Origin of the sequence: Pseudomonas sp. AU12215 (assembly GCF_001675465.2) — a bacterium.
Lineage (GTDB): Bacteria > Pseudomonadota > Gammaproteobacteria > Pseudomonadales > Pseudomonadaceae > Pseudomonas > Pseudomonas nitroreducens.
Genome location: NZ_MACM02000176.1, coordinates 57,672 through 113,235 on the forward strand (window position 1 = coordinate 57,672; position 55,564 = coordinate 113,235).

Consider the following 55,564-nt stretch of genomic DNA (forward strand, 5'->3'; position numbering starts at 1 on the left):
AAAACTACGAGTCGGTGTCGGTGCTTTACGGCTCCTCCTCGATCAACGCCCCGACCCTTACCGCCAGTGGCGGCAGCGTGCTGATCAAGTCCGTCGCGCCGACCAGGGAAAGCGGTTTGCTGGTGAAGCAGAACGTCGGCAGCGACAGCCTGTTCCGCACCTTCGCGCGGGTCAATACCGGCGAGGTGAACGGCTTCTCCGCCTGGCTCTCGGCCTCGCGCACCACCGCCGACCTGTGGGACAACAGCGGCGGCGAGCTGTCCTCCAACCGTTACGAAGGCAACCTGCAGTACGAGTGGGACGGCAACCGCATCAACGGCATCTTCTCCAGCTTCCTGATGCGCACCAACAGCTACAACCACCCGACGCTCGCCGAGTACCGCGCCAACAAGTACGACCAGGGCTACCCGCGCGACATCTACCCCACCAAGGGCAACGGCACCAACGGCGTGCCCGACGTCACCGTGCCGGGCCAGAGCGCGGCGGCCTCGCGCGCGGACTTCAAGATCCAGACGTATGCGCTCAATGGCCTGTTCAACCTCTCCGACAAGGTCCAGCTGAAGGTCGACCCGTACTTCGTCCGCGTCACCGACGGCACCGCCGCCGTGGCTGTGGTGCCGGTCAATGAGAACAAGGTCAACGCCGATCTCAACGGCGACGGCGACCGCATCGATCCCCTGGTGACCGGCGCGCTGAGCGTCTACCCGACGCAGTACCGCATCGGCTCCACCAACACCCTGGACTTCCTGGTCAACGACGATCACACCCTGCAACTGGGCCTGTGGACCGACTACACCCACGCGCGCAACCAGTTCCCGGTGGTCGAGATCAAGGGTAACGGCAAACCCGCCGGCATCGACGGCAGCCACAAGCTGCGTGACGGCAATGGCAATGCCATCTACTTCACCGACCAGCGCAACGAGATCACCACGCAGAAGCTCTGGGTGCAGGACACCTGGGACATCACCTCGCAGCTCGTCCTCACCGGCGGCCTGGCCTGGCAACACACACAGAACAAGGGCGACAACCGCCTCAGCGGCTTCAGCGACAGCGCCGACTACTACCGCTTCCTCCCAAGCCTGAGCCTGGCCTACCAGCTCGACCCGCAACAGCAGCTCTACTACAACACCACCTCGAACATGCGCACCCCGGCGGTGGCGGCGGTGTACGGCCAGGCTAACGGCGGCGACAAGCAGAAACCGGAAGTCACCTGGAACCAGGAGATCGGCTGGCGCTACAGCACCGATGACGTGCTGCTCAGCGCGGCGCTGTTCTACGACAAGTTCAAGGATCGCCAGGCGGCGTTCGAGGAAGTCTCCGGCGTCACCTCCTACTTCAACGCCGGCGACGTCACCACCAAGGGCCTGGAGCTGTCGCTCAACGGCCTGCTGCCGGCGAACTTCAACTACTTCGCCTCCTGGAGCTACCTGCGTTCCACCCAGGGCGACGACTACAGCGCCGGCGGCACCAGCCTCGACACCCAGGGCAACCAGCTCTACGACACCCCGCGCAACCTGTTCAGCGCCGGCATCGGCTACGACAACCAGACCTTCTACGCCAACTTCCTCGGTCGCCACACCGGCAGCTTCTACGGCGACCTGGCGAACAACGAGAAGATCGGCGGCTACACCGTGTTCGACGCCAACCTGGGCTACCGCCTCAAGGACCTGGGCAGCGCGCTGAAGGAAACCACCCTGACGCTCAACCTCAACAATGTCTTCGACAAGCACTACCTGTCGGGCGTGAACTCGGGGACGGTCTCTGCCGACCCGGCCGACGGCGACTTCTATGGCGCGCCGAAGTACTACAAGGGCGCCCCGCGCGCTCTGGTCGCCGGCATCTCCGTCGGCTTCTGATCACCCTGCACGCGCCCGGTGCGGGAGCGCCGGGCCGGGAGGCGACATGACCACTCCTCGCTACGACCACATCATCGTCGGCGGCGGCAGCGCCGGCAGCGTGCTTGCCAGCCGCCTCAGCGCCGACCCGCAACGCCACGTCCTGCTCATCGAAGCCGGCCCGGACACCCCACCCCACGCCACGCCGGCGGAAATCCTCGACGGCCATAACCCCTTCCGCCTGCGCCTGGAACTGCGCGATCGCTATTTCTGGCCGGACCTGAGCGTCCGCCACGGTGCGCAGCCCGAAGGCATCGAGCGCCCCGAGCGCTATCTCGAGCAGGCCCGCGTGCTCGGCGGCGGCTCCAGCGTCAACGTGCTGGTGGCCAACCGCGGTCTGCCGCGCGACTACGACCAGTGGGCAGCGCTGGGTGCCGAAGGCTGGGGCTGGGACGACGTGCTGCCGTACTTCCGCAAGCTCGAACGCGACACCGACTACGCCGGCCCGCTGCACGGGCATGACGGGCCGATCCCGATCAGCCGCGTCTCCACCCGCGACTGGACGCCCTTCACCCGCTCCGTGGTCTCGGCGCTGCAAGCCGAAGGCCTGCGCGACATCGGCGACCAGAACGGCGTGTTCGACGACGGCTACTTCGCCCCCGCGGTAAACCTGGAGCATGGCCAGCGCGTGTCCGCCGCCCGCGGCTACCTCGATGAAGCAGTGCGCGCACGGCCCAACCTGACGCTGTGGACCGACAGCCAGGTACTCGGCCTGCAACGCGACGGCACGCGCATCACCGGCGTCGAACTGCAACGTAACGGTGAGCACGTCACCGTGGGGGCTGGCGAAGTCATCCTCGCCGCCGGAGCGCTGCAATCGCCGGCCTTCCTGCTGCGTAGCGGCATCGGCCCGGCCAGCCAGTTGCAGGAACTGGGCATCGAGGTGATCGCCGACCGCCCCGGCGTCGGCGGCAACCTGTGGGAGCACAGCTCGCTGGGCACCCTCGCCACCCTGGGCGATGCCGCCCGCTCGGACGCCGTGCTGGCACGGCCCGGCACCTCGCATCAACTGGGTATCCGGGTCTCCTCGGGCGTCGATCCGGACACGCCCTCGGACCTCTACCTGGCCATCGGCGCGGACGCCGAGCGCGGCGTGGCCCACGCGCTGTTCTGGATCAACAAACCCAGCTCCAGTGGCCGCCTGACCTTGCGCGATCGCGACCCGGCAAGCCCGCCGCACGTCGATTTCAACCTGCTCTCCGACCCTCGCGATCTGCAACGCGCCCGTGTGGCGCTGCGCACCATCCAGCGCCTGTTCAAGCACCCGGTCCTGGCGCGCTACGAACTGCAATTGGCGCTTACCCCCTTCGCCGTGCCGCAACCGGGTGGGCCGAAGCTGGAAACCCTGCTGGCCGACGACACGGCGCTGGAAGCCTACCTGCGCTGGCACATAGGCGGCGTCTGGCACCCCAGCGGTACCTGCCGCATCGGCACCGCCGATGACCCGCAGGCCGTGGTCGACAGCGCCGGTCGCGTCCATGGCGTGGAAGGTCTGCGTGTCGCCGACGCCTCGATCATCCCGGTGATCCCCACCGCCAACACCAACCTGCCGACCCTGATGCTCGCCGAGAAAATCGCCGACGCCATCCTGGGCGGTGCCTGAGGAACTCGCCATGTCACGCTATGAACTGCTGATCGATGGTCGCCTGCAGGCGGCCGAGCACTACGACCGGGTGATCGACCCGGCCAGCGAAGAAATCGTTGGCGAAGCCGCCCGCGCCAGCCTGGAGCAGGTCGACGCGGCGGTGGATGCCGCACACCGCGCCTTCCCGGCCTGGGCCACCGATCTCGACGTCCGCCGCCAGAGCCTGGCCCGAGCCGCCGAACGAGTACGCGAGTATGCCCAGGCGCTGGCCGAGCTGATCACCCGCGAACAGGGTCGCCCACTGCGCTCGACCCTGGAGGAAGTGGCTGGCGTCGCCGCCACTTTCGAGCACCACGCGCAGCTGGAGCTACCCGCCGACACCCAGTTGCGCGACGACGGCGAGCGCCTGGTGCGCATCACCCGCAAACCGCTGGGGGTGGTCGCCGCGATCACCCCGTGGAACGTCCCGCTGATCCTGCTGGTATTGAAGATCGCGCCTGCCCTGCACGCCGGCAACACCGTGGTGGCCAAGCCCTCGGAGCACACGCCGCTGTCTACCCTGCTGCTGGCGCGACTGCTGGGCGATGTGTTCCCCGCTGGCGTGTTCAACGTGGTTGCCGGTGCGGGCGAGGTTGGCGAACACCTGGTACGTCATCCGCGGGTGCGCCACGTGACCTTCACCGGCAGCGTCGCCACCGGCAAGCGCCTGTATGCCGGCGCGGGGGACGACCTCAAGCGTCTTACCCTGGAACTGGGCGGCAACGACGCCGCGCTGGTACTGGAAGACGCCGACCTCGACGCCATCGTCGAACCGCTGTTCTGGGGCGCCTTCTGGAACAGCGGCCAGGTGTGCTTTGCGATCAAGCGCCTGTACGTGCATGACAGCCTGTTCGAACCGTTACTGGCGAAACTCGCCGAGCGCGCCCAGCGCACCCGCCTCGGTCATGGGCTCGACCCGCAGACGGAACTGGGGCCGCTGACCAACGCACAGCAACTGGAACGGGTCATCGCCCTGGTGGAAGACGCCAAGGCTCACGGAGCGCGCATCCGCAGCGGCGGCACGCGGCCCGACGGTCCCGGCTACTTCTACCCGCCGACCCTGGTCAGCGGCGTGGCGGCCGGCGTCGCGCTGGTGGACGAGGAACAGTTCGGCCCGGTGTTGCCGGTGATCTCCTTCCGCAACGAAGAGGACGCCATTACCCAGGCCAACGCCAGCCGCTACGGCCTCGGCGCCTCGGTGTGGACCCGCGACCTGGCGCGCGGCGAAGCCATCGCCGGGCGGCTGGAGGCGGGCCTGGCCTGGGTCAACCAACACGGCCACATCCAGCCCGGCGCGCCCAAGGGCGGGCACAAGTGGAGCGGGCTCGGCTACGAAGGCGGGCAGCGCGGCTATGAGGCCTTCAGCGAGCTGCAGGTGCTGAACATTTCGCGGCGCTGAGGCGCGGCTTATCCAGATCAAAGCCTCCTCACCCTGCCCCCTGGCTACGCGCCCCGCTCCTCAAGCGGGAAAGGGCACCGTTCGGCGCCGGATGGAACCACCGCATCAGCCGGCGCGGACTGCCCCCTCTTCTTGAGGGAGAGGGCTGGGGTGAGGGGGAAAGCGCCGGCACAGGCTTTCCCGGAAAACAGACAGCCATTCCAACCCAACTCTCAAAGAGGATTCCCCGATGCGTACCGGAAGCTGGCCCTCGATCCTGCTCACCCTGGCCTTCGCCGTGATCATTGCGGCGTGCCACGGCAAGACCATCCTGCTGGTCGCCGACATCGCCAACGCCTTCTCGGTCAGCCCCTCGCGGGCCAGCTGGGTCGTGTCGGCGGTGGCGGTGGTCGCCGCCCTCGCCTCGCCGCTGGTCAACTGGATCGTCGCGCGGGTCGGCGAACGCCGTGCCATCGTCTTCGGCCTGTTGCTGGCGGCGGCGTGCAGCTACCTGGCGAGCCGCACTGAAGATTTCACCACGCTGATCACCCTGCGTGTCATCGAAGGCGCCGGCTACATCAGCGTGGTGCTCGCCGCACTCGCCCTGCTGGTGCACACCACCGAAGGCCATCGCCGCACCACCGCGCTGGCGTTCTGGTCGGTAGCCTCGCCCCTGGGCGGCGCCATCGCCATCTTCGCCGTGGCACCCTATGTCGGCGGCCAGCATGGCGAATGGCGCAACGCCTTCAGCGGCCACGCGCTGGTGTTGCTGGTCCTGCTGCTGGCGACGCCGCTGCTGCCATCGGTGAACCTGGCGACCCGCAGTGAGCGCCACTCCCTGCGCCAGACCTTCCGCCTGTATGCCGATCCCTCCGTGCTGCGCCTGGCCCTGGCCGTGGGCGCACCACTGACCGTGGCGCTGGGCCTGGTGACCATCACCCCCGACTATTTCATCCACAGCCTGGGCGTTGCGCCGTCGACCATCGGCGTGATCTCCACCATCGGCATCCTCTCCAGCGTGCTGGCCGGGCTGCTCGCCGGCTTCGTGCTCAACCTGCGCGTCTTCGGCCCGCTGGCCGTGGTCGGCGGCGCGTTGATCGGGGTGGTGCTGGAGGTGCTGGTGTTCATCCCCGGCATCGCGGCATCCACCGCCATCGTGGCGAAGATCGTCCAGGGCTTCGTTGGCAGCTTCGTCGTCGCCTGGGTGTTCACCAGCATCCCGCGCATGAGCCGTGGCGGCGACGTGATGGGAGCCGGCGGCGTGGCCGAGCAGGCGCTGTACCTGTCGATGTTCCTCGGCCCGGTGCTGCTGTTCCCGCTGTTCAGCCTGCCCTCGCGCCTGCCGTTCTTCGCCGTGCTGATCGTCGCCAGCCTGCTGCCGCTGTTCCTGCTCCCGCTGGGGCTGCGTTGGCGCCCTGCGGAACCGCCGGTAGCCGCCTGACCGAATCGACATCGACAGGACGCTTCCTCTCGCGCTTTCCGTAGGATGGGTGGAGCTTGCGATACCCACCAGCCATGGTCGGGCGAACGCGATGGGTATCGCTTCGCTACACGCCATCCTACAAAGGCGCGCCGGAAAGCCGCGAATGTGAGCTCGCTCCTACAAAAGACGCGCAATGCGCGCAGCACCCGGAAGAATCCAGGCCAAAAGAAAAGCCCTCGCAAGAGGGCTTTTTCAGTTCAGGCGAATACTCAGGCCGCCGCGCCCAGCAGCTTCTGGCGCTGCTCCCAGAGGCCGGTCATTTTCCATTGCTGCTCCAGCACGCCGGGGCCGAATTCCTGGGAGCCGCCGAGGCCTTCGGCGAGGCCCTGGAAGTAGGCGCCTTCCTCGATCAGCAGGATCAGCTTGGACGCCTTGATCAGGTCGTCGCTCCAGAAGGTCGCGCCGCCGTTGGCTTCGAGGATGGCCGGGGTGTGCGGGTTCTCGGCGATACGGTCGAGGATGAACAGTGGTTCGGGCTGGCGGCGGTCGATGTAGATCGGCAGCTCGCGGGCCAGGGTCACACGCTGGGAAGCGGCGTAGCGGATCGGCAGCACGCGATGGGCGCTGGCCCAGCCGCCGAGGTACGGCGTGTGGACGTGGATCACCACATTGATTTCCGGGCGTGCCTGAAAGATCGCCGCATAGCGTTTGCCGTTGCCACCAGCACCACGGCCACTGAGCGGAGTCGCGCCGGGGATGCTTTCGTCGAGGATCACTTCGCCGTCATAGGTCGCAACCACCGCGCGGATTTCCTGGTCGTCGGCCCAGGGGGTCGGCGCGTGGACGGCGATCACCTGATCGCTGTCCGGCACGCGCACATAGGCCTGGTAGGTGTTGGTGGCGGTGAGGGTGCGGCTCTCCTTGAGCACGCGGAAGGCCTTGGCGAAGTCGCGGCGGACCTGTTCGAGCTGGCTGGCGAGTTGCGGATCGAGAGTGGACATGGAATGCCTCCTGGCAGTCGGGGATGGATGAACCGCGTGGCGGTGTTGCAGAGACTGAGCAGGACTTGTGCCACTTAAAAATATCCATATTAATCAGGTAGTTAAGAAATAAATTCGATCACACCAGCACACTAGCCACGGCTGAGCGGGCGAAATTGCTGCCCCCCCAGCATCCCCTGCTGACCCACTGCTGCTGTACAGACAAACGCCCTGCTGCCGTAGCAGCACACCACCCTGAAAGCCTCGCCCTGCCTGGCCTGCAGCCTTTGGGCACAGCCCTTGCTGAAGACCTTGCACGAGCAGCACGACGCTGCCCCCGCAACGTAAAGGAGCAAGGCCATGAGCACCGAATTCTTCTGGCGACTGCCGCTGGGCAGCGACGGTCCCTATCTCGCCTCGGACAAGAACAACCGCGGCAGCCACATCGATCGCCCCGGCAACATCGCCCCGGGCCGCCTGCCCAACGGCGAACCGGACGGTTTCACCTACATCGACTACATCGCCCAGGTCGCCAAGGCCGCCGAGATCGCCGGCTTCGAAGGGGCGCTGTTGCCCACCGGACCGGAGCCGTGGATCGCTGCCGCCGCGCTGGCCCGCGAGACCCGCCGGATCAAGTTCCTCATTGCCTTCCAGGCCGCCTGGACCTTGCCGGCCTACGCTGCGCAGCAGGCCGCGATCCTCCAGCACCTGTCCCGCGACCGCCTGGAGTGGAACATCATCACCGGCGGCAACCCCGCCAGCCAGCGCGCCAATGGCGACTTCCTCGAGCACGACAAGCGCTACCAGCGCACCGGCGAGTTCCTCGACATCATCGACGGCCTGTGGAAGAACGAGCAGTTCTCCTACCAGGGCGATATCTACCAGCTGGAGAACGGATCACTGCCCATCGCGCTGCGCAACGTGCGCAAACCGGGCGTGTACTTCTCCGGTTTCTCCGACCCGGCACTGGACGTCGCGGCGAAGCACGCCGACGTCTACCTGAACTGGGCCGAACCCATCGACAAGCTCAAGCCGCACCTGGAGCGCGTGCGCGAGCTGGCCGACAAGCAGGGCCGCGAAATCCGCTTCGGCATCCGCATCGACCTGTTCGCCCGCGAAACCGAAGAGGCCGCCTGGAGCGAGCTGCGCCGCCAGTACGAGCGCATCGACGCGCGCACCAGCGCCTTCATCAAGAACTTCGCCACCGGCTCGGATTCCGTCGGCGCCGCGCGGCAGACCGCCTACCACCAGAACGTCGAGCGCTTCGACGACCTGATCCTGGGCCCCAACCTCTGGGCCGGCTTCGGCAAGGCCAAGCCGGGGCCGACCATCGGCCTGGTGGGCAGCCACGAGAACGTCGCCGAGCGTCTCGCCGAATACCGCGACGCCGGTTTCTCCACCTTCATCCTCGCCGGCAATCCGCACCTCGAAGAAGCCCTGCGCATCGGCCAGGAAGTGCTGCCGCTGGTGCAGGGCAAACGGGCCGACGTCCACGAACTCAAGGCCCGCGCCTGACCCACAAGGAGCTGCACATGTCCCGTCCCCTCGATACCCTCTGGTACACCCGTTGCCCGGTGCCCACCGGCCTTGGCATCGCCGTGCAGAAAGGCTGGCTGGAAGAAGCCCTTGCCGAGCAGGGCACGCAGATCAAGTCGCTGCGCGAGTCCGCCGACCAGGCAGTGCGAGAGTCGCACTTCGACCACACGCTGCAGAACTCGGTACGCCATGGCGGCAACATCCCGGCCATCTGGGCCCGCGCCAGCGGCCGCGAGACCCGAGTGATCGGCCTGTCCTGGGCCGATGAAGCGCAGCTGATCCTGACCACCGCCGAGAGCGGCATCCGTACCGTGCGCGACCTCAAGGGCCGGCGCTTCGGCCTGCCCGACTGGAGCGGCGCGCAGATCGACTTCACCCGCGCCCAGGCGATCCGCGGCCTGGAAAACGCCTTGCGCCTGGAAGGCCTGGAAGTGCGTGACCTGGAGCTGGTGGACTTCGGCCTGAAGGGCACCTTCAGCGACGAGGCGCCGAGCAACATCGTCGGCATCACCGGCCATGGCGGCAGCCGTCGGCGCAGCCAGAACCCGGAACTGGTCGGCCTGCTGCGTGGCGAAGTCGACGCGATCTTCCTCAAGGGCGCCCATGCCGTGCAGCTGGCACAGCAGTTCGGCCTGCACACGGTGATCGACACCGGCGCGCATCCGGAGCCGCTGATCCGCGCCAACAACGGCACGCCGCGCACCCTGAGCGTCGACCTCAACCTGCTGGAGCAACACCCCGACGCCGCCACCGCGATCCTCGCCTCGGTGCTGCGCGCCGAGGATTGGGCCCACCAGCACCCGGATGACACCCGCCGCTACCTGGCGCGAGAAACCAACAGCAGCGAATTCTGGGTCGCCACTGCCTACGGCGAGGACGCCCACCTGCGCCTGCGCACCAACCTGGACGAAGGCTCGATCCTCGCCCTGCAGGACTTCACCGACTTCCTGCAACGCTGGAACTTCATCCCGGCAAGCGTCGACGTGCGCGCGTGGATCGACCCTCGCCCGCTCGAAGCCCTGCGCAGTCGCCTGGCACAGAAGACCGGCTGATCAACGTCACGAGGGCGACTCCCTCTGTTTCTCGACCTGGGCCCCCGCGCGACGGCGCGGGGGCTTTCTTACCCCGACGGACACCCATGAGCACACCGCTGGAAACCCTCTGGTACACCCACAGCCCCGTTCCCACGGGACTCGGCATCGCCGTCGAATCCGGGCGTCTGGCCCAGGCCTTCCGCCCGTTCGGCACACGCATCCAGTCGCTGCGCGAATCCTCCGAGCGTGAGGTGCGCGAGGCGCATTTCGATCACCACCTGCCCTACTCGGTACGCCAGGGCGGCAACATCCCGGCCATCTGGGCTCGCGCCAGCGGCGCGAGCACGCGGGTGATCGGGCTGTCGTGGAGCGACGAGGTGCAGCTCATCGTCAGCGCGCCGGACAGCGGCGTACGCAGCATCCGCGACCTGCGCCACCGGCGCTTCGGCCTGCCGAAGTGGGCCAACGTGCAGATCGACTTCACCCGTGCCCAGTCCCTGCGCGGCCTGGAAAACGCCCTGCGTCTGGAAGGCCTGGAAGTGCGCGACGTCGAGTTGGTGGACTACCCCTACGGCGGCACCTACAGCGACGACCCGGTGCGCCATGTGTTCGGCGCCCAGGTGGCGCTCAAGGGCAACCGTGTGGTGCAGCGCAACAACGAGCTGATCGGCCTGCTGCGCGGCGACATCGATGCCATCTTCCTCAAGGGTGCGCATGGCCTGCAGCTGGCCCATGAGTTCGGCCTGCACGTGGTGCTGGATGTCGGCTCGCACCCCGAGCCGCTGGTACGCTCGAACATCGGCACGCCACGCACCCTGACCGTCGACCAACGGTTGCTGGACGAGCATTTCGACGCCGCCGTGCGGGTGCTCGACACCATCCTGCGCGCCGAACAATGGGCCTGGGCGCACCCGGAGGAGACCCGCCGCTTCCTCGCTCGCGAGCTGAACACCAGCGAATTCTGGGTGGCCAGCGCCTATGGCGAGGACGCCCACCTGCGCCTGCAGACCAACCTTGCCGAGCGCTCGATCAACTCGCTGCGCGATCTCACCGGCTTCCTGCAACGCTGGGATTTCATCGCCCGCGACTTCTCCGTGGACGACTGGATCGACCCGCGCCCGCTGGAAGCCCTGCTGGGGAAGATCGATGTCGCCATCTGACCCGCATGGGAAGCCCGGGGCCTTCCTGCTCAACTTCATGCTGCTGGCGGCCTTCAGCGGCGCGACCATCGGCATGGCGAAGATCGTCACCACGCTCTACGCCATCAGCATCGGCGCCAACGCCATGCAGATCGGCATCATCTCGGCCATGGAAGCCCTCGGCATGGTGATCCTCACCCTGCCGGCCGGCTTCGTCATCGCCCGCTTCGGTGCGCGCCGGGTGTACTTCCTCGCCAGCCTCGGGCCGATGCTGCTGAACCTGGCCATTCCGCTGTTCGGCGGCTGGCTGTGGCTGGCCTTCGCGCGGCTGCTGATCGGCCTGTGCATCCCGTTCCGCATCGTCGCCATGAACAGTGCCTTCCTGCGCCAGCTCAAGCGCATCGGCAACGACAAGGCCGGCTGGTACCGCGGTTCGCTGACCCTGGGCATGGGCCTGCTCGGCCCGCTGCTGGGCAACTGGCTGAGCGGCGCGACGAGCTTCAGCTGGGGCTTCGCCGCCATCGGCCTGTGCTTCGGCCTGATGGCCTTCTACAGCCTCGGCTTCTGGGAAGGCGAAGCCCCCAGCGAAGACGTGCCCGTCGCGGCCGCCACCGGCGGCTTGCTGCAACAGGTCGGCACCATGCTGGCCAATGTCGAGATCGCCGAGAGCTGCCTGATCGAACTGCTCAGCGCCGCCACCAGCGCGCTGTTCGGCACCTTCATCCTGCTGCTGGCGATGGACGTCGCTGGTCTCTCGCAAGGCCAGGCCGTGAGCCTGGTGATGATCCAGGGCCTGGCCTCGGTGCTCGGCCTGTTCGGCTTCGGCTACCTGATCGAGCGCAGCGGCCGGCGCCTTGCCTACATCGGCAGCCTCAGTGCGGCACTGCTCGCCCTGCTGCTGCTCGGCAGCGCGCACAACTATTGGCTGCTGGCCCTGGGCGGCGTGCTGCTCAGCGCCGCGGCGGCGCTCATCCACCTGGTGAACATGGCCCAGTTGGGCGAGCACGCCATGGACAAGAGCAAGATTTCCGGCCTGTTCAACCTCGCCTCGATGTCCGGCAGCTTTTCCGGCGCGCTGCTGGGCGGGGCGATCAGCCACTTCGTCGGGCTGGGCAACCTGTTCCTCTGCTGGATTCCCCTGGTGCTGCTGGCTGCGCTGTTCTGCTGGCAACGCAAGCTGCGCCGGCAAACCACCGAGCCGCTGCTCGGGCAGGAGGGCTGAATGGCCACGCGTACCCTGGATCGCCTGAGCTGGTTTGTCTCGCCGCTGCTCCTGCTGCTCGCCTGGTTCATGGCCGCGCGCGCGGGCTGGTTCCCCCCGCAACTGCTGGTGCCGCCGGCGGAAGTCTGGGCCAGCTTCACGGACCTGCTGGCCAGCGGCGAGCTGCGCGAGCACGTGGTCAACAGCCTGTCGCGCCTGGCCATCGGCTTCAGCATCGGCGCGCTGGGCGGCCTGGTCTTCGGCACCGCCATGGCGCTGTCGAAAACCGTTGAAGCCTACTGCGCACCGTTGTTCCACACGCTGCGCCAGGTGCCGTCGATCGCGCTGATCCCGATGTTCATCCTGTTCTTCGGCGTGGAAGAAACCTTCAAGATCCTGATCGTCACCAAGGCCGCCTTCTTCCCCGTGGCGCTGGCCGCCAGCGAGGGGGTGAAGGGCATCCCGCGCGGCTACTTCGAGGTCGCCAGCGTGTACCGCCTGCCGCTGTGGAGCCTGCTGCGCGACGTCGCCTTCCCCGCCGCCGCGCCACCCATCGTCACCGGCCTGCGCATCAGCCTGAGCCGCGCCTGGATGGTACTGGTGGCCGCCGAGCTGCTCGCCGCCGACAGCGGCCTGGGGCAGATGATCGAGCTGAGCCGGCAGATGCTGCGCATCGACATCGTGATGGTCGGGGTGATCGTCACCGGCGCCATCGGCTTCATGCTCGATTTCGCCTTCCGCCTGCTGGAGAGGCACCTGCTGCGCTGGAGACCGACGCCATGACCCGCACGCTCAAATCACTGCGTGGCCTGGTGCTGCCGGCGCTGCTGATCGCCGCCTGGCACTGGCAATCGCAACAGGGCGCCAGCGCCGCCTATGCCTTCGTGCCGCTGGAGCGCATCGGCGCCGGTTTTGCCGAGCTGATCCGCACCGGCGAGCTGTGGCTGAGTGTCGCCGCCAGCCTGCAACGCACCTGCCTCGGCCTGCTGATCGGCGCGCTCGCCGGGTTCGCACTGGGCGCCGGGATGGCCTTGTCGCGCCCCGTGGAGCGGCTGTTCGCACCGCTGTACCACACGATCCGCCAGGTGCCGATCCTCGGCCTGATCCCGCTGATCGCCCTGTGGTTCGGCAGTGGCGAGCCGTCCAAGGTGCTGATCGTCAGCCTCGCCGCGTTCTACCCGATGACGCTGAACGCCTTCGAGGGCTTCCGCGACGTGGAAAAGCGCTACCGCGAGGTCGGCCGACTGTATGCCTTCGGCCCCTGGCAGCAGTTCCGCGAAGTGCTGCTGCCCGGCGCGCTGCCCAGCCTGAGCAACGGCGTACTGCACGCGCTGGCCTTCGCCTGGGTCAGCTCGGTGGGTTGCGAGCTGTTCCTCTCCACCGGCATGGGCCTGGGCAACCTGATGATGAACGCCGAGACCGGCTCGCGCATGGAGATCGTGGTGATCGGCGTGCTCAGCATCGGCCTGCTCGGCTACGCCATGAACCAGCTGTTCGCCCGCCTCAGCCGCCACCTGCTGCGCTGGCGCAACCTGCGCTGACCCTATTGCCATGAGTGCCTCGATCATGAACGCGATCCTTGACCCCGCCATCCTTCCTGCCCAGCAGGCGCAATCGGGCGCGCTGGCCATCCAGGGCCTGAGCAAGGCCTATTCCATCGATGGCCGCAGCCTGCCGGTGCTGGAGAACATCGACCTCACCGTGCGCCCCGGCGAGTTCGTCAGCATCGTCGGCGCCAGCGGCTGCGGCAAATCCTCGCTGCTGCGGCTGATCGTCGGGCTGGAGAACGACTACAGCGGGCGCATCCTGCTCGACGGGAAGGCCGTTGCCGGCACCAGCCTGGAGCGCGGCATCGTGTTCCAGGACCACCGGCTGTTCCCCTGGAAGACCGTGGAAGACAACGTCGCCCTGGCGCTGAAGAACCAGAAGCTCGGCCGCGCCGAAAAGCGCGAGCGGGTCGCCGAGCACCTGGAGCTGGTCGGCCTGACCGGCTTCGAGCAGGCCTATCCGCACCAGCTTTCCGGCGGCATGGCGCAACGCGCGGCCATCGCCCGCGCGCTGATCACCCAACCCAAGGTGCTGCTGCTCGACGAACCCTTCGGCGCCCTCGACGCCCTCACCCGCGTGCGCCTGCAACACGAACTGCAACGCATCTGGGTGCAGCAGCGCAGCACCATGATCATGGTTACTCATGATGTGGAGGAAGCGCTGTACCTGGGCGACCGGGTGGTAGTGATGGACGCGCGGCCGGGGCGGATTCGCCATGAGGTGCGGGTCGACCTGCCGCATCCGCGCGAGCGAGGGGAGCCGGTGCTGACGAAGCTCAAGGAGGAACTGTTGGCGGAGCTGATGCAGGGCTGATCGTTGGGTAGGAGCGGACTCCGTCCGCGATCGGTCCGCATCGCGCCGGATTCGCGGACGGAGTCCGCTCCTACGCGATCTGTCAGCTCGCAGTGATGGCTTGCCCTCTCCCTAACCCTGGCTGCGCGCCCCGCTCCGAAGGGAGAGGGGACTGTTCGGCTTCAAGCGAAACTCCGAGCACGCCGGTAACGCCGATCTGCTCCCTCTCCCTTCAGGGAGAGGGCTGGGGAGAGGGTGCCAAACCAACGCACCCAATCCTCCCGTTACTGATCCACACCCGCCGCCAACGCCGCCGGGAAATCCGGGTGATACCCGGTGCCAATCTCCTCCAGCACCCCGGCCTTGCGCAGCTTGCCCAGCACCCGCGCATTGGCTTCGCACAGCCGCACTTCGATACCACGGCGCTGCAGCTGCTCGATCACTTCCTGCAGGGTCTGCAGGCCGGTGATGTCCATGAACGGCACATGGCGCAGGCGGATGATCAGCACCTTCGGGTCGGTATGGGTCTTGGCCAGCGCGCGCTCGAAGGTCTCCGCCGCGCCGAAGAACAGCGGCCCCTCGATGCTGTACACCAGCACCCCCGGCGGCAGGTCGCCAAGGCCACGGCCGCGCAGCTCCACGTCCAGCTCGGGGCCGTCGTCGGCGTGGACTTCCACCGAGGACGCCATGCGCCGCAGGAAATGCAGCATGGCGAGGATCACACCGATGTTCACCGCGATCACCAGATCGCTGAACACCGTGAGCAGGAAGGTCACCAGCAGGATGGCCACGTCCGCGCGCGGCGCGCGCTTGAGCATGAACAGGAAATGCCGTGCCTCGCTCATGTTCCAGGCCACCACGAAGAGGATCGCCGCCAGCGCGCAGAGCGGGATGTTCGAGGCCAGCGGCGCGAGAAACAGCAGGATCAGCACCAGCGTGGCCGCATGGGTGATCCCGGCCAGCGGGCTGTTGCCGCCGTTGCGGATGTTGGTCGCGGTGCGGGCGATGGCGCCGGTGGCGGCGATGCCGCCGAACAGCGGGGTAACGAGGTTGGCGATGCCCTGGCCGATCAGCTCCTGGTTGGAGTCGTGGCGAGTGCCGGCCATGCCGTCGGCAACCACCGCCGAGAGCAGCGATTCGATGGCACCGAGCATGGCGATGGCGAAGGCCGGGCCGATCAGCTCGAGCACGCGCGGCAGCGTCACTTCCGGCAGGCTGAAGCTGGGCAGGCCCAGGGGAATGCCACCGAAAGCGCTGCCGATGGTGGCCACGCCGTCGAAATGGAACAGCGACTGGATCGCCGTCACCACCACCATCGCCACCAGCGGGCCGGGCACCCGGCGCAACGCGGCGATGCGCGGGGTGAACAGCACCAGAGCCAGGCTCAGCATCGCCAACAGGGTCGTCGCGATGTGCAGTTGCGGCAGGGCCTGGATCAGGTGCCAGAGCTTCTGGTGGAAGTGTTCGCCGGTCACCGCAGGCAAGCCGAAGAAATCCTTCCACTGGCCGACCCAGATGATCACGCCGATACCGGCGGTGAAGCCGACGATCACCGGCGCGGGAATGAAGCGGATGATGCTGCCCAGGCGACTGACGCCCAGCAGCACGAGGATCGCGCCGGCCATCAGCGTGGCGATCTGCAGGCCGTCGACGCCGTACTTGGCGGTGACCCCGGCGAGGATGACGATGAAGGCGCCGGTCGGCCCGGCGATCTGCACCCGGCTGCCGCCCAGCAGCGAGACCAGGGCGCCGGCGAAGATCGCCGTGTAGATGCCTTGCTCCGGCTTCACCCCGCTGGCGATGGCGAAGGCCATGGCCAGCGGCAGGGCGACCACCCCGACGATGACGCCCGCCACCAGGTTGCGCGTCCAATGCTCACGGCCGAAGAGTCCGGCCTTCCAGGCTTCTCGCAGGGCGATCATCACAGTCTCCGACGGGATATCGATGCTGGATGCTAACAGGCCGGAGCGGAAAACGGCCTGGCGCAGGTCATGACTGTGGCGCGCTGTCGCAGGCAAAACAGGGTGAACAAAATATTGCACAACCCTGACGGCGCGCTGCTTCCAGCAGGCTTTTGAAATGCCGGAACATCGGCGTTTCACCGCGGAATAGAGGCCGTCGATTTGCCAGGCGACCTGAAATTTGGCACAATATGTTCATTATGTTGAACATCAAGGCTCTACCTCTCCCCACTTCCCGCCTGGTGTCGCGCGAGCGCCACTGGACCGGCGACCTCTAGCTCCTCCCTTCGGCTGCTACCTGTTGGTGGTGCCAAGCGCGGCGAACACTCATAGGTGATTGCCGCCCGAGGCGGCGCCACGAAACCCGAACCGAAACCGCCGCAAGGATGCTCTTAGCGAGACTGCGCGCGGCTGCCCGTGGGAGGGCTCCACCATGCGTTCCTGGATCTATCTGTTTGCCGCCATCGGCTTTGAAGTCGTTGGCACCACCTCGATGAAATTCACCCATGCGCTGTACCCGGTAGCGGGTCTGCTGCTGATGTACGTGATGATCGGCCTGTCGTACTACTTCCTGTCGCTGGCCATCAAGCACGTGCCGGTCGGCGTGGCCTACGCCCTGTGGGAAGGCATCGGCATCGTACTGATCACCCTGGTCAGCGCCTTCTTCCTCGGCGAGCACCTGAGCCTGGACAAGGCCCTGGGCCTGGCCGTGATGATCGCCGGTATCCTGCTGGTGAAATCCGGCACCCGCACCACCCCGCGTGAGAAGAACCTGGAGGTGGTGACATGCTGAACCATGACCTGATTCCCATGGCCTGGCTGGGCCTGGCCATCGTCCTGGAAGTGATTGCCAACCTGCTGCTGAAGTACTCCGACGGCTTCCGCAAGCGCGCCATCGGCGCGGCCTCGATCCTCTGCGTACTGGGCGCGTTCACCGCGCTGGCGCAGGCGGTACGCGGCATCGAACTGTCGGTGGCCTATGCCATCTGGGGCGGCTTCGGCATTCTCGCCACCGTCGCCATGGGCTGGGCCCTGTTCGGCCAGCGCCTGGTCTGGCGCGGCTGGATCGGTCTGGCGATGCTGGTGCTGGGCATGGGCTTGCTGAAGCTGGCGTGATCATCGAATGTGAAATGAAAAAGGCGGAGCTGGGCTCCGCCTTTTTTGTTGTCTTGAGGAAGGTGCCGTGCGGTTCGCGAGCAAGCTCGCTCCTAAAGAAATCCTGACGGAGTGGATGCCCCTTGTAGGATCGAGGGGGACGCCTAGTTCTTGCGCGCGAACAGCCCTTGCGCCGGCGTATCAGGATCGCAGGGCGCATAACCTGGAACAGGTTATCCGCCGGCATGTTCGCGGCGGATAACGCTGGCGCGTTATCCGCCCTACGAAAGACCCACGCGAATCACGCCAGCAGGCTCACCACTGCGAAGCGACTGAGATTCGCCTGAGCCACCACCGTCTGCGCCGCTGCGCTGTAGTGGGTGGCACTGCGGCCCATGCGATCGAGCATCGAGGCGGCGAAGGTGTGCGCCCATTCGCGCTCATCCTCGCTGGCGTGGCGGTCGAGGAAGTCGCGGATGTCGTCCTGGCGGTGGCGCAACTGATCGCGCAGGCCGCCGATACGATCCAGCGCCGAGACCACCGAATCGAGCAACTGGCGCTGCTCACGGAAGGCATCGGTCCTGATCTCGGTGGGGAATGCCAGCAGCCCTTCTTCCTGGCTTTTCAGCCGGGTGTTCTTGCCCTTGGCGAACAGCTTGCCCTCGCCCTGCACCGCCAACTGGCCCTTGAGCTGTTGCCAGTCGGCCTCGGGCGCGGAGAATTTCAGCGCGCCGTCGCTATCGAGTTCGGCGCGGATGCCGGCCTGGCCGAGTGTCGCGTTGAAGCGGCGCAGCACCTGTTCGGTACTCATGCCATCGTCCAGGACCACCGCCGCCGGTTCGGCGAGCTGGCGGCCAGCACTGAACAGCAGGGTTTCCTTGCCGGAACGCTGGATCGCGTCCACCGATTCCAGCCCCTCCAGGCTGAAACGGCTGCGCACCGGTTCGTTGAGGCGCAGGCGGAAGTTGGCGTCGAGGCTGCCGTCCGAGCGCTGGGCGCGCTGCTCCAGCAGCTCGTTGACCTGCCGGGTAGCCTGGCGCACGCCTTCACGGTCCTGGGATTGCGGCGCGCTGAGTTCGCGGCTGAGGTTGAGCTTGAGGCCACCGAGGCGGTCCTGCAGGTCGCCCAGGTAGCTGTCGGCGGACTGCATGGACGACAACTGCTGGTTGAGCTGCAGGTTGAAGCTGCCGCTCTTCTGCGCACCGCGAGCCATCTGCGCGGCGCTCTCACCCTTGTCCTCGCCCTTGCGCAGGGCATTTTGCCGCTCGCCGGCAGCCGGCAGGATGACGTCACGGCGGGCGCTCGGGTCGAAGACGGCGGCGGCCGGCAGTTGTTTGATGACCTTCATGGTGACCTCTGCACCGATGTGCCTCCGCCCGGCGCAAGGGCCGGGCGGTGGCGGGATAAAAAGTAGGGACGATCCGCCGATTGGCGTCCAGACCTCCGTGCGGAGCCCCTACGAAGAAACTTACAGGCGGCTGAACAGCGACAGGTCGTTGAGCTTCAGGTAGGTCTTCTGCGTGGCCTGCAGCGCGAGCTGGTAGGTGTTCAGGTCGATGCTGGCGCCGGCGTAGTCCAGCTGCGACAGCTCGCCATTGATCTTCTGGTTCACCAGCGAGACTTCCTCGTTGCTCGAATTGAGCATGGTCAGGGTGTTCTGCCGGCCGCCCAGTTCGGTAATCGCGCCGAGTACGCCATCGTGGGCGCTATCGAGGCTGTCGATGGTCGCGGTGATCTGCGCGTGCACCGCCGGGTCGGTGACATCCAGCGCCGGGTCCTTGAGCATCTTCACCGTGGCGTGCAGCTGGTTGAGGAAGTCCATGTTGCTGCCGAACACCCCGAGCGCGGTGACGTTCTCTTCCACCTGTACGCCGTTGGCCACGGCGGCCTGGCGCGACTTGTCGTTGCCGGTGGCGACGTAGCTGTCGGTCAGCGGTTCGTAGGTCACGGCGGCGGTGTCGCTGAGCGTGCCGGAGAACAGGTAGCGGCCCTCTTCGTCGCGCACGTTGACGAAGCTGACGACGGTCTTCTCGATATTCTCCAGCTCGCCGGCCATGGCGTTGAGGTCGCCGCCGGTGTTGGAGCCGTTGGCCGCCCAGAGCAGCAGGTCGCGCACGTTGAGCATCGCGTCGGAGGTGGCCTGCAGGTTGGTTTCCTGGGTCGACAGGTTGCCCGAGACGTTGCCGATGTTGGTGCGGTACTGCGCCAGGCTCGCCTCCTCGCGCTGGATGCGCAGCATGCGCACGCTGGCGATGGGGTCGTCGGACGGCTGGAGGATGCGCTGGCCGCTGGACATCTGCTGCATCAGCTTGCCCAGGGCCGCCGAGTTGCTGTTCATCGAGCCGCCCATCAGCGCGGTGATCTGTGCGTTGGTAATGCGCATTCTGCTTTCCTTCACAAAGGCCCTTAAGACCTGTTTACGACCTGCTGCGCGTCGACATAACTGCGTTAACAACAGGCTAAAAAATGCTCATTTACACCGCGTAAACTCCGCTTTTTTAGCCTGTTTTTGCCTTGTTCTGCTCTAGCTCGCGAGATCGTAAAAAGGTCTTAGAAGGCCGCGAGCATCGAGTCGAACAGCTCCTTGGCGGTGCTGATGACTTTCATGTTGGCCTGGTAGGCCTGCTGGTAGGTGATCAGGTTGACCGCCTCTTCATCCAGGCTGACCGCGCTGACGCTATCGCGGCTGGCTTGCGCCTGGGCCGCCACGGTGGTGGCGGTCTTCTGGTCGGCCTGGTTCTGCCGGCTGGCGCTGGCGACCTTGCCGAGCAGCCCGGCGAAGGCATCGTTGAGCGTCACCTGGCTGCCGGAGAGGGTGATGTTCCGGCCCTTGAGGTCGAGCAGCTTGAGCAGGTTGACGTTGTTGCCGGACTCGCCAGCGGTGTCGGACAGTGCCAGCTGCTCGGGCTTGAGATCGTTGAGCGAGAGCATCGCCGTGGTGCTGCCGGCGTTGTAGGTCAGCAGCGCCTGGCCGGGGTTGCCGTCGAGGTCGAAGCCGCCCGCCAGGGTGTCGTTGACCAGCTGGGCGAACTGGCCGGCCATCTCGTGCAGGGCGGTCTGGTTCGGGCGCAGCGAGTCGTACTCGGTGTCGTACAAGGCGCCGAGTGAGCCGCCCATGCCGTCCTGGGCCAGCGGGAAACTGGTGCCGGCGAAGGTCAGGGCGATTTCCTGCTCGCCGCTGGCGGTGCGGCTGATCGCCAGCTGGCCGGCGGAGTTGCCGGCCACCAGCGGCTGGCCATTGGCGAGCGACACGGTGAGCGAGCCGTCGGCTACTTCGTTGACGCGGATCGAGGCGTATTTGGACAGGTCCGCCACCAGGCTCTCGCGGTGGTCGCGCAGCGCGGTGGTGTCGCCGCCGGAGGAGCCGACCTCGACGATCTGCTTGTTCAGCGCCGCCAGATTGTCGGTCAGCCCGTTGATCTCCCCGACCATGGCGCCGCGCTGTTCCTGCAGGGCGCGCAGCTGGCTGTCGATGTTGCCGGACAGGCCGTTGAAGCGCTGGGCGAGGTTCTTGGTCTCGTTGATGATCTGCTGGCGCAGGGCAACCGAGCCGGGCGTGGCGGTAGCCTCGCTGAGCGCGGCGAAGAAGTTGTCGAGGCCGACGCTGATGCTCGAACCCTCGCCGCCCATCAGTCCTTCCAGCGCGGACAGGTACTGCTGGCCGCTGTCGTAGTAGCTCTGCTCGGTGGTGGCGCGCCACAGCTGCTGGTTCTGGAAGTCGTTGGCCATGCGGCGGATGCTGGTCACCACCACGCCGCCGCCGACGTTCAGGCCGCCTTCACCGGCCAGCGAGGCAAGGATCGGGCTCAGCCGGCTGAAGCCGGGGGTGTTGGCGTTGGCCACGTTCTGCCCGGAGGTGGCCAGGGCAATCTGTGCCGCACGCAGGCCGCTGTAGCCGATCTGGCTCAACATACTCAAGACGCACTCTCCTTCGACTCGATGCGGATCGGCTGGGCGAACGCTGCCGAGGCCGGTCGGGAAACAAATTCAGGCTGTTGCCCCTGATAGGCGACGGAATCGGCGTGGCGCTTAAATCCTTCCTGCGGCGCGTGCTTCAGGCCGCTCTCCGGCGACAGGCCGCTGCCGGGGATATGCGCCGGCGCCTGGGCCTCACGCACGCGGCGGAGTACGCCGAGGGTGTAGTTGCGGGTTTCGTCGTAGGGGATGCTGCGCACCCAGTCGGCCATGCCGATCTGCCCGCTGCGCGGGTCGCCGTTGCTCTTCAGCCACTCGTCCACCTTGCCGGGGCCGGCGTTGTAGGCGGCCAGGGCGAGCACATGCTGGCCGTCGTAGCGGTCGAGCATCTTGCCCAGGTAGGCGCTGCCCAGCGCCTTGTTGTAGGCCGGGTCGCTGGTCAGGCGCTGCTCGTCGTAGGGCAGGCCGAGTTCGCCGGCGACTTCGCGGGCGGTATCGGGCATCAGCTGCATCAGGCCGCGCGCGCCCTTGGGCGAGACGGCGGCAGCGTCGCCGCCGGACTCCTGGCCGATCACGCTGTCCACCAGCGTGCGGAAACCGGCGCTGCCCTGCTGCCAGGCGTGGGCGAGACGGTCCACCCCGCGCTGCCAGGTATCCACCAGCGGGTTGCGGCTGGACACCGAAGGCCGGCGCAGCGCCTCGCCGCCATCGGCAAGCGCGACGGGCTCGGCGGTATCGGTCGGCTCGGCGGAAAGCTGGCGCACCAGCAGGTCGGCGATGCCGGTCTGCTTGCGCGAGGCCAGGTGCTCGGCCAGCACCTCGTCGTAGAAATCGCGCATCGTATCGAGGTCGCGGCTGCGCAGCGGGCTGCCGGCGGAGAGCACGTCGCCGGCCTTGCGCATCTGCTTGAGGATCTGTTGCAGGAACATCGCCTCGAACTGCTCGGAGGCCGCCTGTAGCTGCTCGCGGCGGATCGCCTCGGGCGACTCGCCGGGCTGGCCGGTCGGCACGATGGGACGGTTGAGCGAGGTGATGCTCATCAGATGACCACCAGCTCGGCGTTCAGGGCGCCGGCCTGCTCCAGCGCCTGGAGGATGCTCATCACGTCGTCCGGCGTCGCGCCCAGGCTGTTCACCGTGTTGATGATGCTTTCCAGGCTGGTGCCCTCGGGCCACTTGAACATCGGCTTCTTGTCCTGGCTGACCGACACGTCCGACTGCGGCGTGACCGCCGTGGTGCCGTTGGAGAAGGGCCCCGGCTGGCTGACCTGGGGGTTCTCGCTGATGGTCACGGTAAGCGTGCCGTGGGCCACGGCGGCGGCCTTCACGCGCACGCCCTGGCCCACCACCACGGTGCCGGTGCGGCTGTTGAAGACGACCTTGGGCCGGGTGCGGCCTTCCTGCACCTCCATGCCTTCGAGCATGGCCATGAAGCTGGTGCGCTGGGCGCTGCTGACCGGCGCGCGCACCGACACCCTGGTGCCGTCCAGCGCAGTGGCAGTGCCGGAGCCGAAGCGCTCGTTCACCGCGTTCATCACCTGGGTGGCGGTCTGGAAACTGGGCTTGCGCACGCTGAGCATCACGTCCGGGCGCTGGGTGAAGTCGCTGGGAATCATCCGCTCGATGGTCGCACCGTTGGGGATCAGGCCGCTGTTGGCGCTGTTGATCGACACGCTGGAGCCGCTCTGCCCCTGCGCATGCAGGCCGCCGACCACGAGATTGCCCTGGGCCAGCGCATAGACTTCGCCATCCACACCCTGCAGCGGCGTCATCAGCAGCAGGCCGCCGCGCAGGCTCTTGGCGTCGCCCAGCGAGGACACGGTGACGTCGATGGTCTGCCCGGCGCTGTAGGACGGCGGCACGCTGGCGGTGACGCTCACGGCGGCGACGTTCTTCAGTTTCGGGTCGACGTTCGGCGGCAGGTTCACGCCGAACTGCTTGAGCATGTTGGCCACCGACTGGTTGGTGAACTTCACCTGGTTCTTGTCGCCGGTACCGTCCAGGCCGACCACCAGGCCGTAGCCGATCAGCTGGTTCTCGCGCACGCCCTCGATGTCGACCAGGTCGAGCAGCGGAATGGCCAGCGCCTCGGCCTGCCAGAACAGGCAGAGCAGCGCCATCAGGCGGGAAAGATTTCTACGCATGGAGTGCTCGCCTGCTTACATCGGGAACAGCGGATGGGTGAAGAAGCGCGTCAGCCAGCCGGCCGAGTTGCTGTCGTTGAGCACGCCGCGCCCGGCGTAGGAAATCTTGGCGTTGGCGACGTTCTGCGAAGACACCTGGTTGGCGCGGCTGATGTCGTCCAGGCGCACCAGGCCGGTGAGGCGGATGAACTCGTCGCCCTGGTTCAGGCGCAGGGATTTCTCGCCCTTCACCAGCAGCACGCCGCCGGGCAGCACCTTGTGCACGGTCACCGCGATGGAGCCGGTGAGGGTGTTCTGCTGCGAGCTTTTCGCCGAGCCATTGAAATCGCGGTTGGCCGTGGCGGAGGTTTCCAGGCCGCCGTACTCCTTGGTCAGGATGGTCGGCACCGGCACGTCCAGGCTGGATTTCTTGCCGAAGCTGGTGCCCGCGCTCTTGCTCGACTGGGTGGACTCGCTGAGTACCACGGTGACGATGTCGCCGACGCCGATGGCGCGCTTGTCGCGCAGCAGCGAGCCGCCGTAGCCGGAGCGGAACAGCCCGCCGCTGGTGGTGGGCGGCAGGCTGTAGTCCAGCTCCGGCGGCTGGTAGAGCGAGGAATCCTCGTCCGGCAGCATCTCATTGAAGCTCTGGCAGCCGGCGAGCAGCGCCAGGACGAGCAGCAGGGCAAGGCGCGTCATGGTCAGACCGTCTGGTTGAGGAACTGCTGCATGCCCGACGCGGCGTCGAGCACCTTGGCGTTGGCCTCGTAGGCGCGCTGGATGGCGATCATGTTCACCATCGCTTCCACCACCTGCACGTTGGAGCCTTCCAGTACGCCCTGCTTGAGCGTGCCCAGCCCCTCCTCGCCCGGCGTGCCTTCCTGCGGCTCGCCGCTGGCGGCGGTTTCCTTGTAGAGGTTGCCACCGAGGGCTTCCAGACCGGCCGGGTTGGTGAAGCTGACGAGGGTGATCTGGCCCAGCTCGGTAGGCAGCGTCTCGCCGGGAAGGATGGCGGTGACGATGCCGTCGCTGCCGACGGTGAAGCGGCTGGCGCCGGCCGGCACTTCGATATTCGGCGTCAGCGGCAGGCCCTGGGCGTTGACCACCATGCCTTCGTTGTTCAGCTGCAGCTGGCCGTTCTCGGTGTAGTAGGTGTCGCCGTTGGGCGCCTCGACCTGGAAGAAGCCGCTGCCGACGATGGCCAGGTCCATGGGCTGGCCGGTGGTCTGCATGCTGCCTTCGGTGAACACCTTCTGCGTGCCGACGACGCGCACGCCGCTGCCCAGCTGGATGCCGGACGGCACGGTGTTGACCTGGTCAGCCTGGGCGCCGGGTTGCAGCTGCACCTGGTAGAACAGGTCCTCGAACACCGCGCGGTCGCTCTTGAAGCCGACGGTGTTGACGTTGGCCAGGTTGTTGGCCACGGTGGACATCGCGGTGTCCTGTGCCGCCAGGCCGGTCTTGCTGACCCAAAGTGCCGAACTCATGTTGTGCTCCTGTCTGCGCGCCGCGCGTTAGCCGCCACGGATCATGCGGTCGCCGGCCTCGGCGAGATCCGAGGCGGCCTTCATCATCTTCACCTGGGTCTCGAACCGCCGGTTCAGGCTCATGGTGCCCACCAGCTGGTCGATGGCCGAGACGTTGCTCTGCTCCAGGTGCCCGGAGACCAGGCGCACGTCGTCGCTGGCGGCGACGTTCTGGCCGTCCTTGCTGACCAGCAGGCCCTGGGCGTTCTTCACCAGCGACGCGGCCGGTGCGTCCACCAATTTGAGGCGGTCGACGTCGGTCATCATGAAATCGCCGCGCGGCATCACCGAGATGGTGCCGTCGCTGCCGATGGCGATGGCGTCGTACTCCGGCAGGGTGATCGGGCCGCCCTCGCCGAGCACGGCGCGGCCGTTGATCATCAGCTGGCGGTCGGCGTCGATCTCCAGGTTGCCCTGGCGCGTGTACGCCTCGCCGTTGCCGCTCTGCACGGCGAGCAGGCCCTGGCCCTGGATGGCGACATCGAGGTCGCGCCCGGTGGCCATCAGGGTCCCGGCGCTCATGTCGACGCCGCTGCTCTCGATGCGCGCCAGGTGGCGGCTGTCGTAGCCGGCGCCGCTCACGTCCACGGCGGTGGCGTGCTCCAGGTCGGCACGGAAGCCGGGGGTGTTGACGTTGGCCAGGTTGTTGGCGCGGATGTCCAGCGCAGACATGCTGCGGCTGGCCGCCGTCATCGCGGTGTAGCCGAGACGATCCATGGGATTTCCTTAGATAGCCGAGAACAGCACTTGGGTGAGTTCCTTGTCGGTGGTCATCACCTTGGTGTTCGCCTGGTAGTTGCGCTGGCCTTCCATCAGGCCCACCAGTTGCTGGGTGATGTCGACGTTGGAGCCTTCCAGGTTGCCGGCCGAGAGCGAGCCGAACTGGCCGATGCCGGGCACGCCGATCAGCGGGGCGCCGGAGGCGGAGGTCTCGGTCCAGGCGGTGCCGCTCTGGTTCTGCAGGCCGCCGCTGTTGACGAAGTTGGCCAACGCGACCTGGCCCTGCAGCATGCGCTGGCCGTTGCTGTAGTTGACGTAGACCTTGCCGTCGTTCTCCACCGCGATGCCGGTCTGCTCGCCGGCCGCGTAGCCGGTGGTGCGGTTGGTGGTGACGACGAAGTCCGAGCCGTACTGGCTGGTGCCGGTGTAGTCGAGGGCGATGTTCATCGGGTTGACGCCCGGCAGGTTGAAGCTCACCGGCACCGCGGCGATCGGCGCGGACAGCGAGCCGTCCGGGGCGAAGGTCAGCGACTGGGTGGCGCCCACGGCATTGCCATCCACTGCGTAATGCGCGTCCCAGGTGTTGCTGCCGGTCAGCACGAAGTACTGAGTCAGCGTGTGTTCCTTGCCCTGGGAGTCGTAGATCTTGCTGGTGTAGGTGGAGTTGTAGGTCGCCACGTTCTGCGGGTCGAACGGCGCGACGGTCGGCACCTTCTCGTTGGAGTCGAGGTTGGCGACGAACTCCAGCTTGTCGGTGGCCTTGGCCGGCAGGTTGGCGGTCTTCACCTGCAGGTCGGACACGGTGCCCACCAGCAGGTTGCCGGCCGCGTCGGTCGGGTAGCCCTGCAGGCGCTGGCCGGTGGCGTTGATCAGGTAGTTGGCATTGTCCTGGCTGAACACCCCGGCGCGGGTGTACTGGGTGTCGCCGTTGCCGCTCTTGACGACGAAGAAGCCGCCGCCGGAGATGGCCAGGTCGAGGTTGCGGTTGGTCGACACCAGCGAGCCGCCCTGGCTGATGCTCTGGGTGGTGCCGGTGACTTCCACGCCCATGCCCTTGGTGTCGGCGTAGACGCTGCCGAACTCGGTGCGCGAGGACTTGAAGCCGACGGTGCCGGAGTTGGCGATGTTGTTGCTGATGGTGTCCAGCTGCTGGGTCACCGCGTTCAGGCCGGTCAGGGCGATGTTGAAGCTCATGGCGTTAGCTCATCCTAAGTGGGGGGGAACAGGCGCTCAGGCGGCCTGGCCCTGACTGAATTCGACGATCTTGTAGAAGGGCACGGAACCGGCGCCCGCGACTTCCAGGACCGGGCCGTCGGCGCTGACGCGGACGTTATGGACCAACCCGGACACTTCGATGCCCGGCGTCTCGCCGCTCTCGGTCTTCACTGCGAGGCTGTACTTGCCCGGCTTCAGGCCGAGCGTTTCGGGGTCCACGGTGAAAGGCACGGCGCCCGGCTCCTGCGGGCCGAGGGTGATGTCGGTGCGCACGCCGTTGGCATCGGTGAGTTGCAGCACGGTGGTGGCCGAGGCGTGTTCCAGGTTGATCTGCCCGCTGACCTTGTCGCCGTCCAGTTGCAGGCTGTCGGCGCTGACCTTCACTTCCTGGCCGACCAGGCCGGCGGCGGTGAGGGTCTGCAGGTTGTCCATCAGCACCAGGTTGTTCTGCTGCAGGGTGGTCATGTTCTGCATGCTCTTCACCTGCGCCATGGCCGAGTACTGGTTGATGAACTCGGTGCTGTCCACCGGCTTGGTCGGGTCCTGGTACTGCACCTGGGCGACCAGCAGGGTGATGAAGCTGTTCTCCATGTCGCCCATCTCGCCGAGATTCACCGCCTGCTTGGGCGTGCCGGACGACGTGCCGTTGGTGCTGGTACCGCTGGTGTCGTTGTTCACCGTGCTCATCAGGCGTCTCCCAGTTTCAGCAGGCTGGACTGCATGCTCTTCACCCGGTTGAGCACTTCCACACCGGTCTCGAAGCTGCGGGTGGCGGACATCATGTCGGTCATCTCTTCGATCTCGTTGACGTCGGGGTAGTAGACGTAGCCGGTGGCGTCGGCCAGCGGGCTGCCCGGCTCGTAGCGGCGCTGCGGGGCGCGGCCGGAGGTGACTACGTCGAGCACCTGCACGTGGGCGCCGCCCATGCCGGCGCTGCGGGTGAGCTGGTCGTTGTCGTAGACGGCGGCGAACATCGGCTTGCGCGCCTGGTACACGTCGTCGGGCCTGGCGGCCGCGGAGTCGGCGTTGGCCAGGTTGCTGGCCACGGTGTTCAGGCGCACGGTCTGCGCGTTCATCGACGAGCCGGCGATGCGGTAGATGGAATCGAATGCCATGGCGTCAGCGTCCCTCGATGGCCTGCTTGAGGCCGCGGAATTTCATGGTCAGGAAGGTCAGGCTGGTCTGGAAATCCATCGCGTTGCGCGAGAACTCCGCCTGCTCGGTGGCCAGCTCGACGCTGTTGCCGTCCTGGGAAGGCTGGTTGGGAATGCGGTACTTCAGCTCCATCGATTGCGGGCCTGCGCTGGCCAGCACTGCCGACGGGTTGCCCTGGCGCTGCATCTCGGCGGCGAAATCGATGTCCCGCGCCTTGAAGCCGGGGGTGTCTTCGTTGGCCAGGTTGGAGGCCAGGATTTCGCTGCGCTGCATGTGCAGCGAGAGGGCTCTCTCGTGGAGACCCAGGGTCTCGTCAAACCGTATACTCATTCCCGCAACCCATTCTCATCGTTCGGCGTGCGTGGCCATTCAGCACAAAGCATGCCGACCCCTGAAGGTCGCTTCATGTCGTTGATTTACAAGGCGTTTATTGAAACCAAAAAACGCGGGCGCAACGCGTCGTTTCCGCTTTTCGCGCGCCACAGCGGGGGATGCGGAAAAGCGCTTTCCGCCTGCTTCCTCGTCCTCCTTCCCGCTCTTGCGCAAGCGCAGGATGCCCGCGCGCAACTCGACGCCGCCGCACAGCGACTGATCGCCAGCGAACTGAAGAGCGAAGCGAAAAAACAGGGCTGGAACGGCATGACCTTCAGGGTCGCCAACAACCTGCCCAACAGCCTGGCCAAGCTGCCGGCCTGCCCGAGCGAGCCGCAATTGCGCGAGAGCGAAGCACCCGCCTCGGCCACCGCCCGGCGCCGGCTGGAGGCCGATTGCGCGGGGCAGCCCGGCTGGCCGCTCTACTTCACCAGCCAGCCCGCGGTGTTCCTGCCGGCCGTGGTCGCCAGCGGCGAGATCGAGCGCGGCCAGACGCTGGAGCCGGGGCAGCTGAAACTGGCACCGCTGGAGATCGGCAAGAGCGCGCGGGGCTACTTCACCCGCATCGATGAGGTCGCCGGCAAGACCGCTCGCCGGCGCATCCGCGCCGACCAGCCGCTGAGCCCGGCGCTGCTCGACGGCGCGCTGCTGGTGCGCCGCGGCCAGCAGGTGAAGATCGTCGCCAGCCAGGACGGCATCCAGGCCAGCGCCGCCGGCGAGGCGCTGGCCAACGGCAAGCAGGACGAGGTGATCCGGGTGAAGAACCTGCGCAGCCAGAAGGTCATCGACGCGAAGGTGCTGGCCTCGGGAGAGGTGAGTAGCATCTTCTGAGTGCCGCGGACCGTTTTACGTTGGATGAGCCCTGCGTGACGGTGGCTAACCGCACGGCAGACCGTAGGGCGCATAACGCGCCAGCGTTATCCCCGCAGAGTCGCTGGCGGATAACCTGTTCCAGGTCATGCGCCCTACGGTCCTACGAAGGTAATACCCGCCTCAGGTCCACCAATACCGCACGAAGTGGAAGAACACCGGCGCGGCGAAGCACACCGAATCCAGGCGGTCGAGCATGCCGCCGTGGCCTTCGATCATGTGCCCCCAGTCCTTCACCCCGCGGTCGCGCTTGATCGCCGACATCACCAGCCCGCCGAAGAAGCCGAGGATGTTGATCATCAGCGCGATCAGCAACGCCTGCCAGAAGGCGAACGGGGTGATCCACCACAGCGCGCCACCGATCAGCGTGGCCAGCGCCACGCCTCCGACGAAGCCTTCCAGGGTCTTGGACGGCGACAGGTTGGGGGCGATCTTGCGCTTGCCGAAGAGCTTGCCGCAGACGTACTGCAGCACGTCCGACAACTGCACGACGATCACCAGGAAGGCGATCAGCAGCAGGTTGCGGCCCTCGTAACCCTCGATGTTCAGGGTCAGCAGCGCCGGCACGTAGGAGATGCAGAACACCGCCAGCATCAGCGCCCACTGCACCTTCGAGGCGCGTTCGAGGAAGTGCTTGGAGTCGCCGCCCAGCGAAGCGAGGATCGGCAGCAGCAGGAACACGTAGACCGGAATGAAGATGGAGAACAGTCCGTACCACTGGATGCCGATCAGCAGGTACTGCATCGGCAGCACGAAGTAGAAGGCCGCGACCAGCGCCGGGTAGTCGCTGCGCCGGGTCGGCATCAGCGTGAGGAACTCGCGCAGGGCGTAGAACGACACGCCATAGAACAGCAGGATCACCGCCCAGTAACCGAGGGCGAAGGCGCAGCCGATCACCGCGACCATCACCCACCAGGCATTGATCCGCGCGTTGAGGTTGTCGATCACCGCGTGCGGTCCCGCCGGCGCGCGCCAGCGCAGCACCGCGCCGACCAGCGAGGCGAGAACGAGGATGCCGCCGATACCGGCGAACAGCAGCCAGGTCTGGTTCATCTCAGCGACCCTCCGGCGCGGCGAGTTTCAGCAGCGCCTCGCGGGCGCGTTCGAGGAAGGCGTCCTTGGCCTCGCCCTCCTGCACCGCCAGCGGCGCACCGAAGCTCAGGGTGCACAGCAGCGGCAACGGCAGTGCGCGGCCCTTGGGCATCACGCGGCTGAGGTTGTCCAACCATACCGGCACCAGCTCGACCTGCGGATGCGCCTTGGACAGGTGATAGATGCCGCTCTTGAAGGGCAACAGGCGCACCTCCTCGTCGAGGTTGCGCGTGCCCTCGGGAAAGAGGATCAGCGAGTCGCCGTCGGCCAGTGCCTGCTCCACCGGCTCCAGCGGATTGCCGCCTTCTGCGCCGCGCGTGCGGTCGATCAGCACGCCGTGGAACACGCGGTTGATGATGAAGCCACGCAGGCCGCCCTTGCCCCAGTAGTCCATCCCGGCGACCGGGCGCGTACGCGCGCGCAGTTCGGGCGGCAGCGAGGCCCAGAGCAGCACGAAGTCGCCGTGGCTGCTGTGGTTGGCGTAGTAGATGCGCTGCGCCGGGATCGGCGTGGTGCCGATCCACAGGCTGCGCAGGCCGGTCACCGCGCGGGCACCGGCGATGATGGCGTAGGCGAACAGTCGTTCCAGCATTGCGGGGGCGTTCCTCAGGATTGGAAAGTCAGGGCGATCAGGCACAGCAGCGCAACCAGCCACTGCACCGCACACAGCATCACCTGCCGACGCAGGAGTTTCAGTGCGCCACGGCTGCGCTCGCTCCAGGTGCGGCCGGACATTTCCGCGGGCACACCGACATGGGTGGCCAGGGCGTCGTCCAGTTGCCGGGTTTTCTCCGGCAGCGCCTCTCCGGCGTTGGCCATGGCCTCGAACAGATCGGCGTCCAGCGCCACACGCATGGCGTAGAACTTCTGCACCAGGCCGAGCAGCACCAGCAGCGCCATGCTCAGGCTGAACGCCAGCGTGGCGCTGGCCATCAGCGCGCCGTAGAAGCCCAGCGCCAGTGCGAGCACCGTCAGCGCCGAAGACAACCCATTGAGACTGCTGCCGCGGCGCAGCAGGCTGGCCACCAGGATCAGGCCCGGATCAACCGACATGACTCACCTCCCGTGATAGTTGCGGCTGACCGGCGACCTGCGCCAGCACCGCCAGTTGTTCGGCCTTGAGCACGATGCGTGGACGCGCGCGGCGAATCTGCGCCACCGCGTCCTCGACCGTGGCCGCCTGGCCGGATAACAGCAGCCACGCGGCCAGGACCGTCGCACTGCGCGAATAACCCAGGGCGCAGCAGACCAGCAACGGGCCACGCGCGCGAAGTTCGTCGATCAAGGCGGCGCCCAGTCGACACTGATCGACGCTGGGCGCAATCAGGTCGAGCAACGGCAGGCTCGCGTAACGATCGTCATGCGCAGTGCAGGGAAGCTCCGCGCACAGGTCGAGCACTCCCAGCTCGGGCCGCGCCTTGCGCTCCGCCGCGCCGGGCAGGCGGCCCAGCCAGAGCCCGGGCAGTACCTCATCGGGCTGCGGGTGCTGGCGTGTCCAGGCGCGGGAATTGATCCAGGCGGCCAGCCGATAAGGCGCCAGCAGCCAACAGACAGCCAGCGAGTGGCGGCCCTCCGCGCGCTTCTGGTAGCCCTCCGCGCCGATGCCCAGGTAGCACAGCGCAACCAGCGCCAGCGATACCGCCGGCCAGCACAACCAGAGCCAGATGCCACCTCCGCTCAGGGCCAGCATCCCGCCAAGCGCCGCGCCGATGGCGTAGAAGACGGCTAGTCGAAGTCGTCGCGGATCGCTGCTCAGCGTCCAGGCGGCCAGCGGCGAACGCCCTTCCCGCGGCCACAGCCAGAGGCAGAAGAAACCGGCCAGGGCACCCGTCGGCACATCGATGAAGTGGTGCTGCCAGGTGGTCAGTACCGACAGCCCGATGAGCGCGAACCAGCCATGCAGCAGCCAGCGCCAGACTCCGCTGGCGTAGCGCCCGTAGGCCGCCCAGAGCACCACCAGCAACGCGATATGCAGCGAGGGCGCCTGGTTGAACGGCTTGTCGAAGCCCATCAGCACATCGAACAGCCAGCCGAACAGGCCGTCCAGCGCCGGGCGCTCGAAGCTGAAGCGCAGCGGGAACAGCAGGAAACAGCTGACCGCGATCACCTGCGCCGTGAGCAGCCGCAAGCCGTGGCTGTCCAGTTCGCGGCGGGTGCGTGGCAGCAGGAAGGACAAGCCGTAGAGCAGGTCGATCGACCAGTACGGAATGATCGTCCATGGCCACAGCGGCATGCCGCGTTCCCAGTCGAACACCAGCACGCCGACCGTCTCGCGCTGCCCCGTCACCCAGTTGGCGAAGCCGTAGCTGGCGAAGAAGAACGGCGCGAGGCACAGCAGCCAGATCACCGCCCGGCGAAACACGCCGGGGTCGCGCGGCGGCATCGCTGCACCCATCAACGGAGCTCCCGGCGCGCCAGCGACACGGTGAAGATGCCGTCCTCGTCGATGCGCTGGGCCAGCTTGCGGAAGCCCGCCGCCTCGACCAGTTGGTCCATCTCCAGTTGCGTGCGGCGGCGCATCACCCAGGCCTGCCCGGCGCGGTGGCTGGTCAGGGCGCGGGCGATCAGCTCCAGCTGCGGGTGCCAGGGCTGGCCGGTGTAGATCAGGTAGCCGCCCTCTTCCACCGCTGCGCCGAGGCCTGCCAGCGAGCCGCTGACCATGGCGTTGTCGGCGAACAGCTCGTAGAGACCGGACACCACCGCCAGGCTCGGTTTCGGCTCTACAGCGGCCAGGTCAGCGCCATCGAAGGCATCGCCCTGGACGAAGCGCGCATGCTCCTTCAACCCCAGGCGCTCGATCAGCGCAGAGCCTTCGCGCACGTTCAGTTCGCTGTAGTCGCGCAGCAGCACGCTTTCCGGCAGCGGCTCGACGCCCTGCAGCGCTTCGAGAATGTAGCGTCCGTGGCCCGCGGCGATATCGAGGATGCGCACCTCGCGGCCCTGCTCGCGCAGGCTGGCCATGGCCAGGCGCAGCAGTTCCTCGATGTGCACCTTGCGCTGGCGGATGCCGCGCCAGCCGGCGGACTCCAGGTAGGTGCGGTCGATCATCCGCCCCACGGGCCCCGCGCCGGCGGGCTGGTTGCGGTAGACGTAATCCAGCGTGCTGCCGGAATCGAAGCCGGTCTGGAAACCGAGGTTGATGCCGTCCGACAGCAACCGGCCGAGGCGCATGTTGGCGCGGGTCGCGCGCCAGTAGAGGTCGCGGATCGACCAGCTGGGCAGTGGGGTCGCCAGGGCTTCTGCTTCGGCGCAGGTGTAGCCGAAGCGATCGGCGTCGCGCAGGTCCGGGCGCTCCGGCGCGCGGGCAAAGCATTCGAGAATGAAGCGCCGGGCACGGGTCACCGCCTGCTCGCGGTTCAGCTCGCCGAGGGTGTCGTGGAAGAAGCCGGGCAGGATGTGCAGTTCCTTGCGCGCCGTGCCGAGGTTGTCGAAAAAACGTTGCTGCGGCTTGCGGTGCACCACGAAGTCCGAACCGGAGATCAGCAGCTGGGTTGGCACCTGGATCGCCTGGGCGTCGGCGACCACACGATCAGCCGCTTCGTAGAGGCCCAGCAGCACGTTCACCGAGATCGCCTTGGCGATCAGCGGGTCACTGTCATAGGAGGCGATCCGCTCGGGATCGTGGGTGAGGAATTTCGCCTTCACGTAGCTGTTGACGAAGAAGTTGCCGCGCCACGCCCTTGCCAGCTTCAGGCCCGGCCGGGCGAAGGGCACGTAGAGCTTGACCTTGAACGCCGGCGAAGCGAGCACCAGGCTGCGGATCGGCGGGGCGTAGTCGTGGACCCAGGTGGACGCGACCACCGCGCCGACACTCTGCGCGACCACCGCCATATCGCTGATGGCGATGCCGTGGGTGGCAGCGATGTGCTCGACGAAGGTCTGCACGTCGCGAACGCTGGTGCCGAAGCTCGGACTATCGCCCCGCGCTCCCGGCGACTGGCCGTGGCCGCGGGCGTCCCAGGCGAAAACATCGAAGCCGGGCAGATCGAGCTCGTCGGCCAGGTGGCCGATGCGGCCGGAGTGTTCGTGGCCCCGGTGGAACAGCACGACCGCGCGGCGCGGCTCATCGTTGGCGGGCACCGCCGGCCAGTGGCGATAGAACAGCTCGACGCCGTCGTGGGTGATGAAATGGTGATTCGAAGACTCGCGCATAACTTCCTCTGTTTCGATGGCTTGCGGGACAGTCCTGTCCCCTTCCTGACACGACAGGCCCTTATTCAGCCGGCCCGTTGTTCCTTCTGTTCAGCCAGCCCCTGGCGTACCCGGTTGACGATAGTCAGCACCAGCAGCAGCGCCAGCAGCACCAGCAGCGGGTCGAGCCAGGACAGCGGCAGCAGTCCACTGGCCACGCCTGCACCGAAGACGCCGAAGCACAGTGCGCGGTCGCTCTTGCCCATCGGCCCGTCATAACGCCGCGAGGCGCCGACCATCACGCCCAGCACCCCGGCGTATTCGCTGATCATCGCCAGCAGCACCACCAGCACCACCAGCGCTGGGGTCACGCCCGGCAGCAGGGCGAACGGCAGGTACAGCGCGCTGTCGGCGATCACATCGGTCAGTTCGTTGAGGTAGGCGCCCAGCTTCGACTGCTGGCCGAATTCGCGGGCGAGCATGCCGTCCATGGCGTTGAGCGCCATGCGCAGGAACATCCACAGGGGGATCAGCAGGAATATCCAGGCGTGGCTGGCGAGCAGCGCGACGCTGAGCGCCACCAGCAGCGACAGGCCGCAGGCGGCCAGCGTCACCTGGTTGGCGGTGACGCCGCGCTCGTGGAGACGGGTGACCTGGGGGCGAAGCAGGTTCTGGAAACGGGACTTGAGCTGGTAGACGGAGATCATGAGGTTCCTTTCTCGGGGTTCGCACTGAGCGGTTCACACGAACTATCCACAGCCTTGTGGACCTGGGGAGCTTAGCTGCACCTCGGCGTCGGGGCTGTCAGACATGTCTCAACAAGATAGATGATCGATCCCTGGCAAAAGGACACATGACCGTGTACGACGATGTTGGCAGCGTGACTGCCGGTAGCGTCGGAATCCCCGCGCCAAAAAATTTTCCAACACCCTTAATCCTTCCCCGCGAGCTGTCGCCTTACCCCTTCAGCAGGCACAACGCCGGCTTCATTCAGCTCATACAGGAAGTCCACCATGGCCTTGTCGATTCAAACCAACTATTCCTCCCTGATCACCCAGACCAACCTGGGCAAGACCAACAGCCTGCTGGCCACCAACCAGCAGCGCCTGGGTACCGGCCTGCGGATCAACTCCGCTGCCGACGACGCCGCCGGCCTGCAGATCGCCACCCGCCTGAACGCCCAGTCCCGCGGCATGGACGTGGCCATGCGCAACACCAGCGACGCCATCTCCCTGATGCAGACTGCCGACGGCGCGTTCAGCGAGCTGACCGACATCACCCAGCGCATGAAGGACCTGGCTACCCAGGCGGCGAACGGCACCAACTCCACCGACGACGGCAAGGCGCTGTCCGCCGAGTTCAACGAACTGGGCAAGGAGCTGACCAACATCATCGCCAACACCAAGTTCGCCGGTGACGCCCTGTTCAGCGTCGACGCGGCTGCCGGCAAGTTCGGCTCCACCGCAGGCGGCGTAACCTTCCAGATCGGTGCCGACAAGGCCGAGACTCTGGACGTCGATGTCAGCACCCAGCTCAAGGGCGTGACCGATGCCTTCACCGCACTGACCAAGCAGTTCGGCGCCTCCCCTGCTGCCGGCACCGAGCTGGAAACCATCACCGACGCCAACACCGCCATCGACAACGCCGGCAAAGCCCTGGACGCCATCGGCACCCTGCGCGCGCAGTTCGGTGCAAACATCAACCGCCTGCAGCACACCTCCAATAACCTGGCCAACATGAAGGACAACACCGACCTGTCCAAGGGCCGCATCATGGACGCCGACTTCGCCGTCGAAAGCGCCAACATGAGCAAGAACTCCATGCTCATGCAGTCCGGCATCTCCATGCTCAAGCAAGCTGGCCAGATGCCCAGCATGATCATGGGCCTGCTGGGCTAAGGCCCGGCCAGCGCGAGGCCCCCGCCTCGCGCGCCCTGATTCTGCAGCGCCCCGCCTCGGCGGGGCGTTCTGCTGTCTGCGGGTACGCTGACAAGCGGTGTTACGACGTGCGGTCGCGGCGCAACCCGCCTGCGCCAGCGGTTTCGAGACTCGTGTGAAAATTGCAAGCACGAGTGTGCAAAATTCAGAACTTGCACCCACATTTTTCTGACGTCAAAATAATGCCTCTGCCTCCATGGACAAATGGAGTTTCCCCGCGACCGCCAAGGGCGCGGCTGGCAAGGGCTCGATGAACACACTCATTTCACCGCTACCGGACGGACGGCCGATCGCCTGCCTGAAGCTCCGGACTGGCCGTTCCGATTGCATCGCGCAGTTCTATCCCGCGCTCTATCAACTCGACCTCGACCGTGACGGCCAGGTGGAGCGGATCGACCTGGGTTTCTCCGGCAGCCGGGTACTCGAACGCCTGTTGCAAAGCCCCGGAGACGTGGTCGCACGCGACGAGCTGCTGACCCACGCCTGGTCCGACCGCGTCGTCGGCCAGGGCAGCCTCAACCAGCAGATCTACACCCTGCGCCAGGTGCTGGCGGACGAGAAGCAGCGACAGATCATCCAGACGCTGCCGCGCCGCGGGTACATGTTCAACCCGCAGTATCTGGTGGGCCAGGCGAGCGAGTCGGAAGTGGAAGCAGAAGTGGTCGATGCCACGCCGGAAGTGATTCCACTGCAGAGCCCCGCAGCCGCGCCGCGAACGCCGAATCTGCGGCGCCTGAAATTCGCCGCAGCCAGCCTCTGCATCCTCGGCCTGCTGGTCCTCTCCGGCGCCTTCTACTACACCCAGTTGCGCAGCCCGGTCCTTACCACCGAACAGAACCTGGGCTCGCTGCAGATCACCTACGTCGAAGACAACGAACAGGACCTGCAACGCCTGATCCGCAACACCCGGCCGCTGGCGCACCAACTGGCCGACCTCGCCACCCGCCCCATCGGCCTCATGCTGCACATGACCTCGGGCTTCTACGAACTGGTCTGCGTGCAACCCGAAGGCCACTCCAACTGGTTGCTGATCCACGAGAGCCAGGTCGCCCGGATTCCCCAGGAGCAGTTGCGCAAGTGCCTGAACTGAACCTACGCCGCCAGGCCGGCGTGGCGCGCCGCTGCCTGGTGATCTCGCTTTTCGGTATCGCCTGCCTGGCGCTGGCGCTGGGCATGCTGTGGAAGCACGCGCGCAGCACCTCGGCTATCGACGGCCGCTACGCGTCCTCCGGGCAGGTGCTGCTGGGCAGCGGCAAGGTGCTGGAAATCGCCCAGACCACCATGTTCCACGAAGGGCGCTTCTACTCGATGATCCAGCAGGACGCCAACATCCTCGAGGTCTCGGGCAACGTCGGCAGCGACCTCGGCGGGCGCTACCAGTTGCAGGTGGAAGAGAACAGCATCAGCAACCTGCAGGCCGACAGCGGCCTGGACAGCGAACTGATCTTCAACCTGCTCTACGGGCGCCAGCGCGGCGCACGCATCACCCTCGAACCCCTGGGCGAATGCCTCTACGGCGTGGAAACGCGCCAGGTATTCTGTCCGCGTCACCCCCGCGATCGCTGACCCGCTCACAACTGCAACGCCGGCTTGGCCGCTGCCGCGGGTGTCGACGCCTCGACGGCCGCAGAAGCCGGCGCCTCGATCTTCTCCGGTTGTGCTGGCTGCGGCTCGACCAGCTTCGCGCCGGAGGCCGAGTAATGCACCTGTGCGTAACTCTCGCCGAAGATTTCCCGGTAGAGGCTCTCCGCCCTGTGGGTCAGCAGGAGGATCTCGATGCGCCGGTTGGCGCCGCTCTCGGGGTCCTCCGGGCGTAGCGGCATGACGTCGGCCTGGGCCGCCACCTGCAGCACATGGCCTGCCGGCAGGCCGCTGTCGACCATCACGTTGCGCGCGCGCAGGGCGCGGTCGCCGGAGAGGTTCCAGTTGTTGTAGCCATCGGGCCGGCGGTACTGCACCGCATCGGTGTGGCCGCTGAGGATCAACTTGTTCTGCACCTTGGACAGCACGCCGGACAGCGCGCCGAGCAGCGTCTGGAAATGCGGATCGAGGGTCGCCTGGCCACGGGCGAACATGAAACGCTGCTGGTCGTCCTTGATCAGGATGCGCAGCCCCTGCGGCACCACCGTCACCTCGATGTTGGCCAGCGCATCGACCTTGCCGGACACCTCGCGGATCAGCTCGGCCAGCTCGCGCAGGTCCTCGTTGCTGTCGTACTGGCGGCCGTCCTGCTGCGTGCTGGCGTCCTTCGCCTGCTCGCCGGCCTTGCCCTGCTTGCCGGCGTCCAGGGCGAGTTGCGGCGCCGGTTTCTCCGGCGTCTTGATCGGTTGCGGCATGCCGTCGAGCTCGACGGGCGTGCGGCTGGCACCATCGAACACGCCGGCGCCGCCATCTACCACCGGGTTGGCATCCTGGTCGCCCACCGCCACCGGTTGCGGCTCGGTCTGCGGGTGAACGATCCACAGCACCATGAACAGCGCCATCATCGCCAGGGTGAAGTCGGCAAAGGCGACCTTCCAGGCGCCGCCGTGCTCGTCATCGTGGCCCTTCTTGCTGCGGCGCTTGATGATGACTTCGCTGTGCTTGTCGGCACGTTTCTTCATGCTGCGTCCCGCTCTTCCTCGAAGCGGGTGACCCAGGTCTCCAGCTGCTTGAAGGCCGGCTTGACGTCCTGCTCGATCAGCTTGCGGCCGGCGTCCACCGCCAGCAGCGTGGGCTTGCCGGCGACGTGGGCGACCAGGGTGGTGCGCACGCATTCAAGCGCCGACAGTTCGGTCTTCACCCGCTGCGCCATGGCGTTGGACAGCGGGTCCATCAGGCAGTAGCAGACGAAGATGCCGAAGAAGGTGCCCACCAGCGCGGCGGCCACGTGGGCGCCGATCTCGGCCACCGAGCCGCCGATGTTGCCCATGGTGATGATGATCCCCAGGATCGCCGCGAGAATGCCGAAGCCGGGCATCGCCTCGCCAACCTTGTGCAGCGACTTGGACGGCTGCAGCAGGGCGTGCTCCATGGCGTCCAGTTCCTGTTCGAGGAAACCTTCCAGCTCGTGGGCGCTGATCTTGCCCATGGCCATCAGGCGGAAGTTGTCGGCGATGAATGCCATCAGGTTCTTTTCCTGGAGGATCAGCGGGTAGCGGGCGAACAGCTCGCTCTGGTCCGGCTCCTCGATGTGCGCATCGAGCACCTTCAGGCCGCCGACGTCGACCATCTCCAGCAGCTCGTAAAGCAGCATCAGCAGCTGGCGCTGGAATTCCTCGCCGCGGCGCTTGAAGACGAACACGCCCTTGATCTGCGAGCACATCTCCAGCAGCACTTCGCGGGGGTTGGCGACGACCAGGGTGCCCAGGCCCGCGCCGAGGATGATGATCATCTCCGCCGGCTGCCAGAGCGCGCGCAATTCGCCGTGGGCCATGGCGTAGCCGCCGAGCACGCAGGCGATGATGATCAGGGCGCCGATGATTTTCTGCATGGTTTGGGATTCTTCAGGGAGTGTCGGGGGTGTTGAGGAAACGGCTGCACTTGCCGATCGCCTGCTTCATCAGCTGGCAGATGCGCGCATCGGTCAGCTCCAGCACCAGGGCGATTTCCTTGAGGTTCAGTTCGTGCTGGTAATACAGGTTGAGGATCAGCCGCTCGCGCTCATTCAGGCGCTCCAGCGCCTGGGCCAGCAGGCGTTCCTTGAGCACGCGCTCTTCCAGCGCATCGCCGCTGGCCTGCACGCCGTCGTGGCCGCTCTGCAGCAACGCGTCGAAGCTCTCGAGGGCCTCGGAGGACTCGGCGCGCAGGTAATCCTGGTAGCCCGCCTCGTCGAGGCCGGTGGCGGCGAGCACTTCCTCGTCGCTGGGCACGCGACCGAGTTGGCGCGCCAGCGCGCGGATCGCATCGCGCACCTTGTGCGCCTGCTGCCGCACCTGGCGGGGGCGCCAGTCCTGGCGGCGCAGTTCGTCGAGAATGGCGCCGCGGATGCGCAGCGCGGCGAAGCGGCCGAACTGCTCGTCCGGCTCGCCGTAGCGACGCAGGCCTTCGAGCAGGCCCATCAGGCCGATCTGCTCCATGTCCTCGCGGTCCAGCACCTGGTTGGCCTGCAGCGACAGCTGGCTGACGATGCGCCGCACCAGTGGCAGGTACTGCATCATCCAGCGCTGCTCGGCCGCCGGCGACAGGCGCGCATGGCCGCCCTCGGGGCTGTCGTAGCCGCCGACGCCACTGGCATAGCCGTGAGCAGGATCGCGAAGGGCGTGCATGGCGGCCTACTGGACGATCATCTTGCTGAGCAGCACGTGCTCGAAGGGCACCACCACCTTGCGCGCGGCGAAGTCGTCGATCACCGCCTTCTCCAGGCGCGTCTGCACCTCGCCGATGGGCATGGCGCGCAGCACTTCGAACTTCTCCGGCGTCAGGTTGGCGACCACCGAGCTGCGCACCATGGGCGCGACGCTCTCCAGCTTCTTGCGCTCCTGCTCGGCCCTGGCCTGCAGCACCAGGTCGATCACGAAGTAGTGCTCGCGGTCTTCGCCGCGGGAGCTGACGATGATCTTCTCCACCGGCACGAAGAGGTATTCGGCGCTCTCCTGCTCCTCCTCCGTTGCATCTTCCTTGGCTGCCTCCTTGTCGGAAGCGGCGGCGGCCGGGGCGAGGCTGGCGGACTTGATCATCTTGTAATTGACGAACACGCCGCCCAGCACGACGGCGATATTCACGATGAGCATCAGTAGAACGAGACGCGGCGTGGACATGGGGTTTCTCGAAAAATCCTGTGGGGGTGCGGGCCGCGGGCGGCCTACACGGTAATCAGTACGTCGCTGTCGCCACGCGGCGCGGAGCGCTCGCCCACCTGCGCATCACGCGGGTTGGCGGCGACCGCGAGCGGTTCTTCGGCAAAGCGCTGGCGGTTCTGCTGGCCCTGCTGGCCGGACTGCGAATCGGACGAAACCTGCACGTTGACCTGCAGGAAGTTCTGCCCGACCAGTTCCTGGCGCAGGCGCTCACTGGTGTTCTGCAGCAGGCGCACGACGTCGCCGCTGGACGCGGAAATCTGCACGTTGAGCTGCCCGGCCTCATGGCGCACGAGGATTTCCATGGCGCCCAGCTCTGGCGGATCAAGGCGGATCGTGGCGTTCTGCACGCGCTGGCCGAGTTGCAGCTCGACGTTGTCGCGCAGGGCGCTGACCATCTGCTCGCCCCAGTGGGCCTCGTTGCTGCCCTTGAGGTGCAGCAGCTTGTCGAACAGCGGCGACGCCGGTGCAGTAGACGAGGCGGGCGTGCTGCTGTCGGTCATCGGAAGACGCGCGTCGAGCGCGCCGGCGGGCAACGTCGGTACGGCGGAGTCCGGGGTCTGTGCGGCAGCAGCCAGGTGCTGTTGCAGCAATGCCTGCGCCTGACTCTGGGTCGCCTCGCGCGGTGCCGGCTGCGTGGGTACGGCCGGCTCTTCGGGCAGGTCGGCGGGCGGCAGCAGCACGTCTTCGGGCTTCACTGCGGCGGGCGCCGGCTGCGCCTGGCCATCCACCGCCTGGGTGGCGAAACCGGCCACCTGGGCGTGGGTCCGGGCCGCCGGGTTATCCCGCGCCTGCACCACCAGCCCAGCCTGGCCAAGCATGCCGGCGAGCCAGTTTTCCGCGCCGGAGGGCGATGCTTCTTCGCTTGCCCGGCCCTGCGTATCGTCGTCGCGGGTATCGACGGGCAACTCCTCCGGCGGCAGCGCAGCCTCGGCTTGCTGCACCGGCTCCTCGGCCTGCGCGGTATCGAACTGGGCGAGGAACGACTGCACGCTGATGGTTCGCTCGCCGGCATTCGACTGCGCCGGCGGCTGCGCACGGAATCCCGCCACAGCAGCAGTGTCGCCGCCGTCGCGGCGCGAGTCCTGCGAACGCGCCTCGGCCACCGGGCGTGTAGCACGGTCGGTGGTCGGCAGCGCTTGGGTCGGCAACTGGATCACGGTCTATCGACCCTCCTGGTACGTATCCACCTGCATGTACGCCGAGCGACCCTCGGCGTATTCCAGGTGCGAGAGCAGCAGGCGGCGCAGGCGCTCGCACTCTTCGGCACAGGCCTGTGACGCCTGCTCGTGCAGACGTTTCAGGTGCTTCTTGGCCAGCAGCACGTCGGCGGCCAGCCCGGTCTGCGATGACATCGCCACCAGTTGCGCGCGGATCGCCAGGTCGACCTGCCCCATGGCTTTCCAGTCCTTGCGCTGCAGCGCCGCGCCGAGCCGTTCGTACAACTCGAGCAGGCGCCGGCGATCATCCACGGGCGGCACTCACGCCCTCCCAGCCTTCACGCAGGATGCCCAGCAGGCGCACGACCTCATCGATCCCGGCGACTTCCAGCGACACACTGACGTCGGAGAGCCGGTAGATGCAGTAGTCATACAGGCGCGCCAGGCCCTGCACGGTCTCGCCGCCGTTCTCGTAGTCGAGTGCGCCGTTGAGGCCGTTGAGGATGTTCAGGCACTTCTCCAGGGAGCGGCCCTTCTGCTGGTAGCGCTTGTGCTCGATATGCCCGCGGGCGCGGGCCAGTTCGTCGAGCAGGCCGTCGAACAGCACCAGCACCAGTTCGTAGGGCGAGGACGAGGCGGCCTTGGATTCCAGGTCGATCATCCGGTAGCTGTCGTAGCTTTCGTTCATGCCGTAGGCGGTCATCCGAACATCCCGCTGGTCTGGTCCATCGACTGCATGGTCTGCATCATCGAGGTGTACTGCTTGAGGTAGCGCGCGTAGTAGGTGTCGTACTGCTTCTGCAGGTTGTCGTAGTCATCGTCGACGCGGCGCAGGCTGTTGTTCAGGGCGTCCTTGCGGTTCTTCATGACGCCATTGGTGCTGTTGGTGTAGACGGCGACACCCTTGTCCAGGCTGTCGAGCAGGTTGCCCTTGCCCATGAACAGCTTGTCCAGGGCCTCGGGTTCGCTGGCGATGGCTTTCTCGAAACGAGTGGCGTCGAGGGTCAGCTTGCCGCTGCGGTCGGCGCTGATGCCCAGGGTGATCAGGTTGGCGCCGCCGAAGCTGGTACGGACCATCTGGTTCAGCGCGTTCTCGATGGCACGCACGCTGGAGTCGCCGGCCAGGGCGCCGCGGGCGTTGCCGTTCTGGTCGCCGGCGGCGGTCAGGCTGTCGATGGTGCTGGCCAGGGCGTTGAAGGCGTCGATGAAGGTCTGCACCTTCTTCTTGGTTTCGCTCTGGTCCTGGGCGACGGTCAGGCGGATCGGCTGTTCGCCGGACTTCTGCGCCTGGGTGAAGGTTGCGCTGACACCATCGATGATGTTGTCGAAGGTGTTGCTGGCGTTGGTCAGCAGCATGCCGTTCTCGCCACCCAGGCGGACGCGGGCGTCCTGGGCCTTGGACAGCTCCTGCGGGTTGCCGATGGCGTTCTCGAAAGCGCTGTTGGCGCTGTCCGTGCCGCTCAGCGACAGGCTGATGGCATTCGCCGCACCGGACTTCTCCGCGCCCAGCACCAGCGAGACCTGGCCGTTGCTGCGCACCAGGGTGGCCTTGACACCGGTGTTGTCGGTGGCCTTGTTGATTGCGGCGGCCAGTTCGTCCAGCGAGTTGGCGCCGTCGCCGTCGGTGTCGATCTTGCTCAGGTCGATGTCGAACGACTTGCCGTTCTGGCTGAGGGTCAGGGTGCCCTGGGTGTCGATGTCGCCGGCCTGCAGGCCGGAGAACGACAGCTGGTGGCTGGTGGCGAGCTGCTCGACGAAGAAGTCGTAGCTGCCGGGCACGGCGTTCTTGTCCACCTTGGCGCTCAGGTAGCCGTCCTTGCTGGTGGTGGCGCTGTTGACCAGCATGCTGGTGTTGCTGCCGGTCACGCCCTGCAGGCTCTTCACTGCCGAGGAGAAGGTCTTGAGCGCCGACTCCAGGGAAGTCACCGCGGTCAGCTGGGACTGGTACGACGACTTGTTGCGATCAGCCTTGTTCAGGCCGTTCTGCACTTCGTACGTGGCCAGTTGCTGAGCCATGCTTTTGACGTAATCGGAATCTATGGTCGCCATCTGAATCCACCTCTTTGTGCCCCCTCTGCATAAGGTCAGGAGCAATTACGATGCCAATGCCGTAAGGCCCGCCGCTCAAGGCTTTGCATGCTTTCCGGGGAGAAGGCGAACTTCCGCCCGGCGTGGTTTGGCGCGCAGCGGGAAGCGGCATTTCCGCCTGCCGGGCGCGCACCCTGATGCAGAGGAAGGGCGACCGTGGGGAGGGATTCGTTAAACCATTTCGGCAGGTTGTTTTTCGAGGGAATCCTGCACGGGGGCTGCCCTCTCCCCCGCCCTCTCCCTGAAGGGAGAGGGCGCCAATCAGCGTGGCCGAGAGGCACGGAGTTCCGCTTGATGCCGTACGGTCCCCTCTCCCGCTTGCGGGAGAGGGCTAGGGTGAGGGGCTTTGTGCGCTGCACAGAGGCACAGGAGTCCGCTCCTACGAATTCGGTCAGTACAACTGCCGCGAATACACCGGCTGCTCGCGCGGATCGCCCATCAGTTGGCTGAGAATGTCGTGGTGCATCGCCAGCAGCTTGCCGTTGCGCTCGTTGAGGCGCTTGCACTGGGCGGTGAGCTGGCCCAGCTGCTGCCACTCCTGCTGGAGCTCCTCGCGGCGCGGCGGCTGGTAGCTGGACAGCAGCGTACGCATGCCTTCAGCGTCCATCGGCAGCTGGAAGGCGCGCAGCACGCGGCTACGGCGCTGCGCACGGCCGGCGACGGCATCGAGCAGCGCCTGGATATCGGGATTCAGCGCTTCGATCTGCGCACTGTCCCGCGCCAGCAGGTGGCGATACAGCTCCTGCAGGCGCTCGCGCAGCGCCAGGCAATCGCGGCCATCCTGCTGGATGTCCTGCTCGATCACCTGCAGCAACCGCGCGCGCTGGGTCATGCGTCGCTGCCGCGATGGTAGGAAAGAATGCTGGTGGCGAGCAGGCGGGTGTCGTTGGCCAGGTCGCCATTCATCAGGGCACGGCGGATTTCGGCAACCCGGTCCTGGTCCACGTCAGGCATGGCGCGCAGGGTTTCCTGCATCTCGTCCAGGCGCAGTGAATCGCTGACCGGCGCGCTGGCGCCGGCCTCTGCCACGGGAGCGGCGCGCTCGCTGCGTGCGCTCTTGGCGGACTCGCTGGTGGCCAGCGCGACGCTGGTCAGTTGCCGGGTGATTTCCATGGTCGGTATCCGAGTATTTCTGGGGCTTTCCCTCAGAGGGCGACCGCCCCGAAGGAAAACTTAAATGCCGTGTTCAGAGTTCGCCAAACGGCCGGCGCATAACGCGGAACGGGTTATCCGCCATGTCCGCAGGCCAGACTCAAGCCCTGGCACGCCACCAGGACTGCGCGGCGAGGCCATCCTGGATTTTCTGTTCCTGCTGCGCAAGCTGCGTCTGCCACTGGCCGACCTTGGCCTCGATCACCTGGGTCAGCACCTTCTCGCTGCGCATCGCGGCCAGCAACTCGCCCTGGATGCGCGCCAGGGCCTGCTCGGCGACCTCCAGCTCGCGGCGCTGCAGCTGCAGCATCTTGTGCAGCGTCACCTTGTACTGCTGCTGGTTGTGCCGCTGCAACGGCGTGCTGGTGGCGACACTGAAGCCGCACAGGCGGTCGAGCCCGGTGATGTTGTTGCGGTAGCGCTGGCACAGCGTCTGCTGGTAATTCACCCGGCCCAGCAGCTCGCGGACCTTGCCGCCGCGCACGTCGGCGAGGCGCCCAAGCATGTCGATCTGCGCCTTCATCAGCGGCTACCGACGATGCTTTGCAGGGTGGCGACGCTGTTGCCGAGCTCGGCGCCGTCCGCCGTTTCCTGCCTCAGGTAGCGCTCCAGCATCGGTGCCAGCTGCACCGCGCGGTCGGTCTTCACGTCCATTCCTGGCGTGTAGCCGCCCAGCGGGATCAGCTCCTTGATGCGCTCGTAGGTGCCACTGAATTCCTTGAACTGGCGCGCTGCAGAGAGATGCACCGGGTCCGCCACCTGGCTCATGCAGCGGCTGACCGAGGCACCGATGTCGATGGCAGGGTAATGTCCGACATCCGCCAGGCGCCGCGAGAGCACGATGTGCCCGTCGAGGATGGCGCGGGCGCAGTCGACGATCGGGTCCTGGTGGTCGTCGCCCTCCGCCAGCACGGTGTAGATGGCGCTCAGGCTGCCCATCTCACCTTCGCCGTTGCCGGCGCTCTCCACCAGTTCCGGGAGCATGCCGAACACCGACGGCGGGTAGCCCTTGGTCGCCGGCGGCTCGCCSAKGGCCAGGGCGATCTCGCGCTGGGCCTGGGCGTAACGGGTCAGGGAATCCATCAGCAACAGGACGTTCTTGCCCTTGTCGCGGAAGTACTCGGCGATACGGGTGCAATACTGCGCGGCGCGCAGGCGCATCAGCGGCGCATCGTCCGCCGGCGAGGCGACGACCACGGAACGCTTGAGGCCTTCCTCGCCGAGGATGTGCTCGATGAACTCCTTCACCTCGCGGCCCCGTTCACCGATCAGCCCGACCACGATGATGTCGGCCTTGGTGAACTTGGTCATCATGCCCAGCAGCACGGATTTACCGACGCCGGTACCGGCGAACAGGCCCAGGCGCTGGCCGCGGCCGACAGTAAGCAGCGAGTTGATCGAACGGATGCCGACGTCCATCGGCTCGTGGATCGGGTCGCGCGCCAGCGGGTTGATGATCGGGCCATCCATCGGCACCCAGTCCTCGGCGCGCATGCCGCCCTTGCCGTCCAGCGCACGGCCGACGCCGTCGAGCACGCGGCCGAGCATCGACATGCCCATGGGCAGACGGCCGGAATCCGGCAGCGGCACCACGCGGGCGCCGGGGGCGATGCCGACGAGGCTGCCCACCGGCATCAGGTAGATCTTGCTGCCGGCAAAGCCCATGACTTCGGCCTCCACCTGCACGGGATGATAGCCGCCGTCGTTGATCACCTGGCAGCGGCTGCCAACGGCGGCCTGCAGGCCTTCGGCCTCCAGCGTCAGGCCGACCATGCGCAGCAGGCGGCCCTCCACCACCGGCTGGGTCGGCAGGCTCACGGCATCGCTGTAGCCTTGCAGGCGGCGGGCGAAGCTGACGCGATCAAGGCGCATCGAGGTCGCCCTGGCCAGCGTCGAGGTCCACATGCAGGTCAGGCTCCAGCGCGTGGGTCGCCTGGTCGCGCTGCTGCTCGAAGAGTTGCTTCACGGCCTGGGCCAGGCGCGTCTCGACAGAGGCGTCGATGCGCGAATGTTCGGTCTCGATACGACAACCGCCGGGCAGCAGGCCGTCGTCCTCGATGATCTTCCAGCTTTCCTCGTGGCGATCGCGCAGCGCCTTCACCAGTTCGAAGTCCTGCGGGTTGACCTGGATACGGATGTTGCTGGCGCCCATGGGCAGCAGCTTGAGTGCCTCGCGCAGCACCAGGCGGATCTGGCTGGAATCGGTGGCCAGTTCGCGCTGCACCACCTGGCGCACCACGTGGGTCACCAGGTTGAGCATGCCTTGTTCGAGCATCTGGTCCTGCTCGGCGATGGGCTCGAGCAGGTGCGACATCAGGGTTTCGAGATTCTGCAGGCGCGGTTGCAGAGCCGCGTCGGCTTCCTGGCGCGCCTTCAGCTGGCCGGCGTGGAAACCGTCCTTCTCGCCGGTGGAAAAGCCCTCGTTGTACGCCTCCTGGCGAATCGCCTCGAGCTCGTCCAGCGTCAGTGGCTTGACCTCTTCCTCCGGCACCTCTTCGATCTGCGGTTGTTCGTCGAGCACCGGCTCGGGTTCGGGCTCGGGTTCCGGGGCCGGCCGGGCCGGGTCGAAACTGGGCAGCGACCAACGATCGAACCCCACGGTATCGCGGGCCCGGATCAGCTCGCTGAGCTTGTCCTCGTCCTTGACCAACTTAGATCATCTCCTCGCCGCCCTTGCCGCCGAGCACGATCTCGCCGGACTCGGCCATACGCCGGGCAATGGTGAGGATTTCCTTCTGCGCGCCTTCCACTTCGCTGACGCGCACCGGGCCCTTGGCCTCCAGGTCGTCGCGCAGCAGCTCGGCGGCACGCTTGGACATGTTGCGGAAGATCTTCTCGCGGATCGCCTCGTCCGAGCCCTTGAGGGCCAACACCAGCACGTCCGAGGAGACCTCGCGCAGCAGCGCCTGGATGCCGCGGTCGTCGACGTCGGCGAGGTTGTCGAAGACGAACATCAGGTCTTCGATCTGGCCCGACAGGTCCTCGTCGACTTCGCGGATGGCGTCCATCAGCGCGCCTTCGACCGAGCTGTCGAGGTAGTTCATGATGTCTGCCGCGCGCTTCACGCCGCCCATGGTGGTGCGGGTGGAGTTGGCGTTGCCGGCGAACTGTTTCTCCAGGATCAGGTTCAGTTCCTTGAGCGCGGACGGCTGCACGGTGTTGAGCGAGGACACGCGCAGGATGATGTCCAGGCGCACCTTGTGGTCGAAGTGGCTGAGCACTTCGCCGGCCTGGTCCGGGTCGAGGTAGGCGACCACGATGGCCTGGATCTGCGGGTGCTCATAGCGGATCACGTCGGCCACGGCGCGCGGCTCCATCCACTTCAGGCTGTCCAGGCCGCTGGTATTGCCGCCCAGCAGGATGCGGTCGATGAGGTTGTTCGCCTTGTCCTCGCCCAGGGCCTGGGTGAGCATCTTGCGGATGTAGCTGTCGGCGCCCACGCCCAGGCTGGTCTGGTCGCCGACGATCTCGACGAACTCGCCCATCACCTGCTCGACCTGCTCGCGGTGCACATTGCGCATCTGCGCCATGGCCACGCCGACCTTCTGCACTTCCTTCGGGCCCATGTGGCGCAGCACCTGCGCGGCATCGGTCTCACCCAGGGAGAGCAGGAGGATGGCAGCCTTGTCGACCTTGTTCAGTTTGGCGCTCATGCGGGCTTCACTCATCGGAATTGATCCAGTCCTTCACTACCTGGGCTACACGCCCCGGGTCCTGGGCGACCAGACTCTTGATCGCATTCAATTGTGCATCGTACCCCTCGGAGGGGCTCGGCAGCAGGATGCTGGCCGGGCCGCCGAGGCTCACGCGGTCTTCGGACAACTCGCCCTCCAGACCACCCAGCTCGCCCAGGCCGCCTTCGCCTGCGCCGCCGGCCACCAGAGCCTTGCTCTTGTTGCCCGACAGGTTGTTCAGCACCGGGCGCAGCACGCCCAGCACCAGCACCAGGATGAAGACGATGCCCAGCACCTGCTTGACCACATCCCAGAACCAGGGCTGCGAGTAGAACGGCGGCGAGGCAATTTCATCACCCAGTTCCGGGGCGAACGGCGCGTTGATCACGCTGACGCTGTCGCCACGGCTGGCGTCGTAGCCTACCGCGTCCTGCACCAGACGGGTGAAGCGCCCCAGTTCGTCGGCGGTCCAGGGCTGGTGGCTGACTTCGCCGGTTTTCGGATCGGCGATCACGCGGTCATCCAGCACCACCGCGACGGAAAGCCGGCGCAGGCGACCCTGCTGCTGCTTGGTGTAGCTCACCGAGCGGTCCAGCTCGTAGTTGCGGGTGTTCTGCTGGCGCTTGTCGGTCGGGTACGGAGCCAGTTCCGGCTTGCCGGTCTTCGGATCGATGATCGTCTGGCCGTTGGCGTCCTTGAGCGGTTGACCCGGAGCGACGAAATCCGCGCCGGCGTTCTGACCGGTGGTCTGCGGCGCGCTGGCCGGGTTCGGCGGCTGGTTCGACAGCGCACCCGGCACGCCCTGCGGGCCGTTGCTGTTCTGCCGTTCCTCGTTGTTCACCTGTTCGCTGCGCAGGGCCGGCTGGTCCGGGTTGAACGACTCGGAGGTGGATTCCACCGCGCTGAAGTCGACGTCGGCGGACACCTCGGCCTTGTAGCGGCCATTGCCCAGGACCGGCGCGAGGATGCTGTGCACGCGCTGGGTGAAGTTGCTTTCCATGCGGCGGGTGAAGTCGAACTGCTTGCCGGCCATGGTCAGCTCGGAGAGCTCCTGCTGGTCGGAAAGCAGATTGCCCTTCTGGTCGACCACGGTGACCTGGGACTTGTCCAGTTCCGGCACGCTGGTGGCGACCAGGTTGACGATGGCCAGCACCTGGCTTGGCTCCAGGCTGCGGCCCGGGTACAGCTCGACCAGCACCGAGGCGCTGGGCTTGCGGTCGTCACGGACGAACACCGAGCTCTTCGGGATCGCCAGGTGCACGCGGGCACCCTTGACGTTGTTCAGGCTGGCGACGGTGCGCGCCAGCTCGCCTTCCAGGCCGCGACGGTAGTTGGTCGCTTCCATGAACTGGCTGGTGCCCAGCGCCTGCTCCTTGTCGAGGATCTCGAAGCCGACGTTGCTGTCTGTCGGCGCCAGGCCCGCGCCAGCCACTTTCATGCGCGCACGGCCGAGGTCATCGGCTTTCACCAGCAGCGCGCCGGAGTTGGGCTCGATCTTGTAGCCGATATCGGCGGCGGACAGCGCCTCGACCACCTTGTTCGCGTCGACGCCATTGAGGCTGCCGTAGAGCGGCTTGTAGTCCGGCTGCTGCGACCACAGGACCATGCCGAAGCCGACGGCGATGCTCGCGGCCAGGCCGACCAGCAGACCGACCTGGCGCAACACCGGCATGTCCGCGAGGTTCTCGAGGAAGGCCAGGCCCAGCAGCGGCTTTTTCGGCGCGTCGGCGCCGACCTTGGCCGGAATCTGGCTATCAACAACGGAGGCTTGGGACATTACCTACGATCCTCGCCGATCAAACCGGCATCTGCATGATGTCCTGGTACGCCTGCACGAGCTTGTTGCGTACCTGGGTCATCGCCTGGAAAGAAACACTGGCCTTCTGCGAGGCGATCATCACGTCGGTGAGATCGACCCCTTTCTGCCCCATCTCGAAGGCGGAGGCCATGTCGGAGGCGGCCTGCTGGGTACCGTTCACCTTGTCCACGGCCTGGCCGAGCATCTGCGAGAAGCTCGGCGCCCCCGCTTCGACCGGCGCCGCCTGCGTCGTCTTCGCCTTGGCCATGGCCTCCATTTGCATGGAGCGCATTTCCAGCAGCAGACGATTGAACTCGATACCCTGACTCATCACTTACCCCTCCGACCGGCCGCGGTTTTTTGACACTGCGCGGCGCTTTGCAGAGGTGATTGCAACTTGGGTGCCAGGTTTTCGGGGCGTAGGAAAAATGCGAGAGATGGCTCTGGAATGGGGACTGCAGGCTGAGTGACCGGGTGTTGCGGGCAGAGGTACTGGCGTACGGTCAAGGGCCCCTCACCCCGGCCCTCTCCCAGAGGGAGAGGGGGCAGGTCGGCGTGGCCGGTTGGGCAGGCATTCAGCCGGACATTGCGCTACAGCAGAACGGACGCCAATTTTCCAACCGGCAGAGGACATCCCCCTCTCCCTCTGGGAGAGGGTTGGGGGTGAGGGTAATCATCCCGCACCGGATTCGACCGCCAATCGAAGCGCTTCCAGCACAGCATCAGTCCCCACCAAGACATCGTGATTCCAACAGCGCAAAACGCGAATCCCCTGCCCTGCCAGCCAGACGTCACGCTCTCGATCATGCGCAGACTCCAGATGCTGCCCACCATCCAGTTCCACCGCCAGCCGCAGCGCATGGCAATAGAAATCCAGCACATAGCGCCCGCACGGCACCTGCCGGCGAAACTTCAGGCCAAGAAAACGCCTATCTCTTAACGCTGCCCACAAGCTCAGCTCAGCGTCGGTTTGCCGCCGCCGTAGCTGCCGCGCAAATGCCACCTCGTCCATGGTTCGCTCCCAGGTCGATCGACCTGGGAGAAAGGTCCGACATTCCCATGCAGGAGGCAGCCAGACGAGAACACCAGCGCTCCACAGAAACCACCGAGCCCAACCAAGAAAAGGCCCGCACGAATGCGGGCCAAGAGGGGTTGTCCATTCGCCATTCAACTGGCGTAGAGATAAGCCTCCACATCCATGCCGGCGTCTCGCATTTGCGCGAGCTTGTAGCGCAGGGTGCGCGGGCTGATGCCCAGGCGCTCGGCGGCTTCCTTGCGGCGGCCGCGCTCGCTGCGCAGGGTGTCGATGATCATCTGGAACTCGCGGCGCTTGAGGTCTTCGCCCAGCTGCCCGGCCTCGGTGGAGGCGACTGACGGAATGTCGACGCTGGCAGAAACCGGCGGCGGCGCCGATGCCGGCACTGCCGACAACACCGGGCGCGGTGCCAGGCCGATGGGCGAGGTCAGGCACAGATCAGCGGCCAGCACCTGGCCGCCCTGCTGCAGGATCAGCGAGCGCTGGATGGCGTTGTCCAGTTCGCGCACGTTGCCCGGCCAGGGGTGCGTCAGCAAGGCGGCGCGGGCGCAATCGGCCAGGGTGACGGGTGCGTGGTTCATCTTGCGCGCGTACTTGGCCAGCAAGCGTTCGGCCAGCGGCAGGATATCGGCGGGACGCTCGCGCAGCGGGCGCCACGCCAACGGGAATACCGACAGGCGATAGTAGAGGTCCTCGCGGAAACGCCCGGCAGCCACCTCGCCGAGCAGGTCGCGGTTGGTGGTGGCGAGCACGCGGATATCCAGGCTGATCGGCTTGCGCGCGCCGACACGCTCCACCTCGCGCTCCTGCAGCACGCGCAGCAGCTTGGCTTGCAAGGCCAACGGCATCTCGGAAATTTCGTCGAGCAGGATGGTGCCCCCGTCAGCCAGTTCGAACTTGCCCGGCTGGGCAGCGATGGCCCCGGTGAAGGCCCCCTTCTCGTGGCCGAACAGGGTGGCCTCGAGCATGTTGTCCGGAATCGCCGCGCAGTTGATTGCAACGAACGGCTTGCCGACGCGGGGCGACTGCTGGTGGATGTACTGCGCCAGCACCTCCTTGCCGGTACCGGACTCGCCGGAGATCAGCACGGTGGAATCGCTCCGTGCAACACGGGCAGCCAGCTCCAGCAATTGCTGGCTGGCGGGCTCCAGGGCTACCGGGCCTTCGCCGGCACTGGCCGATACGGCCCCGAGCGCGTGGCGGGCCACCAGCTCCAGCAGCGCACGCGGCTCGAACGGTTTGACCAGGTAGTCGGCAGCGCCCTGGCGCATGGCATCCACGGCGCGGTCGACGGCGCCATAGGCGGTCATCAGCAGCACCGGCAATTGCGGGTAGCGCTTGCGGATCAGGCCGAGCAACTGGTGCCCGTCCATGCCCGGCATGTTGACGTCGCTGATCACCAGGCTGAAGGCATCCTTCTCCAGCGCTGGCAGCGCCGCTTCGGCGCAATCGACGGCAATGAAGTCGTGCCCGCCGAGCGACAGGGTGTCGCAGAGGGCTTCACGAAGGGCGCGGTCGTCTTCGACCAGCAGGACTTTGGCGGCCATGGAAATCACTCCTCGTGGACGGCGGATTGAGCCAGGATCAGCGGCAGGACCAGGGTGGCGCAGGTACCGAGACCCGGCCGCGAGCGCAGAAGCAGTTCACCCTGGTGAGCCTTGGCGACAGCTTTCACCACCGCGAGGCCGAGGCCGGTGCCGGTGGTCTTGGTGGTGAAGAAGGGTTCGCCGAGACGCGCCAGGGTTTCGGCGCTCATGCCCGGACCGTTGTCGCTGACGCTCAGGCGCAGGCTGTTGCCACGCTGGTAGAGGTGCACCTTCAGGCGCACTTCGCGGCCAGCGGCCTGGATGGCGTTCTCCACCAGGTTGAGTACGGTGCCGACCAGCGTGTCGCGGTTGCACAACAACTCGCCCACGCGAGCATCGCACTGCCAACGCAGATTGAGGCCGGCGACGTGGGATTCGGCCGCCGCGCGAAGGCTGCTGAACAGTTGGTTGGGGGCGAGACGGTCCGGCAATGGCAGCTCGCCGCGAGCGAATACCAGCATGTCGCGCACCTGGCTTTCCAGCTCGTGCAGGCGCTCCTTGATGCGGCCGGCAAAGCGTTGCTGCTGCTCGACCGGCAGCTCGCCTTCGCTCAGGTGGCCGGCGTAAAGCATGGCGGCGGACAGCGGGGTGCGTATCTGGTGAGCCAGGGAAGCGACCATGCGGCCGAGGGCGGACAGGCGCTCGTGACGGGCAAGCTGGTCCTGCAGACGACGGGTTTCCGTCAGGTCGTTGAGCAGGATGAGCTGGCCGGGTTCGCCGTTCAGCGGGCGGATGGCGATGGACACACGGCGACCATCGCGCAGGGAAACTTCGTGGCCGTCGTCGGCACGCGGGGCGAAGCTACGGGAGATGACCTCGCGCCAGAGCATGCCCACCAGCGGCTTGCCGAGCAGGGCGACCGCCACCGGATTGGCGTCGCGTACCACGCCCTGGCCGTCGATCATGATGACGCCGCCGGGCAATACGTCGAGCAGGCTTTGCAGGCGGTTGGCCTGGCGTTCCTTCTCCGCCAGCTCCTGCATGCGCTGCGCGCTGACCAGGGCCAGTTCGCCCTTGAGCTCGGTGACGCGGGCTTCCAGCAGGCTGTAGGACTGGTTGAGCTGGCTGGACATCTGGCTGAACAGTTCGAAGGTCTGCTCCAGATGGGCGCGGCTCTGCTGCTCCACCGGCACCTGCTCGGAGGGCCGGGAAGCGAGTTCAGTCTGGCGATGGGTGGCGGGCATCATGCGGTTTTTCCTCATCCGTCCGACGGCGTGAATCTGTCGGTCGGATGAGTCTTAGCAAACCGCGTGCCTAAAAATTACTCGTTATATTTCAATAACTTGAAAAAACGAGTGTGACGGAGGCGTCAATCCTCCGCCATTTCCTCTTCGCGGCGGCTCATGCCGTACTTGCGCATTTTCTCCACCAGGGTGGTCCGGCGGATGCGCAGGCGTTCGGCGGCTCGGGCGACGACACCACTGGCGTCGTCCAGCGCCTGCTGGATCAACCCCTGCTCCAGGTTGGCCAGGTAGTCCTTCAGGTCGATGCCCTCGGCCGGCAGCATGGCCGGCGAGTCCAGGCCCGGCAGGCCGGCGGTGATCGCCGCGCGCTCTTCCAGTTCCTCGCGCAGGCTGGTCGCCAGTTGCTCGTCCTCGTCGTCGACGTGACGGAATTTCTTCGGCAGCTCG

Annotated in this window: 57 protein-coding genes (2 of these 57 only partly in view); 17 read left to right on the forward strand and 40 right to left on the reverse strand. The window is 66.6% G+C overall.

Annotated elements, in window-relative coordinates; genetic code table 11:
- From A9513_RS29820 to A9513_RS29835, 4 genes are all read left to right on the forward strand, one after another.
- A protein-coding gene (locus A9513_RS29820) for a TonB-dependent receptor (protein WP_255302906.1) crosses the window boundary here: on the forward strand, positions 1–1,856 show its 3' portion. 307 nt of this gene lie to the left of the window's left edge; only the last 1,856 of its 2,163 coding nucleotides appear in the window; its start codon lies beyond the left edge, outside the window; the stop codon is at positions 1,854–1,856.
- 46 nt (positions 1,857–1,902) lie between these two features.
- Positions 1,903–3,498, forward strand: a complete 1,596-nt coding sequence (locus tag A9513_RS29825) for a GMC family oxidoreductase (RefSeq protein ID WP_065086293.1) — start codon at positions 1,903–1,905, stop codon at positions 3,496–3,498.
- Between the two features lie 10 nt (positions 3,499–3,508).
- On the forward strand, positions 3,509–4,918 hold the full coding sequence (locus A9513_RS29830) for an aldehyde dehydrogenase family protein (RefSeq protein WP_065086294.1): 1,410 nt from the start codon (positions 3,509–3,511) through the stop codon (positions 4,916–4,918).
- Positions 4,919–5,147: 229 nt separating this feature from the next.
- A complete protein-coding gene (locus A9513_RS29835) occupies positions 5,148–6,338 on the forward strand; it encodes an MFS transporter (protein WP_065086295.1) in 1,191 nt (396 codons plus the stop codon).
- A gap of 251 nt (positions 6,339–6,589) precedes the next feature.
- On the opposite strand, the gene A9513_RS29840 is transcribed toward A9513_RS29835, so the two are convergent.
- Positions 6,590–7,321, reverse strand: coding sequence for a class II aldolase/adducin family protein (locus tag A9513_RS29840; RefSeq protein WP_065086296.1), 732 nt, complete (start codon positions 7,319–7,321; stop codon positions 6,590–6,592).
- 339 nt (positions 7,322–7,660) lie between these two features.
- Between A9513_RS29840 and A9513_RS29850 the strand changes: the two genes are divergently transcribed.
- The 7 genes from A9513_RS29850 to A9513_RS29880 all read left to right on the forward strand — a co-directional run bounded on the left by A9513_RS29850 (position 7,661) and on the right by A9513_RS29880 (position 14,571).
- Positions 7,661–8,815, forward strand: a complete 1,155-nt coding sequence (locus A9513_RS29850; protein ID WP_024766376.1) for an LLM class flavin-dependent oxidoreductase — start codon at positions 7,661–7,663, stop codon at positions 8,813–8,815.
- Between the two features lie 17 nt (positions 8,816–8,832).
- Positions 8,833–9,888, forward strand: coding sequence for an ABC transporter substrate-binding protein (locus tag A9513_RS29855; protein WP_024766375.1), 1,056 nt, complete (start codon positions 8,833–8,835; stop codon positions 9,886–9,888).
- A gap of 86 nt (positions 9,889–9,974) precedes the next feature.
- Positions 9,975–11,030, forward strand: coding sequence for an ABC transporter substrate-binding protein (locus tag A9513_RS29860; RefSeq protein WP_024766374.1), 1,056 nt, complete (start codon positions 9,975–9,977; stop codon positions 11,028–11,030).
- Positions 11,017–12,231, forward strand: a complete 1,215-nt coding sequence (locus tag A9513_RS29865; protein ID WP_065086298.1) for an MFS transporter — start codon at positions 11,017–11,019, stop codon at positions 12,229–12,231. The genes A9513_RS29860 and A9513_RS29865 overlap by 14 nt, the downstream gene beginning before the upstream one ends.
- A complete protein-coding gene (locus A9513_RS29870) occupies positions 12,232–12,993 on the forward strand; it encodes an ABC transporter permease (RefSeq protein ID WP_065086299.1) in 762 nt (253 codons plus the stop codon).
- Positions 12,990–13,751, forward strand: a complete 762-nt coding sequence (locus tag A9513_RS29875; RefSeq protein ID WP_037014639.1) for an ABC transporter permease — start codon at positions 12,990–12,992, stop codon at positions 13,749–13,751. The genes A9513_RS29870 and A9513_RS29875 overlap by 4 nt, the downstream gene beginning before the upstream one ends.
- Before the next feature lie 25 nt (positions 13,752–13,776).
- Positions 13,777–14,571 carry an ABC transporter ATP-binding protein gene (locus A9513_RS29880; protein ID WP_065086300.1) on the forward strand — a complete coding sequence of 265 codons (795 nt, stop codon included), beginning with the start codon at positions 13,777–13,779 and terminating at the stop codon, positions 14,569–14,571.
- Between the two features lie 263 nt (positions 14,572–14,834).
- Here the strand turns inward: A9513_RS29880 and A9513_RS29885 are convergent, their stop codons facing one another.
- Positions 14,835–16,472, reverse strand: a complete 1,638-nt coding sequence (locus A9513_RS29885) for a SulP family inorganic anion transporter (protein WP_065086301.1) — start codon at positions 16,470–16,472, stop codon at positions 14,835–14,837.
- A gap of 472 nt (positions 16,473–16,944) precedes the next feature.
- Here A9513_RS29885 and A9513_RS29890 point away from each other — a divergent pair, with 472 nt between their 5' ends.
- Together A9513_RS29890 and mdtI are read left to right on the forward strand one after the other, a co-directional pair.
- On the forward strand, positions 16,945–17,304 hold the full coding sequence (locus A9513_RS29890; protein WP_024766312.1) for a multidrug/spermidine efflux SMR transporter subunit MdtJ: 360 nt from the start codon (positions 16,945–16,947) through the stop codon (positions 17,302–17,304).
- Positions 17,298–17,627, forward strand: a complete 330-nt coding sequence (gene mdtI, locus A9513_RS29895) for a multidrug/spermidine efflux SMR transporter subunit MdtI (protein ID WP_065086302.1) — start codon at positions 17,298–17,300, stop codon at positions 17,625–17,627. Before A9513_RS29890 ends, mdtI begins: the two co-directional genes overlap by 7 nt.
- A 280-nt stretch (positions 17,628–17,907) precedes the next feature.
- Here mdtI and A9513_RS29900 read toward each other — a convergent pair whose 3' ends face one another.
- The 12 genes from A9513_RS29900 to flgB form a co-directional block, all read right to left on the reverse strand.
- Positions 17,908–18,954 (reverse strand): hypothetical protein, encoded by a 1,047-nt coding sequence (locus A9513_RS29900; RefSeq protein WP_024766310.1) that lies wholly within the window; start codon positions 18,952–18,954, stop codon positions 17,908–17,910.
- A 120-nt stretch (positions 18,955–19,074) separates the two neighbouring features.
- The gene (gene flgL, locus A9513_RS29905; protein ID WP_065086303.1) at positions 19,075–19,989 is read right to left on the reverse strand and encodes a flagellar hook-associated protein FlgL; all 915 of its coding nucleotides are present in this window, start codon (positions 19,987–19,989) and stop codon (positions 19,075–19,077) included.
- Between the two features lie 167 nt (positions 19,990–20,156).
- Positions 20,157–21,524 carry a flagellar hook-associated protein FlgK gene (flgK, locus tag A9513_RS29910; RefSeq protein WP_065086304.1) on the reverse strand — a complete coding sequence of 456 codons (1,368 nt, stop codon included), beginning with the start codon at positions 21,522–21,524 and terminating at the stop codon, positions 20,157–20,159.
- Complete coding sequence (locus A9513_RS29915) at positions 21,521–22,561, reverse strand: lytic transglycosylase domain-containing protein (RefSeq protein WP_065086305.1); 1,041 nt, start codon at positions 22,559–22,561, stop codon at positions 21,521–21,523. Before A9513_RS29915 ends, flgK begins: the two co-directional genes overlap by 4 nt.
- Positions 22,561–23,640 (reverse strand): flagellar basal body P-ring protein FlgI, encoded by a 1,080-nt coding sequence (locus A9513_RS29920; RefSeq protein ID WP_141678554.1) that lies wholly within the window; start codon positions 23,638–23,640, stop codon positions 22,561–22,563. Before A9513_RS29920 ends, A9513_RS29915 begins: the two co-directional genes overlap by 1 nt.
- Positions 23,641–23,679: 39 nt before the next feature.
- Positions 23,680–24,342 carry a flagellar basal body L-ring protein FlgH gene (flgH, locus tag A9513_RS29925; RefSeq protein ID WP_065086307.1) on the reverse strand — a complete coding sequence of 221 codons (663 nt, stop codon included), beginning with the start codon at positions 24,340–24,342 and terminating at the stop codon, positions 23,680–23,682.
- Between the two features lie 2 nt (positions 24,343–24,344).
- Positions 24,345–25,130 (reverse strand): flagellar basal-body rod protein FlgG, encoded by a 786-nt coding sequence (gene flgG / locus A9513_RS29930; protein ID WP_024766305.1) that lies wholly within the window; start codon positions 25,128–25,130, stop codon positions 24,345–24,347.
- 27 nt (positions 25,131–25,157) lie between these two features.
- Complete coding sequence (locus A9513_RS29935; protein ID WP_024766304.1) at positions 25,158–25,886, reverse strand: flagellar basal body rod protein FlgF; 729 nt, start codon at positions 25,884–25,886, stop codon at positions 25,158–25,160.
- A gap of 9 nt (positions 25,887–25,895) precedes the next feature.
- Positions 25,896–27,083, reverse strand: coding sequence for a flagellar hook protein FlgE (gene flgE, locus A9513_RS29940; protein WP_065086308.1), 1,188 nt, complete (start codon positions 27,081–27,083; stop codon positions 25,896–25,898).
- Between the two features lie 36 nt (positions 27,084–27,119).
- On the reverse strand, positions 27,120–27,791 hold the full coding sequence (locus A9513_RS29945) for a flagellar hook capping FlgD N-terminal domain-containing protein (protein ID WP_065086309.1): 672 nt from the start codon (positions 27,789–27,791) through the stop codon (positions 27,120–27,122).
- Positions 27,791–28,219: a flagellar basal body rod protein FlgC gene (gene flgC / locus A9513_RS29950; protein WP_024766301.1), complete on the reverse strand. Its 429-nt coding sequence runs from the start codon at positions 28,217–28,219 to the stop codon at positions 27,791–27,793. The genes A9513_RS29945 and flgC overlap by 1 nt, the downstream gene beginning before the upstream one ends.
- 4 nt (positions 28,220–28,223) lie before the next feature.
- Positions 28,224–28,589 carry a flagellar basal body rod protein FlgB gene (gene flgB / locus A9513_RS29955; RefSeq protein ID WP_065086310.1) on the reverse strand — a complete coding sequence of 122 codons (366 nt, stop codon included), beginning with the start codon at positions 28,587–28,589 and terminating at the stop codon, positions 28,224–28,226.
- A 75-nt stretch (positions 28,590–28,664) separates the two neighbouring features.
- Between flgB and flgA the strand changes: the two genes are divergently transcribed.
- Positions 28,665–29,462: a flagellar basal body P-ring formation chaperone FlgA gene (gene flgA / locus A9513_RS29960; RefSeq protein WP_065086311.1), complete on the forward strand. Its 798-nt coding sequence runs from the start codon at positions 28,665–28,667 to the stop codon at positions 29,460–29,462.
- Positions 29,463–29,624: 162 nt separating this feature from the next.
- Here the strand turns inward: flgA and A9513_RS29965 are convergent, their stop codons facing one another.
- The 6 genes from A9513_RS29965 to A9513_RS29990 all read right to left on the reverse strand — a co-directional run bounded on the left by A9513_RS29965 (position 29,625) and on the right by A9513_RS29990 (position 35,431).
- Entirely contained in the window at positions 29,625–30,554 is a 930-nt protein-coding gene (locus A9513_RS29965; RefSeq protein ID WP_024766297.1) for a phosphatidate cytidylyltransferase, read from the reverse strand.
- Between the two features lies 1 nt (position 30,555).
- Positions 30,556–31,185, reverse strand: a complete 630-nt coding sequence (locus tag A9513_RS29970; RefSeq protein WP_024766296.1) for a 1-acyl-sn-glycerol-3-phosphate acyltransferase — start codon at positions 31,183–31,185, stop codon at positions 30,556–30,558.
- 14 nt (positions 31,186–31,199) lie between these two features.
- On the reverse strand, positions 31,200–31,646 hold the full coding sequence (locus A9513_RS29975; protein WP_024766295.1) for a hypothetical protein: 447 nt from the start codon (positions 31,644–31,646) through the stop codon (positions 31,200–31,202).
- Positions 31,636–32,976 (reverse strand): phosphatase PAP2/dual specificity phosphatase family protein, encoded by a 1,341-nt coding sequence (locus A9513_RS29980; protein ID WP_024766294.1) that lies wholly within the window; start codon positions 32,974–32,976, stop codon positions 31,636–31,638. The genes A9513_RS29975 and A9513_RS29980 overlap by 11 nt, the downstream gene beginning before the upstream one ends.
- 11 nt (positions 32,977–32,987) lie before the next feature.
- Positions 32,988–34,745: a bifunctional alpha/beta hydrolase/class I SAM-dependent methyltransferase gene (locus A9513_RS29985; RefSeq protein WP_065086312.1), complete on the reverse strand. Its 1,758-nt coding sequence runs from the start codon at positions 34,743–34,745 to the stop codon at positions 32,988–32,990.
- Between the two features lie 65 nt (positions 34,746–34,810).
- Entirely contained in the window at positions 34,811–35,431 is a 621-nt protein-coding gene (locus A9513_RS29990) for a CDP-alcohol phosphatidyltransferase family protein (protein WP_065086313.1), read from the reverse strand.
- Positions 35,432–35,737: 306 nt separating this feature from the next.
- Between A9513_RS29990 and lafA the strand changes: the two genes are divergently transcribed.
- The 3 genes from lafA to A9513_RS30005 all read left to right on the forward strand — a co-directional run bounded on the left by lafA (position 35,738) and on the right by A9513_RS30005 (position 38,227).
- Positions 35,738–36,622: a lateral flagellin LafA gene (lafA, locus tag A9513_RS29995; protein ID WP_024766291.1), complete on the forward strand. Its 885-nt coding sequence runs from the start codon at positions 35,738–35,740 to the stop codon at positions 36,620–36,622.
- Between the two features lie 289 nt (positions 36,623–36,911).
- The gene (locus A9513_RS30000) at positions 36,912–37,751 is read left to right on the forward strand and encodes a transcriptional regulator (protein WP_038803755.1); all 840 of its coding nucleotides are present in this window, start codon (positions 36,912–36,914) and stop codon (positions 37,749–37,751) included.
- Positions 37,739–38,227, forward strand: coding sequence for a hypothetical protein (locus tag A9513_RS30005; RefSeq protein WP_141678551.1), 489 nt, complete (start codon positions 37,739–37,741; stop codon positions 38,225–38,227). Before A9513_RS30000 ends, A9513_RS30005 begins: the two co-directional genes overlap by 13 nt.
- Before the next feature lie 5 nt (positions 38,228–38,232).
- On the opposite strand, the gene A9513_RS30010 is transcribed toward A9513_RS30005, so the two are convergent.
- The 20 genes from A9513_RS30010 to A9513_RS30105 form a co-directional block, all read right to left on the reverse strand.
- Complete coding sequence (locus tag A9513_RS30010; protein WP_065086314.1) at positions 38,233–39,264, reverse strand: OmpA family protein; 1,032 nt, start codon at positions 39,262–39,264, stop codon at positions 38,233–38,235.
- On the reverse strand, positions 39,261–40,133 hold the full coding sequence (motA, locus tag A9513_RS30015; protein WP_024766288.1) for a flagellar motor stator protein MotA: 873 nt from the start codon (positions 40,131–40,133) through the stop codon (positions 39,261–39,263). The genes A9513_RS30010 and motA overlap by 4 nt, the downstream gene beginning before the upstream one ends.
- A gap of 13 nt (positions 40,134–40,146) precedes the next feature.
- Complete coding sequence (locus A9513_RS30020; protein ID WP_065086315.1) at positions 40,147–40,908, reverse strand: FliA/WhiG family RNA polymerase sigma factor; 762 nt, start codon at positions 40,906–40,908, stop codon at positions 40,147–40,149.
- A 6-nt stretch (positions 40,909–40,914) separates the two neighbouring features.
- Entirely contained in the window at positions 40,915–41,400 is a 486-nt protein-coding gene (locus A9513_RS30025) for a flagellar basal body-associated FliL family protein (protein WP_024766286.1), read from the reverse strand.
- Positions 41,401–41,444: 44 nt separating this feature from the next.
- Positions 41,445–42,599 carry a flagellar hook-length control protein FliK gene (locus A9513_RS30030; RefSeq protein ID WP_065086316.1) on the reverse strand — a complete coding sequence of 385 codons (1,155 nt, stop codon included), beginning with the start codon at positions 42,597–42,599 and terminating at the stop codon, positions 41,445–41,447.
- 3 nt (positions 42,600–42,602) lie between these two features.
- Positions 42,603–42,920, reverse strand: a complete 318-nt coding sequence (locus tag A9513_RS30035) for a hypothetical protein (RefSeq protein ID WP_024766284.1) — start codon at positions 42,918–42,920, stop codon at positions 42,603–42,605.
- Positions 42,904–43,302 carry a flagellar export chaperone FliS gene (gene fliS, locus A9513_RS30040; RefSeq protein ID WP_037017149.1) on the reverse strand — a complete coding sequence of 133 codons (399 nt, stop codon included), beginning with the start codon at positions 43,300–43,302 and terminating at the stop codon, positions 42,904–42,906. Before fliS ends, A9513_RS30035 begins: the two co-directional genes overlap by 17 nt.
- Positions 43,299–44,648, reverse strand: coding sequence for a flagellar filament capping protein FliD (gene fliD / locus A9513_RS30045; protein WP_065086317.1), 1,350 nt, complete (start codon positions 44,646–44,648; stop codon positions 43,299–43,301). Before fliD ends, fliS begins: the two co-directional genes overlap by 4 nt.
- A 430-nt stretch (positions 44,649–45,078) precedes the next feature.
- Positions 45,079–45,519, reverse strand: a complete 441-nt coding sequence (gene flgN / locus A9513_RS30050; protein ID WP_037014101.1) for a flagellar protein FlgN — start codon at positions 45,517–45,519, stop codon at positions 45,079–45,081.
- Entirely contained in the window at positions 45,516–45,800 is a 285-nt protein-coding gene (gene flgM, locus A9513_RS30055; RefSeq protein WP_024766280.1) for a flagellar biosynthesis anti-sigma factor FlgM, read from the reverse strand. Before flgM ends, flgN begins: the two co-directional genes overlap by 4 nt.
- Positions 45,801–45,939: 139 nt before the next feature.
- On the reverse strand, positions 45,940–46,362 hold the full coding sequence (locus tag A9513_RS30060; RefSeq protein ID WP_065086318.1) for a flagellar FliJ family protein: 423 nt from the start codon (positions 46,360–46,362) through the stop codon (positions 45,940–45,942).
- The gene (locus A9513_RS30065; protein WP_369690189.1) at positions 46,362–47,744 is read right to left on the reverse strand and encodes a FliI/YscN family ATPase; all 1,383 of its coding nucleotides are present in this window, start codon (positions 47,742–47,744) and stop codon (positions 46,362–46,364) included. Before A9513_RS30065 ends, A9513_RS30060 begins: the two co-directional genes overlap by 1 nt.
- On the reverse strand, positions 47,701–48,489 hold the full coding sequence (gene fliH, locus A9513_RS30070; RefSeq protein ID WP_024764938.1) for a flagellar assembly protein FliH: 789 nt from the start codon (positions 48,487–48,489) through the stop codon (positions 47,701–47,703). Before fliH ends, A9513_RS30065 begins: the two co-directional genes overlap by 44 nt.
- A 1-nt stretch (position 48,490) precedes the next feature.
- Entirely contained in the window at positions 48,491–49,507 is a 1,017-nt protein-coding gene (gene fliG, locus A9513_RS30075; RefSeq protein WP_017520274.1) for a flagellar motor switch protein FliG, read from the reverse strand.
- Positions 49,500–51,290 carry a flagellar basal-body MS-ring/collar protein FliF gene (fliF, locus tag A9513_RS30080; RefSeq protein WP_065086319.1) on the reverse strand — a complete coding sequence of 597 codons (1,791 nt, stop codon included), beginning with the start codon at positions 51,288–51,290 and terminating at the stop codon, positions 49,500–49,502. The genes fliG and fliF overlap by 8 nt, the downstream gene beginning before the upstream one ends.
- A gap of 19 nt (positions 51,291–51,309) precedes the next feature.
- Complete coding sequence (gene fliE, locus A9513_RS30085; RefSeq protein WP_024764936.1) at positions 51,310–51,642, reverse strand: flagellar hook-basal body complex protein FliE; 333 nt, start codon at positions 51,640–51,642, stop codon at positions 51,310–51,312.
- A gap of 342 nt (positions 51,643–51,984) precedes the next feature.
- Positions 51,985–52,323 (reverse strand): endonuclease domain-containing protein, encoded by a 339-nt coding sequence (locus tag A9513_RS30090; RefSeq protein WP_065086320.1) that lies wholly within the window; start codon positions 52,321–52,323, stop codon positions 51,985–51,987.
- Positions 52,324–52,478: 155 nt separating this feature from the next.
- Positions 52,479–53,894: a sigma-54-dependent response regulator transcription factor FleR gene (gene fleR / locus A9513_RS30095; protein ID WP_065086321.1), complete on the reverse strand. Its 1,416-nt coding sequence runs from the start codon at positions 53,892–53,894 to the stop codon at positions 52,479–52,481.
- 5 nt (positions 53,895–53,899) lie between these two features.
- Entirely contained in the window at positions 53,900–55,120 is a 1,221-nt protein-coding gene (locus A9513_RS30100) for a PAS domain-containing sensor histidine kinase (protein WP_065086322.1), read from the reverse strand.
- Positions 55,121–55,242: 122 nt separating this feature from the next.
- Positions 55,243–55,564: the 3' portion of a sigma-54 dependent transcriptional regulator gene (locus A9513_RS30105; protein ID WP_065086323.1), read on the reverse strand. Its footprint extends 1,154 nt past the window's final position; 322 of the gene's 1,476 nt are visible here — the last part of the coding sequence; its start codon lies off the right edge, out of view; the stop codon is at positions 55,243–55,245.

Coding starts and splice junctions, on each gene's coding strand:
- A9513_RS29980 (WP_024766294.1), bottom strand. CDS start 32,976: ATGCCGCCGCGCGACCCCGGCGTGTTTCGCCGGGCGGTGATCTGGCTG.
- A9513_RS29855 (WP_024766375.1), top strand. CDS start 8,833: ATGTCCCGTCCCCTCGATACCCTCTGGTACACCCGTTGCCCGGTGCCC.
- A9513_RS29965 (WP_024766297.1), bottom strand. CDS start 30,554: ATGAACCAGACCTGGCTGCTGTTCGCCGGTATCGGCGGCATCCTCGTT.
- A9513_RS30020 (WP_065086315.1), bottom strand. CDS start 40,908: ATGCACGCCCTTCGCGATCCTGCTCACGGCTATGCCAGTGGCGTCGGC.
- A9513_RS29860 (WP_024766374.1), top strand. CDS start 9,975: ATGAGCACACCGCTGGAAACCCTCTGGTACACCCACAGCCCCGTTCCC.
- fliG (WP_017520274.1), bottom strand. CDS start 49,507: ATGAGTGAAGCCCGCATGAGCGCCAAACTGAACAAGGTCGACAAGGCT.
- A9513_RS29875 (WP_037014639.1), top strand. CDS start 12,990: ATGACCCGCACGCTCAAATCACTGCGTGGCCTGGTGCTGCCGGCGCTG.
- A9513_RS29935 (WP_024766304.1), bottom strand. CDS start 25,886: ATGGATCGTCTCGGCTACACCGCGATGACGGCGGCCAGCCGCAGCATG.
- A9513_RS29945 (WP_065086309.1), bottom strand. CDS start 27,791: ATGAGCACGGTGAACAACGACACCAGCGGTACCAGCACCAACGGCACG.
- flgB (WP_065086310.1), bottom strand. CDS start 28,589: ATGAGTATACGGTTTGACGAGACCCTGGGTCTCCACGAGAGAGCCCTC.
- A9513_RS30100 (WP_065086322.1), bottom strand. CDS start 55,120: ATGATGCCCGCCACCCATCGCCAGACTGAACTCGCTTCCCGGCCCTCC.
- A9513_RS29880 (WP_065086300.1), top strand. CDS start 13,777: ATGAACGCGATCCTTGACCCCGCCATCCTTCCTGCCCAGCAGGCGCAA.
- A9513_RS29890 (WP_024766312.1), top strand. CDS start 16,945: ATGCGTTCCTGGATCTATCTGTTTGCCGCCATCGGCTTTGAAGTCGTT.
- A9513_RS29835 (WP_065086295.1), top strand. CDS start 5,148: ATGCGTACCGGAAGCTGGCCCTCGATCCTGCTCACCCTGGCCTTCGCC.
- A9513_RS29885 (WP_065086301.1), bottom strand. CDS start 16,472: ATGATCGCCCTGCGAGAAGCCTGGAAGGCCGGACTCTTCGGCCGTGAG.
- motA (WP_024766288.1), bottom strand. CDS start 40,133: ATGCAGAAAATCATCGGCGCCCTGATCATCATCGCCTGCGTGCTCGGC.
- flgM (WP_024766280.1), bottom strand. CDS start 45,800: ATGGAAATCACCCGGCAACTGACCAGCGTCGCGCTGGCCACCAGCGAG.
- flgL (WP_065086303.1), bottom strand. CDS start 19,989: ATGCGCATTACCAACGCACAGATCACCGCGCTGATGGGCGGCTCGATG.
- fliD (WP_065086317.1), bottom strand. CDS start 44,648: ATGGCGACCATAGATTCCGATTACGTCAAAAGCATGGCTCAGCAACTG.
- A9513_RS29975 (WP_024766295.1), bottom strand. CDS start 31,646: ATGTCGGTTGATCCGGGCCTGATCCTGGTGGCCAGCCTGCTGCGCCGC.
- A9513_RS29825 (WP_065086293.1), top strand. CDS start 1,903: ATGACCACTCCTCGCTACGACCACATCATCGTCGGCGGCGGCAGCGCC.
- flgN (WP_037014101.1), bottom strand. CDS start 45,519: ATGACCCAGCGCGCGCGGTTGCTGCAGGTGATCGAGCAGGACATCCAG.
- A9513_RS29985 (WP_065086312.1), bottom strand. CDS start 34,745: ATGCGCGAGTCTTCGAATCACCATTTCATCACCCACGACGGCGTCGAG.
- A9513_RS30010 (WP_065086314.1), bottom strand. CDS start 39,264: ATGAAGAAACGTGCCGACAAGCACAGCGAAGTCATCATCAAGCGCCGC.
- A9513_RS29850 (WP_024766376.1), top strand. CDS start 7,661: ATGAGCACCGAATTCTTCTGGCGACTGCCGCTGGGCAGCGACGGTCCC.
- fliE (WP_024764936.1), bottom strand. CDS start 51,642: ATGAGTCAGGGTATCGAGTTCAATCGTCTGCTGCTGGAAATGCGCTCC.
- flgC (WP_024766301.1), bottom strand. CDS start 28,219: ATGGCATTCGATTCCATCTACCGCATCGCCGGCTCGTCGATGAACGCG.
- A9513_RS30000 (WP_038803755.1), top strand. CDS start 36,912: ATGAACACACTCATTTCACCGCTACCGGACGGACGGCCGATCGCCTGC.
- flgE (WP_065086308.1), bottom strand. CDS start 27,083: ATGAGCTTCAACATCGCCCTGACCGGCCTGAACGCGGTGACCCAGCAG.
- A9513_RS29915 (WP_065086305.1), bottom strand. CDS start 22,561: ATGAGCATCACCTCGCTCAACCGTCCCATCGTGCCGACCGGCCAGCCC.
- A9513_RS29920 (WP_141678554.1), bottom strand. CDS start 23,640: ATGGCGCTGCTCTGCCTGTTCTGGCAGGCCGAGGCGCTGGCCATTCCG.
- A9513_RS30025 (WP_024766286.1), bottom strand. CDS start 41,400: ATGTCCACGCCGCGTCTCGTTCTACTGATGCTCATCGTGAATATCGCC.
- mdtI (WP_065086302.1), top strand. CDS start 17,298: ATGCTGAACCATGACCTGATTCCCATGGCCTGGCTGGGCCTGGCCATC.
- A9513_RS29870 (WP_065086299.1), top strand. CDS start 12,232: ATGGCCACGCGTACCCTGGATCGCCTGAGCTGGTTTGTCTCGCCGCTG.
- flgH (WP_065086307.1), bottom strand. CDS start 24,342: ATGACGCGCCTTGCCCTGCTGCTCGTCCTGGCGCTGCTCGCCGGCTGC.
- A9513_RS30090 (WP_065086320.1), bottom strand. CDS start 52,323: ATGGACGAGGTGGCATTTGCGCGGCAGCTACGGCGGCGGCAAACCGAC.
- flgA (WP_065086311.1), top strand. CDS start 28,665: ATGTCGTTGATTTACAAGGCGTTTATTGAAACCAAAAAACGCGGGCGC.
- fliS (WP_037017149.1), bottom strand. CDS start 43,302: ATGACCGCCTACGGCATGAACGAAAGCTACGACAGCTACCGGATGATC.
- A9513_RS29865 (WP_065086298.1), top strand. CDS start 11,017: ATGTCGCCATCTGACCCGCATGGGAAGCCCGGGGCCTTCCTGCTCAAC.
- lafA (WP_024766291.1), top strand. CDS start 35,738: ATGGCCTTGTCGATTCAAACCAACTATTCCTCCCTGATCACCCAGACC.
- A9513_RS29840 (WP_065086296.1), bottom strand. CDS start 7,321: ATGTCCACTCTCGATCCGCAACTCGCCAGCCAGCTCGAACAGGTCCGC.
- fliF (WP_065086319.1), bottom strand. CDS start 51,290: ATGTCCCAAGCCTCCGTTGTTGATAGCCAGATTCCGGCCAAGGTCGGC.
- A9513_RS29990 (WP_065086313.1), bottom strand. CDS start 35,431: ATGATCTCCGTCTACCAGCTCAAGTCCCGTTTCCAGAACCTGCTTCGC.
- A9513_RS29970 (WP_024766296.1), bottom strand. CDS start 31,185: ATGCTGGAACGACTGTTCGCCTACGCCATCATCGCCGGTGCCCGCGCG.
- A9513_RS29830 (WP_065086294.1), top strand. CDS start 3,509: ATGTCACGCTATGAACTGCTGATCGATGGTCGCCTGCAGGCGGCCGAG.
- flgG (WP_024766305.1), bottom strand. CDS start 25,130: ATGAGTTCGGCACTTTGGGTCAGCAAGACCGGCCTGGCGGCACAGGAC.
- A9513_RS30060 (WP_065086318.1), bottom strand. CDS start 46,362: ATGAAGGCGCAGATCGACATGCTTGGGCGCCTCGCCGACGTGCGCGGC.
- A9513_RS29900 (WP_024766310.1), bottom strand. CDS start 18,954: ATGAAGGTCATCAAACAACTGCCGGCCGCCGCCGTCTTCGACCCGAGC.
- fleR (WP_065086321.1), bottom strand. CDS start 53,894: ATGGCCGCCAAAGTCCTGCTGGTCGAAGACGACCGCGCCCTTCGTGAA.